The 40,487-nt window shown below is 69.9% G+C and carries 42 protein-coding genes and 2 pseudogenes; 27 read left to right on the top strand and 17 right to left on the bottom strand.

Annotated features, from left to right (window positions below; all coding sequences use genetic code 11):
• Positions 1-899: 899 nt before the first annotated feature.
• Positions 900-1,073, bottom strand: a pseudogene (locus tag ACFYMC_RS25885) (transposase); the annotation flags it as partial.
• A 279-nt stretch (positions 1,074-1,352) separates the two neighbouring features.
• Between ACFYMC_RS25885 and ACFYMC_RS25880 the strand changes: the two are divergent.
• Together ACFYMC_RS25880 and ACFYMC_RS25875 are read left to right on the top strand one after the other, a co-directional pair.
• Positions 1,353-2,354: a helicase-related protein gene (locus tag ACFYMC_RS25880; protein WP_388529366.1), complete on the top strand. Its 1,002-nt coding sequence runs from the start codon at positions 1,353-1,355 to the stop codon at positions 2,352-2,354.
• Positions 2,351-2,956: a helicase associated domain-containing protein gene (locus ACFYMC_RS25875; RefSeq protein ID WP_388529364.1), complete on the top strand. Its 606-nt coding sequence runs from the start codon at positions 2,351-2,353 to the stop codon at positions 2,954-2,956. Before ACFYMC_RS25880 ends, ACFYMC_RS25875 begins: the two co-directional genes overlap by 4 nt.
• 498 nt (positions 2,957-3,454) lie before the next feature.
• Here the strand turns inward: ACFYMC_RS25875 and ACFYMC_RS25870 are convergent, their stop codons facing one another.
• Both ACFYMC_RS25870 and ACFYMC_RS25865 read right to left on the bottom strand, forming a co-directional pair.
• Positions 3,455-4,141: a restriction endonuclease gene (locus ACFYMC_RS25870; RefSeq protein ID WP_388529363.1), complete on the bottom strand. Its 687-nt coding sequence runs from the start codon at positions 4,139-4,141 to the stop codon at positions 3,455-3,457.
• A gap of 64 nt (positions 4,142-4,205) precedes the next feature.
• A complete protein-coding gene (locus ACFYMC_RS25865; protein WP_388529361.1) occupies positions 4,206-4,415 on the bottom strand; it encodes a hypothetical protein in 210 nt (69 codons plus the stop codon).
• Between the two features lie 258 nt (positions 4,416-4,673).
• Here ACFYMC_RS25865 and ACFYMC_RS25860 point away from each other — a divergent pair, with 258 nt between their 5' ends.
• Entirely contained in the window at positions 4,674-5,234 is a 561-nt protein-coding gene (locus ACFYMC_RS25860) for a hypothetical protein (RefSeq protein ID WP_388529371.1), read from the top strand.
• A gap of 36 nt (positions 5,235-5,270) precedes the next feature.
• Positions 5,271-5,885: a hypothetical protein gene (locus tag ACFYMC_RS25855; protein WP_388529359.1), complete on the top strand. Its 615-nt coding sequence runs from the start codon at positions 5,271-5,273 to the stop codon at positions 5,883-5,885.
• A 771-nt stretch (positions 5,886-6,656) separates the two neighbouring features.
• Here ACFYMC_RS25855 and ACFYMC_RS25850 read toward each other — a convergent pair.
• Complete coding sequence (locus ACFYMC_RS25850) at positions 6,657-6,842, bottom strand: hypothetical protein (RefSeq protein ID WP_388529357.1); 186 nt, start codon at positions 6,840-6,842, stop codon at positions 6,657-6,659.
• 277 nt (positions 6,843-7,119) lie between these two features.
• Between ACFYMC_RS25850 and ACFYMC_RS25845 the strand changes: the two genes are divergently transcribed.
• Positions 7,120-7,443: a hypothetical protein gene (locus tag ACFYMC_RS25845; protein WP_388529356.1), complete on the top strand. Its 324-nt coding sequence runs from the start codon at positions 7,120-7,122 to the stop codon at positions 7,441-7,443.
• A gap of 207 nt (positions 7,444-7,650) precedes the next feature.
• Here ACFYMC_RS25845 and ACFYMC_RS25840 read toward each other — a convergent pair whose 3' ends face one another.
• From ACFYMC_RS25840 to ACFYMC_RS25830, 3 genes are all read right to left on the bottom strand, one after another.
• Complete coding sequence (locus ACFYMC_RS25840) at positions 7,651-7,995, bottom strand: PIN domain-containing protein (protein ID WP_388529354.1); 345 nt, start codon at positions 7,993-7,995, stop codon at positions 7,651-7,653.
• A gap of 26 nt (positions 7,996-8,021) precedes the next feature.
• Positions 8,022-8,282: a hypothetical protein gene (locus ACFYMC_RS25835; RefSeq protein WP_388529353.1), complete on the bottom strand. Its 261-nt coding sequence runs from the start codon at positions 8,280-8,282 to the stop codon at positions 8,022-8,024.
• A 70-nt stretch (positions 8,283-8,352) separates the two neighbouring features.
• A complete protein-coding gene (locus ACFYMC_RS25830; RefSeq protein ID WP_388529351.1) occupies positions 8,353-8,868 on the bottom strand; it encodes a DUF721 domain-containing protein in 516 nt (171 codons plus the stop codon).
• 63 nt (positions 8,869-8,931) lie between these two features.
• On the opposite strand from ACFYMC_RS25830, the gene ACFYMC_RS25825 reads away from it, so the two are divergent.
• The 3 genes from ACFYMC_RS25825 (at position 8,932) to ACFYMC_RS25815 (ending at position 13,037) form a co-directional block, all read left to right on the top strand.
• A complete protein-coding gene (locus ACFYMC_RS25825) occupies positions 8,932-10,224 on the top strand; it encodes a tyrosine-type recombinase/integrase (protein ID WP_388529349.1) in 1,293 nt (430 codons plus the stop codon).
• Positions 10,221-12,677: a tyrosine-type recombinase/integrase gene (locus ACFYMC_RS25820; RefSeq protein ID WP_388529347.1), complete on the top strand. Its 2,457-nt coding sequence runs from the start codon at positions 10,221-10,223 to the stop codon at positions 12,675-12,677. The genes ACFYMC_RS25825 and ACFYMC_RS25820 overlap by 4 nt, the downstream gene beginning before the upstream one ends.
• Positions 12,678-12,740: 63 nt before the next feature.
• On the top strand, positions 12,741-13,037 hold the full coding sequence (locus ACFYMC_RS25815; protein ID WP_388529345.1) for a hypothetical protein: 297 nt from the start codon (positions 12,741-12,743) through the stop codon (positions 13,035-13,037).
• Here ACFYMC_RS25815 and ACFYMC_RS25810 read toward each other — a convergent pair.
• The 6 genes from ACFYMC_RS25810 to ACFYMC_RS25785 all read right to left on the bottom strand — a co-directional run bounded on the left by ACFYMC_RS25810 (position 13,013) and on the right by ACFYMC_RS25785 (position 19,760).
• Positions 13,013-15,199: a hypothetical protein gene (locus ACFYMC_RS25810; RefSeq protein WP_388529343.1), complete on the bottom strand. Its 2,187-nt coding sequence runs from the start codon at positions 15,197-15,199 to the stop codon at positions 13,013-13,015. The genes ACFYMC_RS25815 and ACFYMC_RS25810 overlap by 25 nt on opposite strands.
• Entirely contained in the window at positions 15,196-15,327 is a 132-nt protein-coding gene (locus tag ACFYMC_RS25805) for a hypothetical protein (RefSeq protein ID WP_388529341.1), read from the bottom strand. Before ACFYMC_RS25805 ends, ACFYMC_RS25810 begins: the two co-directional genes overlap by 4 nt.
• Before the next feature lie 1,222 nt (positions 15,328-16,549).
• Positions 16,550-17,461 (bottom strand): FAD-dependent oxidoreductase, encoded by a 912-nt coding sequence (locus ACFYMC_RS25800; RefSeq protein WP_388529339.1) that lies wholly within the window; start codon positions 17,459-17,461, stop codon positions 16,550-16,552.
• Positions 17,458-18,036 (bottom strand): isochorismatase family cysteine hydrolase, encoded by a 579-nt coding sequence (locus tag ACFYMC_RS25795; protein ID WP_388529369.1) that lies wholly within the window; start codon positions 18,034-18,036, stop codon positions 17,458-17,460. Before ACFYMC_RS25795 ends, ACFYMC_RS25800 begins: the two co-directional genes overlap by 4 nt.
• Positions 18,037-18,041: 5 nt before the next feature.
• The gene (locus tag ACFYMC_RS25790) at positions 18,042-19,058 is read right to left on the bottom strand and encodes an XRE family transcriptional regulator (RefSeq protein WP_388529337.1); all 1,017 of its coding nucleotides are present in this window, start codon (positions 19,056-19,058) and stop codon (positions 18,042-18,044) included.
• Positions 19,059-19,412: 354 nt separating this feature from the next.
• Positions 19,413-19,760 carry a GntR family transcriptional regulator gene (locus ACFYMC_RS25785; protein WP_361087348.1) on the bottom strand — a complete coding sequence of 116 codons (348 nt, stop codon included), beginning with the start codon at positions 19,758-19,760 and terminating at the stop codon, positions 19,413-19,415.
• A gap of 401 nt (positions 19,761-20,161) precedes the next feature.
• Between ACFYMC_RS25785 and ACFYMC_RS25780 the strand changes: the two genes are divergently transcribed.
• The 3 genes and pseudogenes from ACFYMC_RS25780 to ACFYMC_RS25770 form a co-directional block, all read left to right on the top strand.
• Positions 20,162-20,770, top strand: a complete 609-nt coding sequence (locus ACFYMC_RS25780; RefSeq protein WP_388529336.1) for a hypothetical protein — start codon at positions 20,162-20,164, stop codon at positions 20,768-20,770.
• Between the two features lie 173 nt (positions 20,771-20,943).
• Complete coding sequence (locus tag ACFYMC_RS25775; protein WP_388529334.1) at positions 20,944-21,144, top strand: hypothetical protein; 201 nt, start codon at positions 20,944-20,946, stop codon at positions 21,142-21,144.
• Positions 21,145-21,399: 255 nt separating this feature from the next.
• Positions 21,400-21,564, top strand: a pseudogene (locus tag ACFYMC_RS25770) (WhiB family transcriptional regulator); the annotation flags it as partial.
• Positions 21,565-21,702: 138 nt separating this feature from the next.
• Here the strand turns inward: ACFYMC_RS25770 and ACFYMC_RS25765 are convergent.
• From ACFYMC_RS25765 to ACFYMC_RS25750, 4 genes are read right to left on the bottom strand one after another with little or no spacing between them, the layout of a single operon-like run.
• Positions 21,703-22,047 carry a hypothetical protein gene (locus ACFYMC_RS25765; RefSeq protein WP_388529332.1) on the bottom strand — a complete coding sequence of 115 codons (345 nt, stop codon included), beginning with the start codon at positions 22,045-22,047 and terminating at the stop codon, positions 21,703-21,705.
• Positions 22,048-22,103: 56 nt separating this feature from the next.
• Positions 22,104-22,628 carry a DUF6262 family protein gene (locus ACFYMC_RS25760; protein ID WP_388529330.1) on the bottom strand — a complete coding sequence of 175 codons (525 nt, stop codon included), beginning with the start codon at positions 22,626-22,628 and terminating at the stop codon, positions 22,104-22,106.
• Positions 22,625-25,117, bottom strand: coding sequence for a hypothetical protein (locus ACFYMC_RS25755; protein WP_388529328.1), 2,493 nt, complete (start codon positions 25,115-25,117; stop codon positions 22,625-22,627). The genes ACFYMC_RS25760 and ACFYMC_RS25755 overlap by 4 nt, the downstream gene beginning before the upstream one ends.
• On the bottom strand, positions 25,114-26,247 hold the full coding sequence (locus ACFYMC_RS25750; protein ID WP_388529326.1) for a tyrosine-type recombinase/integrase: 1,134 nt from the start codon (positions 26,245-26,247) through the stop codon (positions 25,114-25,116). Before ACFYMC_RS25750 ends, ACFYMC_RS25755 begins: the two co-directional genes overlap by 4 nt.
• Before the next feature lie 32 nt (positions 26,248-26,279).
• Between ACFYMC_RS25750 and ACFYMC_RS25745 the strand changes: the two genes are divergently transcribed.
• From ACFYMC_RS25745 to ACFYMC_RS25670, 16 genes are all read left to right on the top strand, one after another.
• The gene (locus ACFYMC_RS25745) at positions 26,280-26,546 is read left to right on the top strand and encodes a WhiB family transcriptional regulator (RefSeq protein WP_388529324.1); all 267 of its coding nucleotides are present in this window, start codon (positions 26,280-26,282) and stop codon (positions 26,544-26,546) included.
• A 203-nt stretch (positions 26,547-26,749) separates the two neighbouring features.
• Positions 26,750-26,938, top strand: a complete 189-nt coding sequence (locus ACFYMC_RS25740; protein WP_388529367.1) for a DUF5999 family protein — start codon at positions 26,750-26,752, stop codon at positions 26,936-26,938.
• A 253-nt stretch (positions 26,939-27,191) separates the two neighbouring features.
• Complete coding sequence (locus ACFYMC_RS25735; protein WP_388529322.1) at positions 27,192-29,399, top strand: hypothetical protein; 2,208 nt, start codon at positions 27,192-27,194, stop codon at positions 29,397-29,399.
• A 315-nt stretch (positions 29,400-29,714) separates the two neighbouring features.
• Complete coding sequence (locus ACFYMC_RS25730) at positions 29,715-30,212, top strand: hypothetical protein (RefSeq protein WP_388529320.1); 498 nt, start codon at positions 29,715-29,717, stop codon at positions 30,210-30,212.
• 1 nt (position 30,213) lies between these two features.
• Positions 30,214-30,843 carry a hypothetical protein gene (locus ACFYMC_RS25725; RefSeq protein WP_388529318.1) on the top strand — a complete coding sequence of 210 codons (630 nt, stop codon included), beginning with the start codon at positions 30,214-30,216 and terminating at the stop codon, positions 30,841-30,843.
• A 138-nt stretch (positions 30,844-30,981) separates the two neighbouring features.
• On the top strand, positions 30,982-32,865 hold the full coding sequence (locus ACFYMC_RS25720) for a hypothetical protein (RefSeq protein ID WP_388529316.1): 1,884 nt from the start codon (positions 30,982-30,984) through the stop codon (positions 32,863-32,865).
• Between the two features lie 20 nt (positions 32,866-32,885).
• Positions 32,886-33,266 carry a hypothetical protein gene (locus ACFYMC_RS25715; RefSeq protein ID WP_388529314.1) on the top strand — a complete coding sequence of 127 codons (381 nt, stop codon included), beginning with the start codon at positions 32,886-32,888 and terminating at the stop codon, positions 33,264-33,266.
• Between the two features lie 110 nt (positions 33,267-33,376).
• Entirely contained in the window at positions 33,377-35,710 is a 2,334-nt protein-coding gene (locus ACFYMC_RS25710) for a hypothetical protein (protein ID WP_388529312.1), read from the top strand.
• A 130-nt stretch (positions 35,711-35,840) separates the two neighbouring features.
• Positions 35,841-36,095 carry a hypothetical protein gene (locus ACFYMC_RS25705; protein WP_388529310.1) on the top strand — a complete coding sequence of 85 codons (255 nt, stop codon included), beginning with the start codon at positions 35,841-35,843 and terminating at the stop codon, positions 36,093-36,095.
• A gap of 262 nt (positions 36,096-36,357) precedes the next feature.
• Positions 36,358-36,822 carry an RRQRL motif-containing zinc-binding protein gene (locus ACFYMC_RS25700; protein ID WP_388529308.1) on the top strand — a complete coding sequence of 155 codons (465 nt, stop codon included), beginning with the start codon at positions 36,358-36,360 and terminating at the stop codon, positions 36,820-36,822.
• An 81-nt stretch (positions 36,823-36,903) separates the two neighbouring features.
• Entirely contained in the window at positions 36,904-37,359 is a 456-nt protein-coding gene (locus ACFYMC_RS25695) for a Pycsar system effector family protein (RefSeq protein WP_388529306.1), read from the top strand.
• Positions 37,356-37,715, top strand: a complete 360-nt coding sequence (locus tag ACFYMC_RS25690; RefSeq protein WP_388529304.1) for a hypothetical protein — start codon at positions 37,356-37,358, stop codon at positions 37,713-37,715. The genes ACFYMC_RS25695 and ACFYMC_RS25690 overlap by 4 nt, the downstream gene beginning before the upstream one ends.
• Positions 37,715-37,882 carry a pRL2-8 gene (locus tag ACFYMC_RS25685; RefSeq protein WP_388529302.1) on the top strand — a complete coding sequence of 56 codons (168 nt, stop codon included), beginning with the start codon at positions 37,715-37,717 and terminating at the stop codon, positions 37,880-37,882. Before ACFYMC_RS25690 ends, ACFYMC_RS25685 begins: the two co-directional genes overlap by 1 nt.
• 89 nt (positions 37,883-37,971) lie before the next feature.
• Entirely contained in the window at positions 37,972-38,928 is a 957-nt protein-coding gene (locus tag ACFYMC_RS25680; protein ID WP_388529301.1) for an AAA family ATPase, read from the top strand.
• Entirely contained in the window at positions 38,925-39,311 is a 387-nt protein-coding gene (locus ACFYMC_RS25675; protein ID WP_388529299.1) for a hypothetical protein, read from the top strand. The genes ACFYMC_RS25680 and ACFYMC_RS25675 overlap by 4 nt, the downstream gene beginning before the upstream one ends.
• Positions 39,312-39,402: 91 nt before the next feature.
• On the top strand, positions 39,403-40,245 hold the full coding sequence (locus tag ACFYMC_RS25670) for a hypothetical protein (protein ID WP_388529298.1): 843 nt from the start codon (positions 39,403-39,405) through the stop codon (positions 40,243-40,245).
• The last annotated feature ends 242 nt before the right edge of the window (positions 40,246-40,487 follow it).

The following is a 40,487-nucleotide window of genomic DNA, read 5'->3' as shown; positions in this document are numbered from 1 at the left end:
CTGCACTGGTCACACTTCCGACGCCGCAGCCAGGCCCGAGCCCGCCGATGCCACTACCAACGCCGAGGCCACGACCCCCACATGCGGTTGCAGTATTAGGCGTGCTGGGCGAGGCCCATCCGCACGAGAAAGTGGAAGTGATGTAGCCCTGGCGCGGTTGTGTTCTTGAGTGAGGACCGGAGCGCCAACGCAAGCCAGCGTGGCCTGGCGAAGCCACGTCCGCGAGCAAGCGGCGGCGTGCTTGCGGACGTGGCCTTCTGCGAAGGCCCGCCTGCGGTAGCCGAAGGATGTGCGGCCGTCGGTGTTGATGGCCGCACATGGCTATGAGGCGGCGGGCGTAGCGCGTCCTGCGCGTTCGGTGCGGCGCCAGCATGTGAGTCCGAAGCGGCGCCGGTGTGCATACGCAGGCGCGAGCGGCAGTGAAAGTAGACCCGTCTGTGCAAAGTTCAATGGGTAAGCGCGGATTTACGTAGAGGTCGACGGACGTAAGTAAACACCGGAGTGAGCAGTATTCGACGTATGAAACGTCGTAGCGAGCGCTGCATGGACAAAGAGAGAGAAGGGGTAAGGCGCGCGAGGGAATGGTGTGGCAAGCGAAGATGAACGCCCGCCAGGACGTGCGTCTAGGAGAGTCGGTGGAACTGTTGCACTGAGCGATTCCGAAAGCGAGGAAGCGAGGTCGGGTCGTACTGTGGGCGTATTCGTGAAGGGCTGGCGGCGATAGTGTGCGGCGCGTAAGAAGTGAGAGCGCCACGAAGTGGAGGAGGTTGCAAGGTGGCGTGAATGCGAGCGTGCGTGGAAGTGTGTGAATTAGTGATCCCTCGCATTGGGGCAGATGGCAGTGGAGTCTTCTGGGAGTGACGGCGGAGCCTGCCCGGCTGGCCGAGCCGCTCCAGTCACGGCCGCTTGTCGCACGCCGCGTGCGCCAGGCACAGCCCGACCGAGGTCGCCGACGGAGCCTCCAGCGTCACCACCAGACCCACCACGCACCGGCTGGCCGCATCGACTGCCAACGTCAGATACGGCCGCCCGACCGGCAGCCGGTGCCGCTCGTCGACCACGATCACATCCACCGGCGCTGCCCCTCCCGAGAGCCAAAGGTGGTGCCCGGGCCCTGGTACTGCCGGCCAGGAGTAGCCGGGGTTCGCTCGCCTGTGCGCACTACCTGCCTGTGAATACAAAAACGGCCCCTTACGGGGCCGTCGAACCGGGGCTTTGCAGACCCGGCGGGGTATGGGTTCACGGTACGACTTGCAAAACCTTGCGTCAACGCAAGACAGCACGCCTCCCTCGGCAACGGGATCCTGGAGACCGCCCACGAGGCCGGCCTGTCCCCCTGGGGCCTGATCGGGATGGACGAGGCACACCGCACCAGCGGCCGGGCAGGCAAGCCCTGGGCCGTCGTCCACGACAACGCCCGCATCCCGGCCGCCGCGCGCCTCTACATGACCGCCACCCCCCGCATCTGGACCGCGGGCGACGGCGACGACGAGGACGGCGAAGAGCTCGTCGCCTCCATGACCGATGACCCTGACGGCCCGTTCGGCCGCGTCGCCTACCGGCTGCCGCTGGACGCCGCGATCGAGGCCGGAATCGTCGCGCCGTACCAGGTCGTGGTGGTGGACGTGCAGGATCACCAGCTCAACGCCGCGATGATGGCCGCCGGCCAGGACTCCGACACCGTCCGCGGCCTGCGCCTCGGCGCCCTTCAGGCAGCGGCCCTCAAGGCCGCCGAGGAGGAGGGCCTGCGCCGGGTTCTCTCGTTCCACCAGCGGGTGTCCGAGGCCGAGGCCTTCGCCGTCGGCCTGCCCGACAAGGCCCGCGACCTCCGCCGCCAGGACGGCGAACCCGATCCCTCCGAGGACACCGGCGTCTGGGCGCAGTGGCTGCACGGCGAGCACAAGCCGGCCCACCGGCGCAACGTCCTCACCCAGTTCACGGCCGGCCTGACCGATAGCGGACAGGACGCGCGGCTCTCCCTCATCGCCAGCGTGAAGGTCCTCGGCGAGGGCGTCGAAACCCGGGAGTGCGAGGGCGTGTTCTTCTGCGACGTCCGCGGCTCGATGCCGGACCTGGTCCAGGCCGTCGGCCGGGCCCTGCGGATGCACCCCGGCGAGGGCAAGATGGCCACCCTCTTCGTGCCTGCCTTCCTCGCCACCGGTGAGACCACGGCGTCGCTCCTCACCTCCCCCGCGTACGCGGGCCTGGCCAAACTCCTCGCCGCGCTGCGCGCACACGACGCCCGCATCGAGCAGCTCACCACCCCGGGCAACCCGACTTCTACACGCCCCGATGGCCGCGACCCGGAACCCGCCGACCGTGACGGGCCCCGGACGAGGAGCAGGACACGGTGAGCGCCCCGGCCCGCGAGCTCCTGCGATTCTCGAAGCCGCGCGACGCGCACCAGCTGGCCAGCTTCGTCCAGCTGCGCGTCCTCAACCCCGAGCGGGTCCAGTGGCGCCGCGGCCTCCAGGCCGCCCAGCGCTATCGCGCTGAACATGACGACCTCCGCGTGCCGTACGGCTTCCGGACCCCCGGCGACTGGTCCCCCGCCGGCTTCCCACTCGGCGTCTGGATCGCCGACTGCCGCCGCCACTACAAGGGCGGCAGTCTCGACGGAGACCGGATCGTGCAGCTGGAGAAGCTCGGCATGCTCTGGAGCCTTTTCGACGCACGCTTCGACGAGGGCCTGGCCGTGGCCGCCGCCTGGGCCGCCGAATCCGGCGTCGGCCTGGCCGCCCCCGTGGACGCGGACCTCGACGGCTACCCGGTGGGTCGCTGGCTGAAGAACCAGCGCGCGGCCGCCCGCCGGGCGAAGGCGCCGCTCTCCCCCGAGCGCCGTGCAGCCCTCGCGGAGATCGACCCGGGCTGGTGCCCGGAGTGGAGCATCGACTGGCACCAGCGTCACGTGAACGCCGGCCGTGCGCTCCCGGCCCGGTCCCGGCATCCTCGTTGAGGACGGCGGGGACCTCGGCCGCTGGGCCGCCGCGCAGCGCCAGGGATTCGGGAAGCTGGCAGGGGAGCAGCAGGAGCTGCTCGCCACGCTCGGCATCACGCAGGCCCCGGCGCCCGCCAAGCGGACCCGGGACCCGCGATCCTGCCGCATCAGTGCAGGTCAGGCCGGGTGGAGCTTGGACAGGGGAAAGTGTCTGCCTACAGCTCTGTACGAGGACTCATTATCCCCCCATTCTTGAACTCGTTCCCACGTGCGCGACGCGCGCGGCCCGCGGGCCGCGCGAGCGCGTACAAGAGAGGCGCAGGTCCAACGGTCCGGACACGCACCGCAGAACGCAGGAGGCCCCGTTGCAGCGGGGCACCTCCGCAAGGTGGCACGGCCAGCAGGTCAGCCACTGGTCTTCCTCTTCCCGACCCCGACGATGACGACTCTCGCGGCCCGGAGGGCGTACGACAAGAGGCAGGGCCCGGCGGAATCTCCCGCCGGGCCCTGCCTCTGTCATCTGGGGCGCCGCCCGGTGCCGCCGCCGCTGCCGTTCAGCGGGATCAGGCTCTCCAGGTGAGCGCCCTTGACCCAGGAGCCCAGCAGGTCGCGGTGCAGGGCCACGATGTCCTGGCGCAGCGCCAGGCCGAGTGCATCCCTGGTGAACGCGCGGCAGGTGGTGACGAACAGGGCGACGTCCGCGCCGTGCTCGAGGCGGGCGGTGCCGACGAACTTCTGCATGTCCTGCGAGGACACGCTCCGGTGCGCCGCGTACTTTTTGCACTGGATGACCAGCTTGCGGCCGTCGGCCAAGTAGCCGACGACGTCCGCGCCCAGGTCGCCGGTCTTGCCGCTGACGACGACCTCCCGGCAGCCGTCCCGGCGGCACAGCTCCGCGACGTACGTCTCGAACTCCTGCCACGTCAGGGCATCGACCTGGGCCATGGACAACTCACGCGCCCGGGCCTCCTCCTGCACCCGCCACGCCCGGTCCCGGCCGACCGCCTGGCGGTGCGCCCGCAGCAGTGCCCAGCCGGCCCCGCCCAGCGCGGCCGCGGCGAGCACCGTCACCAGCACGGGCCACACCGTCGACCAGTTCCCGGCCACCCATACCACGGCGAGGCCGGCCGCCACCGCGCCCCAGATCTGTAGTTGCCTGCGGGTCTGCTTCTTCAAGCGCCGGCGCCGTCGACGTGCCGCCATCACTCCCCCGCTCCCCAGGCCCGTGATCCGCAGTGCGCCGCCGGCTCCCGGCGGGTACGGCAGCTCATCGGCCGGCCTGCGTGACGCCGCTCGCCAGCTGCCCCAGGACGTTCACGATCCCCTCGCCGACCGGGGTGGGGGCGATCAGGACGCCCAGCGCCAGGACGATGACGACGGTCATCTTCTCGTCGAAGCGGCTGCGGGCCTCCGTACGCCGCCGCAGCCGCCAGATGACGACGACTACGAGCAGCACCGCCACGTTGATGGTCACCAACCGCCCCGGCCTCCCCCCACCTGGCATTCACTTCAGGGACGGCCGAAGTAGGCCGCCAGCCTTCTTGTGTAGTGGCGCCTTGGTGATGTTGGAGGCGGGTTGCCGGCGAATGGCACAAAGCCATCGGACCTGGCCGAATAGCACGCGCGGCGCACCGCGGCTGGCTGGTCATCTCGCTGACACGGCCCCGACCCACGTGGCAAGGTCGGCGATGATCGACAACGGCATCAGCGAGGGGGCCTTCGCGTGGACGCGCGGATGTGGAACGCACTGGTCGGCGTGATGAAGGAGGCGTACACCGCCTCGCTGGGCGAGGGGACCGTGCCACGGCCGGTCATGATGCCGCTGGTGCGCGGCGAGCTGGTCGGGCTGATCTGGGTGCGCCCGCTCAAGGTCGGCCAGGACGCGCTCGCTGGGATCGCGGAGCTCGCGAACATCGCCGCGGCGGCCGGGGCGGACGAGGTCGTTCTCGCATGGGAGACCCACGATGTCGCCACCGCCTGCGAGCTGCCGGTCGTCGGCCCGGCGCCGTGCCTGAACATGGTGCTCGCCACCCGGGACGGGCACGTCCTGCACCAGTTCCCCTACAGCGAGCAGCTCCTGTCGCGCAGCCCCGTGGGCTGGGCGTCGGTCGCCCCCGATTGGAGGCCGGCCCCCGCGCCGCAGCCCGGCGGCGAACTGGTGCCGCCGATCCAGGCGGCGGTGGACTTCTCCTTCACCCCGATTGAGCTGGACCACCCCGATCCGTTCGGCGTCGCCGTGGTGCTGATGGAGGAGGACGGTTACCGCATCAGCCTGACCGAAGCGTTCGCCCGCTGAGGCTGGCGTCGAGATCCGAGTGAAGGGAGCTACCCCGTGGGGGCTGTGGTGTGGTGCATGGTGTTCTGGGCGGGCGCGGCCTTGGCGGTGGTGCTGTGCGTCAAGAAGTGGCGCAGCGGTCCCGATCGGGTGTGGTCGTCGAAGTGGAATGCGTTGGCGGTGGCCTTGTTTGTGACGGTCTACCCGGTGCTGGGAACGGCTCGGCTGGTGCCGTCCGAGGGGCAGTTCTTCCTTGAGGCTCTCGCCGGGGTGCTGCTTGTGGGCTCTGCCGGTTCCGCAGCGGCGGGGTGGGTGGCGGCGCGTCGGAGTGCTGCCCAGACGCGGGCGGTACGCAGTGGGCTCGGGCTGCCCGTCGAGCGAAAGCTGTGGAGCCCCTGGGTCGTGCTGGGGTTGTGGAGCGCAGCCGGGATCCCCTTCGCTGTCGCCGCAGTGGTCGTCACCGGCCGGTACGTCGAGGCGCACTCCGAACCTGCTGCCGACGGCACCTGGGCCGAGGCGGGCATGATCGCCTGGCTCTCGGTCCTGACCATCGCCGCCTTCGTCGTCTGCGGTGCGGTGCACGGCCTCGTCCAGCACCGGCGCCATACCCGGGAACAGCGGCGCGTACGGAACGCCGAGCAGCGGTACCTCATCACCGATCCTGCGGACTGATACCTCCCGTCCCCCGCTGTGCGGGCGAGTTCACCTGCCTGCGCCGCTGCGCCGCATACGGTGGCCTCGCCGCCCGCACACCGCCCGGCACGGCGGAATCGGCGGCGTACAGCGAAAGACACGGGACGGAGGAAGGCCGGGATGACGCAGGCCGCAGTGAGCGAGCTGAATGAGCGGGTGCCGGGGCGCCGTTGGACGGTGCGGCTGGACGCCGCCGGCCGCGGCAGCGCGGCGGTGCGCATCTCCTGCAGCCGCCCCGCCTGCGTCGAGCAGCGCCTTCCCACGGCAGCCGCCGGGCGCGCGGCCGCGGTCGCCCACCTCAAGGCCCACCTGCGCGCCGCTCCCGCCCCGAGAGCCGGGGCGTACTGCGCGTGCCGGCTGGAGGGCTGCCACACCCACCTCCCGGACACCGGCCGCCAGCCGCGGGCCGAACCCTGGCGGTGCGGCGGCCCGGTGGTCCTGGCCGTCATCACCGACCGGGAAGGCCGCTGGTGGCAGGCGATGGAGTGCTGCTCCCGGTGCGCGGCCGCCACCCCCGGAGCGAAGACCGCAGCCACGTCCCAGCCTCCCGCGGCCGCGGACCACCCGGCCCCCACAGCCACAGCCACAGCCTCGGGTGCTCCGCAGTTCTCCGACCACCAGGCAGCCGTCGGACCGGTCCCGGCTCCACGCCCCGCTCCTGCACGACGCCGCCCACCGCAGGCGAAGATCGCCCAGCGGGTCATCCCGCACGACCTGCGGCCCGTCGCCCTGCGGGACGAACTCACCGAGCTAGGGAACCTCTTCCGCGCCTACCAGCAGCGCGATCAGCCGGACCTGGCGCTGCTGGCGGACCTCCAGGAGCGCAAGGCCCGCGCCTTCACCACCTGGGCCGACGTCACCGGCGATGGGCCGGCCGTGGCCCGGATCCTGACTGTCCCGGCGCAGTGGGAGCACGCGCGCTCTGTCCTCGCGCACGTGGCCGACCACAGCCCGCTGCCCGGCCCGGAGGCACGGCTGCTGGTGCTGATGCTGACCCTGCGCACCGCGCACAGCGGCACCGGCAACCTCGTCGGTCAGGACCTCTGCGCGCTGGGCCTGGCCGATCCGGAGGACATGGTGGAGAAGCTGACCAGCTGCGGCTGGCTGGAGCTTCCCGGCACCGCCGGCGACCTGCTCGCCTCACGGCCGGAGAGCCCCACCCCGATCACCGTTCCGGTCCCACAAGGCGGGCCCGTTCACGTTCGGCAAGAAGATGCGGCCCAAGCTCTCCGGATGGGCCCAGAAGGTCATCTCGGACAAGAAGCTCCGCAAGGCCAAGGCCACCGCCGCAACCCGGCTGCTCGCCCTCACGCTGGCCACCCAGACCGACATCTCGGGATCCCTCGGTCCCGGCGGCCACGGCATCGCCCTGAACACCCTCGCCGCCCAGGTCCCGGCCGATGCCGGCGAACTACAGCACCTCGGCGACCAGCTGACGCAAGCGGACTGGCTCGCCGACGCCGCCCTCACCGACACCCACCTCACCGGACGCCTGACCGAGCGCGTCCTCCCGCTCACCTGCCCCCTCCGGGCGTGAGGGGAAACGGAAAACGCAAGGGCCGCCCGTCTTCCCGGGCGGCCCTTATCCGAGGTCTGAACCCTGGGCGTGTGGCCTGCCGCATCGGGCTACCAGGGACGCTTCCAAGGTCTTCGAGGTCAGCGTACGCGTGCAGCACACCTCCACGCAGGCGGCGCCGACGCGATGGCCTCACCGAGTCGGCCTGTCCGGCGTGCCCAGGGGGCGTCATTCTCTGGGATTGAGGGCGCCCACACCGGTGCCGATGTAGGCGCTCGGGTCGAGCGAGAGGAGCGTGGCGCTGACACCAGCGCGTTCGGCCAGGATCACAGAGGCAGCCGGATGCATGATCCGCCAGTCCATGCGCGCCCAGGCAGCGCCCATGAGGGCGTGATCCCGCGTGTAGTCGTCCACGACGATGAACCTGCGCTGCAGCGCATGCTGCCCGGCACCGCGTTTCTCCCGCTCCGCGGCCACCGCCGACAGCGCGGGCACGACCAGCTCGGCGTGTCCGTAGCTGGCCTCGACGTACAGGCCGTTGAGGAACTCGTCTCCCTCGGCCAGCGCCTGCACACACGTATGGTCAAGCAGGACACGGATCACGCGGCGTGGCCCCGCTCCAGCTCCTGGAGAAACTCCTGGGCCCTGGCCCGCGCCTCACCCGACACCGTCAACCCGGTCGTCTGCCGGACCTCCTCCAACGCCAGCTGCGCCCGCTGCTCGCGTTCCTGCTGCGTCAGCTCCCGGGTCACCAGCTCCTCCAGGAGGTCGTTCATCGTGGTGCCGCGCTCGCGAGCCAGCGCCCGCAACCGGTCGCGGACATCCCTGGTCGTCTTGATGCTCGTGTCCTGATCCGCCATACCTCCGATTCTACTTCGAGTAGAACGCGCGGGTCAGGCCAGAACAACAAGCACAGCACGCCGGCCCCGCTCACGCGGTCCTGCCCAGCGTCGTCGGCTGCGGAACCGCGGCCGCCGTCCCGGCCTGCCTCGCCGCACGTTCCGCACGGGCCCGGCGCAGGGCTGCGGCGTGGGAGACGTCGGCCTGTCGGCGGCGCTCGGTGCGGGCCTGCTCGATCGGGGCCGGCTGGTCGTGGGCTGCCTGTTCCGGTTCGGGGAACGCCTGGAGGCTGAGCGCCCGCATCGCCTGGGTCTGGCGCTCTACTGCCTCCGCGATCGACGGGTCGACGCGGCTGACGGGCGCGACGGCCTGGTGCGCGGCGAGCGCCTGGTGGAAGCCGGGCGATCCCATCTCGCGCGTCTTCACCGGCGCTTGCGCACCGTCCGGCGCGGCGGTCGGAGCCGTCGGCGCCGTCCGGGGCGCGGGCGCGGCGCCCGGGGGCAGGACCCGCACCGTGCGGACCGCGTCGCTGCCAACCGCCTTGTTGGCCGCGGCGACGATCCGCGCGGTGATCAGGCGCAGCTGGGTGGCGTAGGCCGAAGACACTCGTTGACCGAACTAAGTCCTGTTTCTTCGCAGGTCAGGAGGGGTTTCTGCTAGCTTCCTGCCATGTCCGGTGAACAGGATCCCGGAAGGGATCTCAAGAACTTTGTCCTGCCCGAGATCGGCCAGTTATTGGAAACCGATGACCCCTGGGAGCCTTGCCAGTTACTGGACCCGTTCGGGATACCGGTCGCGCCAGCCGCGGTGTACTTCAAGGACCTGATGGCAGCGGACTGCTCGCCGTTGACGCCACGCTCGTATGGCATGGACCTGCTGCGCTGGTGGCGCTATCTCTGGTCCTTCGGGATTGAGTGGGACCGCGCGACACGTGAGGACGCCCGGGATTTCACGCTATGGATGAAGCTGGCCGACAAGCCGGTACGCGTCCACTGGCGCCACCGAGACAAGGACCCCGCCGAGATCCCCCTGCCTACCCGGACCGGCAGGCCGGTACCGGGAACGCCGAACCCGGTGACTGGTAAGCCCACAGTCGGCAAGAAGTACGCGCCCAACACCCGGGCCCACTGCGAGACGGTTCTGCGCACGTTCTACGACTTCCACCTGGACCGCAACACCGGATCGCTGCTGGTCAACCCCTTCCCCCTCGTCCGCAACCGTCGCTCGTCACGCGCGAACGCCCACCACAACCCCGAGAAAGAACACAAGAATCAACGCACCGGCCTCTACCGGCCCAAGATCCCCAAGAGGATCCCGCGTCGCATCTCCGACGAGAAGTACACCGCGGTTTTCGCTGGCCTTCGCTCACACCGCGACCGAGCCCTGTTGGCCTTCTGGGTCGCCTCCGGAGCCCGCGCGGAAGAACTGCTCACCGCCAAGCAGGTCGACGCGGCCGTCGGTCAGCAGACCATCGGCGTGATCCGCAAGGGCAGCCGCGACTACCAGGAACTGCCCGCCACTCCCGACGCGTTCGTCTGGCTGCGGCTCTACCAGGAAGAAGCCTGGAAGAAAGGCGTCCCCCGGGGCCGCAGACAACCGCTCTGGTGGACTCTGCGCCGCCCCTGGCGCCCGTTGGAATACGACGCAGCCCGCATGATGTTCACCCGCGCCAACCAGATTCTCGGGGCCAACTGGACTCTTCACGACCTGCGGCACACCGCGACCTTCATGATGCTCGACGACCCGGAGATGCCGCCGGTCTACGTGCAGCACATCCTTGGCCACAAGTACCTGTCGACTTTGGACATCTACAACCGTCCCACCAGGGACGACGTCATCGCGGCGGGCCTCGCGCACCACGCCCGCCAGGAGCGCAGGCGGAACAACCCGCCGCCGGCACCACCTTCGCCTGCTTACAACCCGGACTCCCTCAATGTGCTGTTCGGAGGGCTGCCTTCATGACCCGCACCCCTGCCATACCTGTCAGCGAGCTGGCCCCTACGAGTCTGGCGGGTGCTGAGATCGCCGTCTTTCTCGAGCGGTTCCCGCCCCGCCCACGGCCCGCCTCCTGGCCGGCGACCGCCGCGAGTATCGACGAGGTCCTCGTCGCACTCCGGCAGCCACCACTGAAGGCTGGGAACATCCGCACACAGGACACGCGGGTGGCCGGCGCTCGAGCGGTGCTGATGTGGCTGGAGACCTTTCCCGGGGTGACCTGGCAGCAGCGCTGGGAAGCGAGTCCCGCGCCCGCCGCACCGAACGACTGGTTCCGCTGGCCCGGGGAGTGGGCTCGCGCGGCAGGCAGATCCCCATCGAGCGCTTGGATCCAGGCCGGGATGCTTGCTCTGCTCTGCGCGGACGTTGTCCGGCCTGACCTGCCCTGGCTCGTATCCAATCCGTCCAGATTCTTCCGGCCGGCTGTCCAAGCGGCCCGCGACCCCGAAGGATTCGCGCGACTTGAGACCGCCGGACCTCCCACTGATCAGCAGGGCCGTCATGCGTCGGAGGCTCGTAAGGCGATCGCGCAGATCCTGGTGGCATACGGCGGAACGATCCAGGACATCACCGTCGGAGACTGTCTGGCCCGCCTCCAGGCATGCAGCTCCGAAAGCCGCGGCATCCGCCTCGCCTACGTCTGGCTCCGCGACCTCGGCCACTTCCCGTCCGACGCCCCACCCACCCTTCTGACCATCGTCAACCGCTCCGGCCAGGTCGGACCCGCCGGGCTTGTGGACCGATACCACCTTCGGTGCGGGCCGGTACGGAATCTCATCGTCGACTACCTGACTGAACGTCAGCCGAGCCTGGACTACAGCTCCCTCAAGGGCCTGTCCACGGTGCTGGCCAGTAATTTCTGGGCCGACCTCGAACGTCACCACCCAGGCATCGACTCCCTGAGGCTGTCGGCTGATACCAGCGCGGCGTGGAAGGCGAGGCTGGCCACCAAGACGATCCGCAAGAGGCAGCCGAACGGTGTCGTCGCTGAGGTCACCGAGCCACGGGCCCGCGCTTCCATGATCAAGCAGGGAGTGCGTGCCTTCTACCTGGACATCGCCCACTGGGCCCTGGACGAGCCCGAGCGGTGGGGGCTGTGGGCTGCACCGTCCCCGGTCAGCGAGAGCGAATGTTCACACAAGAAGGCCGAACAGCAGCAGAAGTCATGGGCGGATCAGCGCACTCGTGAACGGTTGCCCGTGCTGCCGGCGCTGGTCCGCGCCGCTGATCGCCAGCTCAAAGAGGCACGGGCCCGTCTTGACGCCTTGAAGGCGGCCCCCCTGGGCACCGCTTTCACCGTGCTCAACGAGACTTTCACCGTCCCGCTGAGCACGCAGCGGTCTGACGGAGTGCCCAGGACCGCCCTCGACGCGGACGGTCAGCGGCGCGATTTCGGCACCGAGGAGAAGCGGGCTTTCTGGGGCTGGGCGACGATTGAGATCCTTCGGCACACAGGAATCCGGATCGAAGAACTCCGCGAACTGGGGCACCACAGCATCATCAGCTACAAACTCCCCTCCACCGGCGACATAGTGCCGCTTCTCCAGATCGCGCCATCCAAAACAGATCAGGAACGGCTCTTGCTGGTGACTCCCGAGCTTGCCGACGTGCTGAGTGCTGTTGTCTCGCGCGTGCGCAATGAGAACGGAGTGATTCCATCCATCTCCAGTTATGACCAGCATGAGAGAACATGGAATCCACCCATGCCACTTCTCTACCAGTGGCGCGTAACCGGCGAGGACCGGAGAATCGCCGAAACCACCATTCGGCGCTCGATCAACGGAGTTCTCAAGGCATCAGGAATTACAGATAATTCCGGAAACCCGCTGAGGTTCATGCCTCATGACTTCCGGAGAATCTTCATCACAGACGCCATTCTCAATGGTCTCCCGCCGCACATCGCACAGGTCGTCGCTGGTCACTCCAACATCAACACGACCATGGGATACGCGGCCATCTATCCCGTTGAGGCCATCGAAGCGCACCGGTCGTTCATTGCTCGCCGCCGGAGCCTCCGACCCTCTGGAGAGTACAGAGCCGTGACACCTGAGGAGTGGCAGGATTTCCTGGGCCACTTCGAACGGCGCAAGCTCGCGCTGGGCGAATGCGGTCGGGCCTATGGCACCGACTGCAATCACGAGCATGCTTGCGTCCGTTGTCCAGTCCTTGTAATGAGCGCCAGTGACAGACCGCGCTTGGTAGAGATTCGGGACAACCTCAAGGAGAGGATTGCCGAGGCGCAACGCGAGGGCTGGCTCGGCGAAGTGGAAGGGCTTTCCGTCAGCCTTGACGCAGCCAAGCAGAAGATCTCCCAGCTTGACGAACGCGACGAGCGGAAAACATCTCCAGTCTTCATCGGCGTCCCTACCTTCGAGAGGATCACCGGCCGCGCCATCCATGAGGAGGAGCCCCTTCAGTAGTTCAGAGAACTCGGGGACGACGTCCAGGCGGCCGGTGTCCGCGTCGAACGCCACCGCGTGGGCATGTCCCGCGAGCTCGGGCACGGCCGCGGCCAGGATGGCGGCGAAGTCGGCGAGGATGCTTCCGCCGGCGGCCGGAGCCACCATGCCGCGCTCGGTCATCATCCGGCTGATCGCGCTGCCCAACCCGAGCGGCTCGCGGCCGTCCCGTCCTACGACGGTGCCGGTGCGCCGTCGGGGCTTCTTGCTGGTGGCGCCGTTCTTCTTCGCCGCTTCCCGGGCCGCGAGCAGGGCCTGGCGCGCGAGGTCGACCCCGCTCAGCTCCGCCTCGGCGCTCATGCCTGCCCCCAGGTGGAGTAGCCGAGGTTCAGGTGCCCGAGCCGAGACTGGTGCTGCGCCTGGTCGACCACCTGATTGCTGAACAGGCGCCGGGCCGACGGCTCGCCGTAGCGGTCGATGTGGTCGAACACCACCTGGTGGTCCCTCAGCCCCCGCACCCGCCACTCGCGCACCTGATCACGGGTCAGGTCCTCGAGGACGAGCTCCTGGTCGTCCTCGACGTCGGCAGGCTCCGACTCCGGAGCGAGGACCGCGACGGCCGGGCGCGGCGCGGGCAGCACAACCGGTGCCACCGGCGCGGCCGGGACGTCGAAGGCCGGCTGCGCGGTCGCGGCGCGGTGGGCCTTGGCGGCGGCCTGCTGCTCGCGGATCTGCGCCCACCGGTGCTCGCGGATCCATCCCTCGGCGGTCACCGTCTCGTGCAGCTGCCGGTCGGTGGCCGCGCGACGCTCGGTCTCGGAGGCGCCGGGCATCGTGGCGTCTACGGCGGCCGCGACCGCGTGGCGCTGGGCACGGCGGTCGATCTGCCGGTCCTCGCAGCGCGGGCAGTCCCGGCCGGAGTCGAGCAGCTCGCCCTCGTCGCACCGCGGCTCCGCGCACAGCTGGCGCTGCGGCAGGCCCCGGCCGATCAGCCAGCCCACCGGGTCATTGATCGGCCCGTACAGCCGCATCTGGTCGGCCAGGCGCCGGGCAAGGCGGTCGGCGAGGATCTGCGGCGCGTCCGTACGGCCAGCGAAGTTGACCACCAGCTCCAGCTCGCGGCGGGCGGCGGCCTCCACCAGCTTCCGGGCGGCCGACCGTTCCAGGCGCGCCCACACCAGATCCACCGGAGCCAGAACGGCCCGCAGATCCTCCGAGGGCAGGGCCACCCTCCGCTGCTGCTGCGCCTTTCCACCACCGACGGCCTTCAGCGGGCCCCCGGCGCCCGCCACGGCAGCGCGCTGCCCCACCTGCTCATCGTCGGACGGGGACTTCTTCAGCTTTTCCCCGCGCAGCGGGCCGCCGTCCTCGCGCACGCACGCGCGGTCCGGCAGACCACCGGTAGCCCCACGGCCTTCGCCGGAAAAGCCATCAGAGAGCGCGAGAGACCCACCAGCAGTAACCCCAGAAGCGTGGAGAGCGTGGTGCTGTGCAGTTGCGGCGAGGTCTGCGGATCCGGCGATCCCGTCCTGGCCCGCGTCCCCGAACCCAGTTGCCCCAAGGGCCTCGGCCGTCCCGACCGGCTCAAGATCTCCGGATGCAGTACCGGCGAGGTCTGAAAACACGGCGTCCGCGACCCGGCGGGCCTCCCGCACGGCCACACCGTGGGCCTGGGCGACCGGCACCAGGCGCACCCGCGACTGCCCGTTCAGGCCCGAGCCGGTCTCCTTACGCACCACGTCCGCGACGCCCTGCTCCTGGAGGCGCTTGAGGACCTTCGCCCCGGCCGCCGGCGTGCAGCCCAGCAGCCGCGCGACCGTCGCCGCCGGACGCCCACGGTCGGTGTCCACCGACCCGGGGCACAGCTGCAGCCAGCCCGCCGAACCCGTCGTCAGCACCATCAGCAGCAGCCCGAGCCGGTCCGTCGCAGCCCCCCGGCCCGTACGACCGGCGAGCAGCCCGGCCGGGACCACCGGCTTGTCCTTCGGCGCCCATCCCGGACCGAACAGCACCTCGATCAGGCTCAGCAGCACGGCCAGCTCCGACCGGGACAGCGCCAGGGCGTGCCGCCGGTCGCCGGCCTTCTGCGCCCGGTACATCGGGATCACCCAGCACTCCAGGCCCGTCGCGTGCCCGAAGGCGTTCGTCGCGACGTTCGAGCCGAGGAACCCGGCGCTGCGCAGCTCGGGCAGCACCGTGTGCGCGACCGTCGACTGGGAGACCCCCAGCCACCGGCCGAGCTCCGCCGCCCAGATCTTCGCCTGATAGTCGTCGCGGACCTTCGACTTCGCCGTCAGCACCACCGCCGCCAGCCGCGCGCCGTCCGACGCACCGGCCAACGCCGGAGCCGACACCAGAGCGCGCACCGCGGCGAGCAGCCGGGCCCGCATCGTGGGCGTCAGCTGGAGCGGGTTGCCCAGCTCCAGGGGAACAACCGGACCGGCCTGCGCCGGGACCGACCGCAGCCGACGGCGCGAGGACCCGCCGGTGAACTCCGTACGAGGGCGCGGGAGCAGGGCGGCCTGGGCCGTCGCGGCGCTCATCGGCCCACCGCCGTGACCACAGCGGCGGACACCTCGAGGACCGAGGTCATCTTCGTCACCGGGCCGGTGTACTCGCCGAAGCGGACACCCCCGTTCGGGGCCGCCGGAACTGCTGATTCGTGATCCACCTGCCGACCCTGCACCGGGCGGCCTGTGGACAGAGGCAGCCGAGCGCCGATCACCCCCATCGCTCCCGCAGGGCGGGCAACAATCTTGGAACCCGTCCCGCCACACGGGACGGCCCCCTCAAGAACGTCGTCGACGAAGTTGTGGATGACGACCCGCGCGGGGTGGATCAGCGCGGCCGCCGACGTCACCTCCCTGCCTCCGGAAGCCGGACGGGCCGCCGGCCTGGAGGCACCCGTGTGACAGTCGCGGTGTGTGATGTACGTCACACTTCCCATGGAGGGGACACCACAACCTGCGGTAATCACCCCAGAGGGGGTACTGACCTGGTCGTGGTCGACCTGACAAGTCGACCGAAGCTCGTGCACTATGGCGAGACCAACCTTCATATGGATCAACGCGGACGGCCCCTTGGCGGGGGCTCGACTCGATGGCTCGTGTGGTGGGTGGCAGTACGAAGGCCCGGCAGCGATCTCCTTTCGTTTGGTGGCGTTTTCGAACTGGTGTTTCGAAGCCCTTGGCGGGGCCTCGAAACGGTGAAGCGGCACTTCGGTGTTGCAGCGGTACTTCGGTAGTGCTGGTCCTGGCTAGGGACCGGTGCTGGACCCAGAAGGGGCCCTTGTGGTCCTGGCTAGGGACCGGGTACTGCGTGGCCCTGATAAGGGGCCGACTTGGAAGGAGCGGCTGGATAAGCCGCGGCTCAGAACCGGCGGGAACCGGGATCTGAGCGGACCGCTCTGGTGATTGCGTGCCAGGCGGTCGACGGGCCGCGCGGGGCCGAAGAGGATGGCTAGTCCACTTCTTCTTGGCGCGCGCGGCCGATGGCCACTAGGTCATCCCAACCCCCTGAAACCGGAGGCTGGCGTCAGCATGCCTAGGCGCGCACCCGATGGCGTGATCGCGATAGAGGAACGGCGAAGCTGCGCGTGTAGTTCCACGCGGGCGGGTAGCCTTCATCCCGCGAGCACCTCCCATCAAGGTGTGTCGCCCAACGAGGCTCAGCCCCGTTCGAGATGCCCCAGCAGACCATGGCCGGTCGCTGGGGTTCTCGTCGTTATGGATCACTTCTGGGCACAGCCTAGCCGCACGACCCGACAGAACTGTGGGACGAATTCGAGAACCGTCCGACGTGCCCGGAATGCCGTGCCCGACCGAAGGGAAGGGCGCGGAAGTCTGCCTGGCCTGAGGGATGGTCAGCATCGGCGTAGCCACGTCAGCTCCTCGTCAGACCTGCTGAAGCGCGGCTGAGTAGTAGTACGCCAGGGCTGCTTCAGCACCTGAGCCCTGCGCCGTGGTGATGCGCTGGAACCGACCGGATCGCAGATCCCCGGCGGTGAAGATCCGAGGGTGCTGCATTTCCGGCGGGCAGTATCCGCCCTCGTCAACCGCGAGTCCTTCGAGAGCCGTCGGCCGACTACCGAGATTGCTCAGCACTGCCGTTGCGACGTAGGTGCTGCGCTCTCCGCCGCGGTTCTCGACTTCCACGATGAGGTCGGTGCCGTGACGGGCCTGCGAAATGGCGACGTGAGAAACCGGAACTACCCGGACTCGATCGTCCCCTGACACCTCCGCCAACTTGTAGTCGTCCGTTGCCGGGGCGAGGACATGGAGCGTGGCAGTGGACTGAGGGTGAGCCCGCAGCCAGGTGCCCAGCGGCCTGTCACCCCCAAGAACGTACGTCCGTGGCCCGATCTGCTCGGGCTTCGCGCGCCACAGCGGCGGCGTGGACAGCGAAGGGGCGGCGCTGATCCAGTCGGTGTCGGCGGGCGTCATCGCGGTCACGCCCGTGCTGACCACGACTGCCTGCGCGGTGAGCATCTGGGCGTCTGCGAGGAGGACTTCCGCTCGGTCGGAGTGCCCCTTGACTCCTACGGCGCGAGATCGGACCAGCGAGCACAGACCGGCCTGCTCGAGGCGGGACAGATCCGCGGCCAGTGCCTCGGCCAGCTGGGGGCCGGTTGTCCAGTTGCCGGAGACGTTCTCCAGAGCGCCGATGGTCTGGAGCTTGCCGCCGATGCGGTCGGCCTCCACGACGAGGACCTTCATGTTGAGGCTGGTGGCCATGAGGGCGGCCGCCACGCCAGCGGGGCCGGCCCCGACGACCAGGACGTCGGCGTCGAACGAAGGTGTGCTCACTGGATCCCCCCAGTTCCGCTGATACGAGACAGAGCGACTTCGCTGGTGATGAGCTGATCGGAGCCCAGGTTCCGGGCCGCGAGCAGCAGAGCGGCCTCGTGGTACTGGGAGCCGCCGCTGGAGGCACAAGCGTCGGTGACGACCCACGGCCGGTAGCCCCGTTGGTAGGCGGCTGTGGCGGAGTCGTACACGCAGGCGTCGGTATCGATGCCGCACAGCACCAGGTCACTCCAGCCGGATTCCTGGATGAGCTGTGATCCCTCGGGCGTGAAGACCGACGCCTGGCCCTTGTCGATGACCAGGGCCGAGGCGTCGATGAAGGGAGCGAGTTCCTTCACGAACGCCTGCTCCTCCGCAGTGCGCAGCCGCTTCCAACCGGAGATCGTCTCGTAGGGCGAGCCTGGCGCGTTGTGGAACCGGGTGAAGACCACCGGAGCGCCGGCTGCTCGCCAGCCGTCCACCAGCCGTACGACCGCCGGGACAACGTCGCGGCTGTGCTCGTTGACGAAGCCCTGCTGCACGTCGATAACCAGCAGCGCTGTCGATCGCGGGTCCAACCCGTCCACCTTTCCCATGGCCATCAAGGGGTGCTGTCTCGGAGGGCGTCCTGAGCGGCGCGAAGCCGATCGGGGAGTTCGCTCGTGGTCAAGATCGCTTCGCGCATCGTGCGGTGCTGAGCCGTCTCGGTGGGACGCGCGGTCGTGAGCCGGTAGTAGGCACTCCGCAGAAACCGCCAGCCGTACTCGGGAGGCATCACCGGGTCGTGGCCGTCCTCGACGGTATGCAGGACGTGGGAGGACAGAGCCCACAACGCCTGGACATCCAGTTCCAGAGCGACGATCTGACTCGTCGTGAGGGCACGCTCATCCGGCTGCGGGTGGTACGAGACCCCAGACCAGCCGGCGACACCCTGCGAGACGCCGCCACCGAAGGGGACAGCCTCGGCGTGAGACCAGCCCTCGCGGAACTTGGCGGCCTCGACGTCCGGCCCGAGCGAGACGACGTTCTCCGGGTCCTGGCGGTTGACCAGGACAGAGGGCGTCGCCAGGAGCTGCAGCGCGGTGTCCAGACCCGCGCCCACCCAGGAGTTCTCGCGGAGCTCGTAGACCGACAGCACGTACTGCGGCGCGGGCACCTCGTAAGCAGGTGCTTCCTCGGCGCCGTGGAGCTTCATGAGCCGTGTGAGCTGCTGGCCCGCCCAGTTGGGTTCCTGCAGATAGGTCCGGTATCGCCACACCGCCAGATCGGTCAGCGACTCGACGCGGTGATGCTCTTCCAGGTGCACGACGGCGACGCCGCACCCGTAGACGTGGACGACCGACGACTGGGCCGAGCGGTGTCCGGCCGGAAGGGTCCGTCGCTCTAAGCCCCCCGGGCCGCAGGGCGCCGGAGCGGCGACGGCGTACAGGGGGGCGATTCGCTCGCCCACGTAGGCCGGCAGGAACTTATGGGAGACGACGGTGCAAGGCGTCGGCTGTGGAGTATCGACCCCGGCGGTCGCGACGGCGGTGCCGTGGAGAGCCGCCAGGCGCAGGCGGAACGCCTCCTGTTCCTCGGGGGTGCACTGGTGCAGCGCCGTATCGAGGATCTGCGCCATCTGCGGACGGCACACGCTGGTCCTGTTCCTCTGCCAGTGCGAAACCGTTCGCGGGCTGATCCCGAGATGATCAGCGAATCCCCGCACCGACGCGCGCATTACCGATCGCAACAGCAGTGCCTCCTCGCCTGTCCACTGCTCAACTGCGATCACTACACACCCCTATGACGCTCTGTTGCCAGGCAGGAAGAGCCCTGTTGCGACGCTATTGCTACACCCCTTCTACGCGGGGACATCTCGCGAAGGTGCCTGCGACCCCGAAGCTGATCTCCGTCGAAGTGATGCCGATGACGAACGGGGGACACCGTGGTTGCCACTGCAGGAGAACGAGGCAGGCCGGCGTCTTGGTCGGGCTCAGGTCTGTGCCGACCCGCTCCTCTGGTTCTGCTCGACACGTTCGAGTCGCGCAGTCAGATCGGCGATCTGCTCCTCAAGGCGCCTGATGGTCTGTGCAGTCGGGTCGGCAAGCGCATCGAGGGCGTTCTCACGGATGAAGCTCCCGCGGCCCGTGTGGGAGTAGATGACTCCGTCCCGTCGCAGCTCGGCGAAGGCGCGCTGCACCGTTCCGGGCGCGACGGCGTACCTGTTCGCCAACTCCCTGGTGCTCTCCAGTTTGTCGCCAGGCTTGAGCTGCCTGAGTCGAACCTGTTCGCGTACGTCCTGCGCGATCCGCTCGAAGGGTTGCATGGCCTCGTCCGTCATGAGCCACATCGTAGAGCCACCTCGCTCGAATAGATAGCCTGCCCAACCTGGTTGACACGGTAGCGAGTGTACTGGTTAGGTTATCCACGTCGACACGGTTGGTCGCCTCGGCGCCAACGGCGAAGACGCAAGCCCGCACGACCGCACCACCGCAGTAGTTGTCCGCCCTTCGGGGCGGCCGGGGTAGCCCTCAGCTCGCTGGGGGCACGTCATCAGGCGAGCTGAGGACGCGAGAGCACCATCGAACTCCCCCGGAGCCTGACGGCCGCGACCACTGCGTGTACGTCGCAGCGCTGTGCGCTGTCTGTCCTACGGGACGCCGGCCTCGTGCCGTGCGGCCCGGAGGGCAGAGAGAGCATCGCGACCCGCGCCCCCTGCCGCTCCGCCTGTGAGGAGTCCAGATGTCTGTTTCGACCCTTGAGCGCACCGCCCGCCCCCGCCGGAGCCGGACCCGCTCCCGCACCGTCAACGCCCGCCCGGCGCTGGCCCTGTCCGCCTTCAAGCCCCACCAGTACGACCTGCGCCGGGATTGCGCATCGCTGATCTGCCCCGACTGCGAGACGTGGGTGCCGATCACCGGCCTCCGGAGCACGGCGCCCAAGGTCGTGCCGCACGACACCGGCCGTACGGGGAAGGACGCGGCCGTCCGCTGCCGCCTGGGCAGCAACCGCCTGGTCACGGTCGACGTGTCGCTGAAGCGGTGGCAGGAGCGCCTGGAGGACGGTCACGCGGAGACCGGTCACCGCCGCAAGACCACCGTGCGGCGCAAGCCGAAGGTGATGGTCGCCCCGGCCGTCAGCCAGATCGCCGCGCAGAAGCAGGCGCCGGCGGATGACGAGCGCAGCAACGACCGGCCCCTGTGGCTGCGGCGCAAGGAACAGTGGGCAGCGGCCGAGTCCGCGGTCCGCGACGCCGACACCCGCCGCGCGCAGCTGCCCGTCGGCGCCGCGCCGCTCGGAGCGCCGCCGGTGCCTCTCAAGAAGCTGACCCCCGGGCGCCGCGCGAGCTGACCCGCTTCGGACGAACGACCACGGCCCCGGCCGCCCCGCAGTGAAGGGGGCGGCCGGGGCCGTGGCTGCTCGTACAAGCAGTCAGCTCCCCAACTGGGGAGTGATCGCGACAGGCCAAGGGATTGCAGCCCTCGGACTGTCCAGGACCTGACTCGGAGGACCTGATGCCCAGCATGACACGTACGATCCCCGCCCCGTCGAACGGCCTCTACAGCGACATGGAGGACGCCGACAACCAGAAGGGCCCGGAGCGGGACGAGACCGACAGCTTTCACCGGCTGGTCCGCCACCTGGTGGCCGACGGCGACTCCCGCGCTGCGAAGGCCGGCCGCCGCGCCCGCCGCACCCTCAAGGAGATGGGGGCGGTCCGGTGAACGCCGTCACGAGCCTGACTGACGCGGAGCGCGCCGAGCTCTCGCGCAAGAACGCAGAGCAGAACAAGCGGTCGGAGAACAACCGACGCTGACCGATCCCCCGGCATTGCCCGTCGTCCCCGCGCCTACACGGGCGGGGCCGGCGGAGAGCGTCGGGAGCTCACCTTCGCTCCGGCCGTCCGGCCGCCACCAACGCGAAACAGCCCCGGGGATCGCACCCCCGGGGCTGTCGTACGGACCTTCTGGGAGGCCCTGATGAACAGCACCATCGTACGCACCCCCTACTACGGCGCCGACACCACGGACGTCATCGAGCGCCCCCGCGCGGCCTGTGCCGACGAGGACCCCGAGCTCTTCTTCCCGATCGGCGACACGGGCCCGGCGCTGCTCCAGGAGGAGGAAGCGAAGGCTGTCTACCGGTTTCTCCGGGGGTAACCGTGTGGCGCGAGGCGAGTGGAGACCACTATGTGCAGCTCAGCGCAGGTTCAGCTGAGCCTATCGTGTGCAACACATGTGGCACCACTGCCGCTCGATGTGATCCGGTCTCAGCCCTTCAGATCAGATGTCCTCTTCGGGGCCGACATGACGAAGGACCGTCTCGTACTCGCCGGAGGTGACGAGTCCGTCGATGACCGCGGCTATGGACGCCACGCCCGGGTCGCGGACGATGAGGCCGTCCCAGCACCACCAGTAGTCGCCTTCCGGGTCTCCTGCCTGGTGCTGGCGGTCCATGATGCGGTGCACCTCGTCGAGAGTGAACACAGTTCCGGACCAGCGTTCGCCGTCATCGCGGACGACCCACATGTCGACGTTGCAGACCTCGTCCAGGTCCTCTCCTGCTCCAGGTACGAAACAGATCTCGTATCCATCGCGTTTGACTCGATAGAAAGGCCCGTCCCACATGCTCGCTTACTCCGTAACACTCGATCCTGGGCCGCCCTGAGATGGGAAAGCCAAGCTCAGGCACGTTGATTCAGCGCTCTGGTCAGATCACGGTTGGCCGCCCTCGCGGCTTCGAGATCAGATCGTGCTTCCTCCAGCGAAGCGGTCAAGTCCACATTCTGCTGCTCCAGCCTCGTGATCTTGCGTTGGAGCTCGTCGATGTCTGCTGGGGCTCCGAGGCCCGACTCCTGCCATGCCTGGGTTCCCAGCGCCTGCGAGAGCCGCTTCTCCAACTGCTGAACGCGGGAGGCCAGACGAGTGTTGCGAGCCTGGGCGTTCGCGAGATCAGCCTGAAGCGAGGCCCGGCTTACCGGCGAAGTGCCGGCCGGGTCCTGAGCCGCAGGCTCGAGCTCGGCTGCATGCACGATCTCCAGCAGGTCGCGGTGACGATAGAGGAAGCTGCGATCAACTCCGGCTTGCCGTGCGATGGCCGAGACGCTGATGGGCGTGCCGTTCCTCGCGGCGTTCTTGACTGCGGTGGCGACGCGCTGGCGGCGCCGCTCGGTGTCGGCCTGGCGGCCGTCGCGCATGGCAGGGATCACGGAAGCCTCCAGGGCCTGACGTCGGGGACTGGCTGGCCGACGCGGGGCATGCCCAGCATCACTGAGCGGCCGCGGCGGACCACGGCGACGGCTTCTTCGATCTGGGCACGTTCTTCGTCTGAGAGGTCGTCCAGGTCGGCCTTGACTCGGTTGATCAGACGGCGGACCCGGCTGATCTCCTCCTCGGAGGGCATCGCTTCGCTGCGGGCCCAGTCGTCGGCCTCGAAGGCCGACATCAGCCGTTCTCGACTGCGGAGGAGATCCGAGAGGTATCGCTCCAGGTCAGGAAGGTAGGAGACGTCGGTGCGGAAGTGGTCGCAGCCGATGCATCGGAAGCGCAGTGGGCAGCTCTGGCCGCCGGCCGCGACGTTGTGGGGTTCCAGGCAGATGCCGTAGGCCGTGGCGACTTCGCCGATGGCCCGCCGCACGTGCTCGGAGTCCAGGAGTCCTTGTGCTTTGCGCCAGACGCGGGTGCCGCGGCGGTCGAACTGCAACGCGGTGACCCGGTCGACGGCCTCACGTCGTCGTTCCTGGCTGACCCGGTAATAGCCCTGAGTTGTGGAGAGTTCACGATGGTCCATCAAATCCATGAGCACGTCGGGGTCGACGTTGGCGTCCGCGTGCCGCTGGGCGAAGGAGTGCCGGTAGGCGTAGGGAAAGATCTTGGACTTGTCGAACGGCAGCAGCTTCGTCACCAGCTGCCCATCGACCTCGACGACGACCGGAATCATGATGTCGGGCAGCGCGTTGACCCACGCCCGGTGGGCATCACCGATCGAACCGATCGGCTTCGTTCCTGCGGGATTGGCCACCGGGCTCGGCAGCAGCTTGAGCTTGTCGGCCGGAGTGTCGGGGAAGCGTTCGCGTACCCGTTCCTGCTGTTCGGTGATCACGGCGGCGGTCGCTTTCGCGATCGGCAGACGACGACCCAGCCGGTAGTTCTTGGAGTTGTCGTAGATCAGGACCAGGGTTCCGTCCGGATCCTTGGCCAGGCACTCCAGCGCCAGCGTGCTGATCTCGTCCGGCCGACGGCCGGTGTCGACAAGAAGCTCGGCCGCGACGCGGTACTCGCGGTTGCTCATCTTCTCCAGCAGATCGAAGTTGTCGCAGAGCTCCCGCATCACTTCGTCCGGCAGGTCCCGTCCGGCCTCGGTGTCCTCGGGCTCGTCGGGGACGTCCTCCATGGACAGGGAGAAGCCCGCCGGCAGCCCTTCGAGTATCTGGCCGGGGCCGGTGAGGCCCAGGACACGGATCCGGTTGATGATTCTGCGGACGTAGCGGATCACGTTGACCCGGTGGTGAGCCCCGAAGACGCCGGTCTCGGCGAGGAACGCGATGCGGTTGCAGAAGCTGACCATGTCCGTGCGGCTCAGAAGCCGCAGCTCATGTCCCTCGTCGTCTCGCTGCAGCCGCAGGCTGTCCGAAAGCTGTTCCATGCCGCGGATCATGTTCTGCATGGAACTGGCGACGTTCCGGCCGCGCCGCCGCGGGAGTTCGTCGTAGGCCCAGACCTTGACCGCCTCCCGCAGAGGCCGCTGGTGGATCCGGCTGAAGGTGAGGCTGCCCTGGTGGCCGAAGACGAACAGGTCCCAGACGTCCTTGAGCCGCTCGGTCTCCGCAGTCGCCCCCAGCCTGCGCAGCGCAGTCTGCCCACCTCGGATGATCATCCGCAGGTCATCGACCATCCCCGCGCGGATCAGGTCGTCCTCTCCCAGCGTCTCCAGGCTCGGGACCTGGAGCAGGCGCAGCTGATCACTGATGTGCCGCATCCGGTGGTCCTTGGTCTTCGCCTCCCGGGCGGTGCGGACCTGAAGACAGTAGAGGAGCTCGGCGACCAGCCGGTCGGGCAGTCCGCGCAGGCTGACTTCGCGGTTGACCGGCACCGACGACGACGTCAGGCGCCACCGTTCCTCGTCTCCGTCGAAGGTCCCCAACCGACGTTCGCGGTTGAGGCGGCCTCGGTGGACCTCGCAGTAGCGGGTCCGGTCCGAGCCGCGCAGCCGGTAGCAGGCGGCGACCTGGCAGGATCCGTATCCGGGCAGCCCCTGCTGCGGGGAGTTCCGCAGGAAGTCCTCCACGGTCAGCTCGGACGAGCTGTGCCAGCGTGCCTGGTGAGTGGTGCAAAGACCATGCGTCACCAGCCGGGGCGGCCGCTGGCAGCCTGGGATACGGCAGAGGATCTGCCCGTCGGAGCGGTGATAGGCACTCTTCCTCGGGACCGCCGCGAAGTCCTCGAAGGACAGGCCGGAGCGCCGCCAGCGGCCGATGCAGCCGACACAGACCGGTTCGCCGAGCGGGGTGCCCTTCGTGCAGCCGGGGATCTCGCAGTCCGGCATGCCCAGCACCGGGTGGAACTTGGGGTAGCGCACGACACGCGACTCCCAGTCCCAGCTCACCAGGCTCAGGAACTCGGCGTCCAAGGCGTCGATGATGACCTGGGTCCGCAGGTCCTGCAGCTCATGGGCCAGCGGCAGAGGTGCCCCGATCACTTCTCCACCGTCCCGTGCAGAGACCGAGGGGAAGGAACGCGCTCGATCGCCTCGCGTAGTCGGGCCCGGTCGGGAATCAGGTAGGGCCTGGGCGACTCCGGGTGCGTCTGACCGAGCAGTGCCTGCACCTCGTCCGCCGACCCGCCGGCGTCCGCGACGTTGCTGCCGAAAGCCCGGCGGGCCATGTGGGGGCCGACCTTCCGCGACAGCCCGGCCCGCTGGCTCAGCCGCTCGAACAGCTCGCCCAGCGCGTCCGGCGGCATCGGCGCCCCCAGCGGCTCACGGAACAGGTTCACCAGCAGGAAGTCGCTGCCGCCCGCCCCGAGTACTTCGTGGCGCTCATCGACGTACTGGTCGAAAGCCTGCACCACCAGGAAGTCCAACGGCTGTGTCCACGCCTGCTTCGACTTCGACCAGGCACGGTTGCTGTTGTCCCGCCGCCGGACGTGGAGGTGGGCGCCGCTGTAGTCGCAGCCCAGCGCCCTCGAGTCGGGAAGCAGATGGCAGTCACTGCGGTGCAGACCGGCCGCCTGGCCGCGGCGCAGCCCGACCCGGCCGAGCAGCAGCACGATCAGCCGGTCACGGGCGTTGCGGCACTCCAGGAACATCGCCACCAGCTCTTCGTCGGTGGCCCGGTCCACCTCGGCTTCCGGCTCCTGGCTCCGGTGGACAGCCCGCAGCCGGTAGGACAAGCCGGAGTCTTCGCCCTGGGCCTCCACCGGCAGGTCCCGGCTGTCCGCCAGCTCGTAGATCTGCCCGAGCACCGACCTCGGCGCCTCACCGACCGACACCGCGTACGACAGCAGCCCCCGCACCGCCGTCAGCACGCCGTTGACCCTCCGCTCTTTGCGAGCCGGGTCGGCACCCGGCCCCAGCACCACCGGCGCCGGGTCCTCATCCAGCGAGGACGGCGTGTACTTCAGCCAGACCATGAACAAGCCCAGGTCCCGCGCAGCGACGGACCAGTCGCGCCCGGTCGACCGGCACCACCGCAGGTACAGCGCTATGCCGCCGGCGTACGCCTTCGTCGTCAACTCGGACCGGCTCCGACCGAACCGCAAGAACCTCAGCCACTGATCAGCGATGAACACGACCTCGTAGCCGTCATCGACGACCGTCCAATACCGCACGCCAGAGGGCAATCTGACAGGAAAGGCACGCAATGCAACTCCATGATCCGACAGTTGATGCAACAACCCGCCACAGAGCCGCACCCCCAGAGAACGATCTTCAGAAGATCAACATAGCCCCCCGGCGCAACGTCCCACCACACAGGATCAGCCCCCAGAGAAGCCGTCGATGCCCGCTGATGGAGTCCTGCCTCCAGGGCGCGCTGGAGCGGAACGAGGCCGGTGGCGTGTGGGGTGGGCTGTCCGAGAGGGAGCGCCGCTCCCTCAAGCGCCGCGCGGCCCGCAACCGTGCCGCCTGACGGGAGCGCCGGGTAACTCCCTGCCCGCCCCACAGCACCGCAGCACAACGGCTGCCCGCACGGCGGGCAGCCGGCCTTTTCGCACGTCTTCCGCCCGGGACAATCCCGGGATCGCCTTCCTCCCCGCAGGAGAGCCCATGGAACGCAGTCCCCAGCTCGACACCGCGACGCCCCCCACCGGCGCCTCCCGGATGCCGGACTCGCTGTGTACGCACTCGCCGAAGTGCCCGACGGCCACCAGCCCGGACCGCGAGGCCGCGCAGGTCGTGGCCGCCCACCCGGAGCAGGGCTGGAGCCTGTTGTGCAACGCCCTGGTGGTCTTCGACGACACCGGTGAGCTGCTGCCCGACGGCCAGATCATCGCCCCGCACCGGCCCCTCGCCACGGTCTGACGGCTGCCTGATCCGCCCGACCCGACCGCCGAACTCCGGCGGCCGGGTCGGGCGGTGACTGAGAGCCGGACAGCCCGGACGCCCGGCCCTGCCGGTGCACGCGATACGAGGAGAGCCCACCACACAACGGCCCTCCGAGCCCCCGGCATTAGAGCTGCCGGGGTCCCGGAGGGCCTGGTGACGACCTTACCCACCGCCGTAGATCCACGGTGCCCCTTCTGTAGGGAGGCGCCCGGAAGAGAAAGGACTTTCCGTGGCCACCAAGCCCGCCGCCCGCCGCAGGCGCCAGCCCGCGGCGAACCCGAAGCCCCGCAACGGGCGCGCCAAGGCACCGGCGACGCCGGCCTCCGTCCCCGCCCAGGCCGCCGCCCCCGAGGAGACGGTGCAGCTGGTGCACCCGGAGGCCGACCCGGTCCTGGCCGACGCCGCCGACCGGGCCGCCGACGTCATCGACCTCGCGCGTGAGGAGGCCGCCGCCCTCCAGGCGGAAGCCGAGTGTGCGGCCGCGCGTACGGTCGCCGCCACGCACGAGCAGGTCACCGTGCTGATGACCGAGGCACAGACCCGCGCCGCGGGCATTACCGACGATGCCGACCAGGAGGCCGCCGCGCACCGCGCGGCGGCGAAGAGGGACCTGGAGGCAGCGCGTGGTGAGGCCGACCGGCTCCTGACGGACGCCCGTGACCGCGCCAAGGCTCTGGTGACGGAGGCCCGAGCGCAGGTCGCCGACCTCACCGAGCTGGCCGTCACCGACCGCGAAGCGACCGGCAAGGCGGTTGCCGAGCTGCGCCGCCTGGCGGAGGCCGACCTCACCGAGCTCGGTGCCCTGGTCGACCAGCGCCGCATCGAGGCCGGGCAGATCCTCACCCGCGCTCAGGAGCAGGCCGACGCCCTGGTGGCCGCGGCGCAGCGGGAGGTCGACCGGGCCCGCGAGCGGTTCGCTCAGCTCGCGGCGACGGCGGCCGAACAGTACGACGGCCGCCGCGCGGAGGCGGAGGGGCTGTACGCGGACGCGGTCAAGGCCGCCGACGAACGGCGCCGCGAGGCCGACGAGCGGGTCGCGGCCGCGCACACCGAGGCGGAGGCGGCCCGCACCGAGCTGCGGACGAAGCTGCGCGCGCTCACCGACCAGTTCGACGCGGAGGCCGCCACCAAGCGCAAGGCCCTCGCCGACGAACTCGCCGGGCTCAAGGCGGCGTGCGACAAGCAGCGCGAGCGGCTGCGGGAGGAGGCCAAGACCGTCACGGTGCAGCTGCGCGAGGCCGCCCAGAAGGAGGCCGACCGCATCACCGCCGAGGCGGAGCGCAAGGCGAAGGCCGTCACCGAGCGGGCCAAGGCGGATGAGGCCCGTGCCCGCCGGCTGCTGGAGGAGGCCCGGGAGGCGAAGAAGTCCGCCTCCCGCTGGAACGGCTGGCAGCAGAAGGCCGGCCAGAAGTTGTGGAAGGCGGCCCCGTGGGTCGCGTTGGCCTCCGGCGTCGGGCTCGCCGCCTCCGGCGAGTACGAGCTGGCCCGCATGGTCGGCATCAACCAGTACGTCGCCCCGCTGCTGCCGGTCTCCATCGACGTCTACTGCGTCACCGCGTTCCGGGCCAAGAAGGACATCCCCTACGCGCTGCTGCTGATGGCGTCGGCGAACGTCACCTACCACCTGTCCGAGCAGGCCCACCTCGTCCAGGACGGCCAGTCGGCACCCTGGCAGCTGACCACGTTCGTCGTGCTGATCTTCGTTGCCGTCATCTGGCGCGTCCACACGCTCATGCACGACGACGGTACGGACGGGCACGGCAGCAAGGCCGCTCCGGTCGGCCGTACAGGTACGGACGGCGGAAACGGAATGGCCGCTCGTACAGGTACGCACCGGCGTACCGACGCGACGGAGGCCGCGTCGTCCAGCCGTACAGAGGGCGCGAGCCACGACCTGTACGCCGCGCACAACGTGGTTCACACCGACGGCACGGGCGCCGGATGGGACGGTACGGACCCTGTACGCCCCGCCCCGCACCCGCCGCACGACGGCGAGCCGGAAGCGGCGGTGACCAGGGCGTACAGCGACCGTACATACGGCGTACACACCCCCTCCGATGGGGCGGCTCGTACAGGTACGGCAGTCGTGGGGCGTACCGGTACGGCCAGCGCGGCCGCACAGGGACGCACCGGCGCCATCAGCGTCCGTACACAGTCCGGCGGCGAAAGCGTCCCGGGTGCCCGTACAGGGACGGCGGCCACATCCTCTCCCGCAACCGGAACGGGCAGTACGGGGGGCGCGGACCGTCCCGGTACGCCTGTACGGACGGACGAAGAACTCCTGCCGCTCGTACAGAACCTCCCCCGCGGCGAGGACGGGTTCGTGACCCTCTACCAGGCCCGAACCAAGCTCTCCGTCAACAACGACCGCGCGGTGCGCCTGCTCTCCAAGGCCGGCCTGCTGCGCCCCGAGGACGCGGACAAGCACCTGACCTGATCCACCGAGCCTCTGCCGCTCATGGTCGCCCCCGGCCCGTGCCCACGCTCCCGAGCGTGAGCGCGGACCGGTGACGGCCACGGCCGGCAGGCCGCTCGCCCGCACCGCGCCCCGAGCGCGGACACAGCGGGCCGGGCACAACCGAGCACCACCCGCCCCGCGCCACGACCGCATCCGTCTCCCCTGCACCCAGCTCGGGTACCGCCCCCGAGCGGCTGGAGATCCGCGACGCGGTTCAGGCGCACGAAGGCCCCCTGCTGAAGCGTGATCAGCGGGGGGCCTCGCTTATCTGCTCACGCAAGAAAGGAGCACAGCATGGCACCCACGACGACCGGGCGCTTCCCCCGTACGACGACCCCGCCGGCGCCCGCGCTGGCACCCCCCGCGGTGATCCCGCCTGCCCTGGAGATCTGGGCGCCCGACCCCCCGACCTGGGGCCAGCGACTGATCCCCAAGGGAGTCCGGTCCGCGATGGCTGACCTGGGGCTTTGGCAGGAGCCGCGCCCCTTGAAGCCCTCGTTCCACCTGGTCCAGGTGATCGAAGTCCTTACCCGCTACGGCTGGTGCCAGTCCTTCGACTTCTCCCCCACCGGACGGATGTGCATCAGGGGTGCCCAGACCTTTCTGGAATCCACCGGGCACGTCACCGCGATCGACCGGGGAAAGGCCGTGAATTACCTCCAGTCCCAGTTGTCCTGGCAGGGCGTGAACATGCGGTTCTGGGAGTGGAACGACCTTTCCACCAACACCTTCCGGGGTGTGGAGGCCATGATCTCTGCGGCCTCTGACATGGCACGTAAGAACGGAGACTGAAATGACACCGGAAGAGGAGAGGGCATTCGAAGGAATTCAGGCCGGAATGACGGCCGGAATGTCCTTCGGAAACAGCGCTCCGGACGCCTCCCCGTACGCCGACGAAGGGCCGTACGGAACCCCGGTCGTGCACAAGAAGGCCGGTCTGACCCGGCGCGGAAAGGTCGCCATCGTGGTGGCCGGAGTGGCGATCGCCGGTGGCGGAACCATCTGGTTCCAGGTCCATTCGGCGGCCGTCGCGAAGGACGAGAAGGAGGCCGCAGCCCTCCAGATCCAGATGAAGAAGCTGGAGCTGGAGGAAATGAAAATCCGCAACGAGCAGGCGAGCAGCGACAAGAAGGCCGCCACCGCCTCCGCCGAGAAGATCCAGGCGGCCATCGACAAGTGCGTGGAGGACTCCTCCGACCAGCGCGGCAAGGGGTACGTGCCGCCGAGGAGCGCCGTCGTGGCGGACTGCAAGCAGCAGTACGAGACCACCGACGGGTCCGGCATGCAGGCCGCCGGCAGCACCCAGGACTCCGCGAACGCGGGGAGCGGCGGGATCAACTCCCCCGCCCTGCTGGGTCTCGTCGCCGGTGGCGCCCTGGCCGTCGCGGTGTTCGCACGCAAGGGCAAGAAGGCCGACGCCTAGTCACGCACGGTGATTAATTACTCCCTCCCTCCTGGCGGAGAGCGCCGCAATCGGACCCCCATGGTCCGGCTGATCGGCTGCTCTCCGCTGGGAGGTAAGGAGTAAGGAACCATCGGAGACACGGAGAGTGAGGAAGTCATGGCGACCGATACGGCGCCCCCGGTCCCCGTGGGACCCCCCGATCCGCCCGCTGCGCCGGCCGTTCCTGCCGCGCCGGCCCCCGCCGGGGACACCGGCATCATGGCCGCCCTGATGGCCGCGGTGGAGCCCGCCCGACCGGTCACCGCGACCGGCGCCGGGGCCAGGCCGGACGGTGACGATCCGGCCGCGAAGGCGGACCCCGACGGAGTGGTGGACCGCTCCTCGCCGGGCGTCACCAGCGAGCAGTTCAAGGCCCCGCAGGACCTGACCGGGGCCGGATCCGACGCCGCCGGTGCCCAGCACAAGGAGGGCGTTTTCAAAACCCTGATCCGGGCGGGCGCGACCCGCTGGGCAAAGGGCGGCGGGACCGCGAATAAGCGCCTTGACCTGGAAAAAGCCAAGGCCAGTGCGCACCAGGTGAAAGAAGCCCGGACCACCACGGTCATGAAATCGCCCGGACTTCCCACCCGTAACGGCTCCGGGGGGACCGGTGGAGGGGGTCGCAATTCTGGCGGAAGCAGCGGCGGAAATTCGGGCCGCAATTCCGCCGGGACCGGCTCCACGGGTACCGGACGCGGCGGAAGCGGCGGCGGCACCGGAGGAGGCGGGCGTGGCTCGTCCGGCTCGAATGGGAGCGGCGGATCCGGCGGCGGGCGCGGCACCAGCGGAAACGGTGGCAGCGGTTCGCCGAAGGACACCAGCCCCAAGGCGCCGAATGATTCCGGGGGCAAAGGCAAGGACGGCTCCTTGGGAAACGCAGGATCTGCCGGAAAGGCTGGCAAGGACGGAAAGCCGGGTGCCTCCGGAAACGGCGGCGGATCGACGTCGGGCGGCTCGTCCGGCGGCAATCCCGGCAGCTCGAAGGACAAGGCCGACCAGGGCAAGGGCGAGAAGGTCGACCTGACGAAGGGCGGCGGCCAGGGCCCGGGTGGGTCCCCCGGGAGCAGCGGCGGCTCCGGCAAGAACGGCTCCTCCGGGAGCAGCGGCGGCTCCGGCTCGCGCGGCTCCTCCGGGAGCAGCGGCGGCTCCGGTTCGAGCGGTGGCTCCGGCAAGGCCGGTGGCTCCGGCACGAGCGGGGCCAGCCACGGCTCGGACGGGGCCGACAACCGGACCCCGCTCCAGCGTTCGCGGGAGGTCGGTCACGGCGACGGCTCCGCCGTCCGCAACGCGGTCGACCACGTGAAGGCGTACGCCCAGGGCGCGAAGGACGGCTACCAGGACAAGAAGGAGGAGAACGCCAAGGAGCACGCACGGCTGGACCAGGCGCGCACCGACCACAAGGCGAAGGCGCAGGACCCGAAGCAGGACGACCCGAAGCAGCAGGGGACGGCGGTGACCGGGCCCGGCGGCCAGACGATCGTCATCGCCCCGCCGGACGAAGGAGACGACGGAGTGAGCACGGACGTGAAGCCTCTCCTGGTCAAGGAGATCGACGCCAACACCCTGACCCTGGGCACGGACGGTGCCCGTGGGTCGATCAGCCGCAAGGAGCTGCGCAACTTCAAGCAGTACGAGCGGAAGCTGGAGGCCAAGGAGACCCACCTGATCAAGGTGGCCGACGCGTGCAAGTCGCTGGAGGCCGCGGCGGAGGACGAGGCGAAGGACTGCCAGGACCTGGCCGAGCAGGCGAAGGCCGTCGCAGGCGGGGAGAAGCTGGCCGCGAAGCTGACGAAGCTGGCCGACGCCGCGAAGGCCCAGGCGACGGAGGCCGCCGAGCTCCACAAGCGGGCGAAGCGGGCGGCGGAGATGTGCCGGGTCGTCCTGACCAACATCGGGACCCGGTATGCGCCGCTGTACAAGGCCGTGGTCGACAGCGACGAGACGAAGCCCGCCGAGCTCAGGTTCTACAACGACAAGGGCTCCTACGCGCCCGCCGCGTAGGAACAGGAGGACAGAAGATCATGGCGGAGCTGACGTACAAGACCCTCGTCCGAAGGACCCAGGCCAAGGAGAAGGCCCTGGCCCGCAACGCGGAGGGCGTCAAGAAGGCCGCGGACGACATCAAGGAACTGGCCGACGACACCGCCTCCGACGCGGACGCGCTGGGAGCCAAGACCGTGGACCGCGACTCCCTGGCGGAGTGCCAGGAGCTGTCGAAAATCATCCGCGGGGTGTCGGAGGCCGCGATCAATTACGCGTCGAAGACGGCCGACACCGCGAAGGCCGCGAAGGCGGCAGGCGACCAGGCCCGCACCACCCACGCCGGGTTCCAGGAGGCTTTCGACCGCTCCGACGTGACGGACCTGGAGAAGGTCAGCCGCGACTGGTTCGAGCAGGAATAGCAGCACCAGCACCACCCACCATTGGCGCGGCCGGCCCCCCGGGGATCGCATCCCTGCGGGCCGGCCGCGCCCTTTGCGGACCCCCCGTACCCAGACAGGAGTAGCCCCCGATGGCCACCATCACCAAGACCGTGCCGAACGCGGAGCCTGCGGAGCGCGCCGCCGCGGCGCTCCAGATCGCTCTCCCCGTCGGGGTGGGCATCCTGGCCCCCTTCCTGGACCCGAACGCCGCGGCCTACGTCGGGGCCGGGTTCCTGGCCGGAGCGACGTTCGCCGGGGCCAACTACATGAACCGCCTGGGCCGCTGGGCGAACCAGCTCCCCGGGATCGACATCGCGCGGGCGCACCGCGACACCATGGGGATCGCCACGATCACCACCGGCATGGGACTGGCCCTCGGGCAGCTGGGCGGAGCCGAGGCGTCCGAGGCGCTGATGGCCGGCGTCTTCGAGCCGACCACCGTGCCCGGGATCCTGTCGCTGGGCTGGTGGGCCGCGGTCGGCTTCACCGGATGGCGCCTGCGCCGCGTCTTCGGCCGACGGAAGATCGTGGTGGAGCAGGCGCAGCCGACCGGGCAGGCCGCCCCGGCCAACACCGGCGGCCCGGCTGCGGTGTCCCTGTCCGACAAGATGATCGCCGCCTGGGGGCGCGTGATCAGCGACCCGAAGTCGGGACGCCACCGCAACCAGGTCCTCTCAGACGTCGTGATCTACGCCGACCGCTGGGAGGGACGGATCACCGCCGCGCTGGGCGACTCCGTGAACGTGTCGAAGGAGGCCGTGAGCAGCCTCTTCGGCCGCTCGGTCGGCGACATCGACATGAAGTTCGGCGCGCACTCCGGGGAGGCGTTCATCACCGTCTGGTACACCCAGCGCGCGGAGCTGGACCCCTCCACGCTCCAGGGCGCCTGGAAGCGCGTCCAGGCGCGGGTCCTGCCCAAGACCCACCTGGAAGAGGTCGGCAAGGACGAGAACACCGGCGGCCAGGTCGCGCGCGTCGTCGCCGACGACGACCTGGACGCACTCCCCCGCGTCGTCAACCTCGGGGAGCTGGCCGGAGCGCTGCGCCGCTCCATCGACCTCGTCTCCTACGAGCCGGGACGGCGCGACCCCAGGCGCGCGATCATCCGCGTCATGGACCACAACCCGCTGGAGGCCGGACACGACTTCCCGGGCCTGGACTCCCTCAAGGCCACCCCGGGCGGCTGGGTCAACATCGGGAAGATTGTGAGCGGCTTCCCCGCCAAGATCCAGCTGTTCGACCCGAAGCTGGGCGCCCTCCACGTCGTCATCGCCGGTACCACCGGCTCCGGCAAGGGCGGCACGGGCCAGATGATCAGCCTGGCCTACCACGCCAACCGCATGGCCCAGATCTATGGCGACCCCAAGGGCGCCTCCAACCCCGCGATCCCGAAGATGGCCGCCTACAGCGGCCTGACCCAGTACGGCGCCCTGGGCGCCATGCGGATCTCCTGGTGGGTTCTCCAGCACCGGATCGAGGAGGCCGCCCGTCTGGAACTGAAGAACTTCGTGCCCTCCGACATGCGGCCGTACTGCGCCACGATCCTGGACGAGGCCGCCCAGATGCTGGCCCCGGGCGCACAGAACCGCAAGGAAGCGGTGAAGATCGTCAAGGACGGCGCGTCCCTGACCCGCTCCATGGGCATGCCCTGGGTCCTGATCAACCAGACCGTCAACCTCGACCAGCTGGGCGGAGAGCAGGCGATCCGCGCCAACCTCCTTGCCGGCGGCACCTGGATCATCCTGCGCACCGACAGCGACCAGGTGAACCTGGGCGACCTTCCCCCCGGCTTCGAGGGGATCGACCCCTCCCTGATCCCGCCGGTGTGGGTGGAGGAGGACGACTCGCTGGTGTACGACCCGACCATGACGGAGTCGGACCCGCGCCGCACCTTCGGCCTGGGCTACGTCGCAGCCCCGGGCGGGCGCGCGGGCATGATGCGCATCGACAACCTCGAGGACGCCACCGAGCACATCCGGCCGGAGAACATCCTGGCGCCGGTGGACGTCCCCTGGTGGGGCGACCAGTCGCACATGGAGATGCTGGCCATGACCCCCATCCCCGGCTTCGAGGAGAAGGACGGCGAAGGCGGCACCGGCGAGGCGGGCACCTCGTTCGCCGGCGTTGACCTCCCCAAGCCGAAGGAGCTGACGTCGGAGGAGAAGGTCCTGGCCGCTCTCCGCGACGAGTCCGACCCCATGTACGTCGACATGCTCGACCAGGGCGACGACATCGACCCCGACGACATCGACTACGTGGAGCGGGGCCAGCTGCAGACCGCCTGCGGGGTCGCGGAGTCGACCTTCGCGAACGTCCTGAACAAGCTGGAGAAGGCAGGAAAGATCCACCGGATCAAGGAAGGCAAGACCTCGAAGGTGGCTCTGGGCCCCCGGCCGGAGGAAACCGGCGAAGAGGCCGCCTGACCGCTGCCCCGCCACGGCGCGCTTCCCACACGGGAGGCGCGCCGTCCCTGTCCCCGCTGACCCCCACCCCACCCCGGCGCTGGTCCGCGCCCGCTCGTCCCACACCACCACCGAGCACCGAAGGAATCCGATGAAGCCGCAGCTTGAGCAGACCGAGTTCTGGGTCGGCACCTTCCACGGGAGCCACGACGGCACCAAGGCCAAGGCCACCGCCACCCGCGACGACACCCGCCCCGAGCCGTACGCCTGGACGTGCACCTGCGGCGCGTCCCGCTCCTTCCCCACCGAGGACGGCGTGTGGCCCACCGCTTGGCAGCACACCCACCCCACCCGCCTCGACCGGCTGCGGTCGTGGGCCGCACGCCGTATCCGCACCTTCCGCTGACCTGACGCCCCGCCTGGCCCTCGCCCACCCCGCCCTCGGGGCGGGCGAGGACCGGACAGGCCGCCCGGCCGCCCGCCTCACCCCTTCCGCCCCGTCCGGCCCTTCCGCCGACGGGGCGCAGCACTGCCCGCCATCAACCCTGTTGGAGGACACCCGTGCTCATCCCCCGCCCGCGCCGCCGCATCGGCCGGCCCCGTCCGCAGCGCCCCGGCCCCCGCTACCCGCGGCTTCCCGCCCGGCTCCCCGGTACCTGGAGCCGGTGATGCCGCGCCCTCGGAAGAAGGGACGCCGCCGCGAGCTCAAGAAGGTGCCGCGCAGCACCGCGACGCTGGAGGAGTTCGACCGGCGTTCCTGTCCCGAGGGTCTGGTCACCAGGCGCCAGCTGCGCGAGCGGGGCCTGAGTCCTGGCGGGCACGGCCCGGTCGCGGTCCTGCGCTGCAAATACTGCGCGTACCGGCCCGACCAGTCGTGCAACCACCCGACCCGGGCCTGGCTTTACGACGTGAAGATCGCCCGGCCGAAGCGCGTGCCGACGATGGCGCAGGAATGGGCGCTGGACCGGGCGATGGCCGCCAGGTCCACGTGCCCGCAGTGCCTGCGCCGGTACTACTTCTGCCTCCCGCTGCGCACCCAGGGCAGCTGCGACCCCTGCGCCCGGGGCTACGAGCCCAGTCCCGACACCTACTACGCGTCCACAGCACCGGTGACCCACCGGCTCGCCGCCTGATCAACGAACCCCTCCGTTCTGACCACCCGTGCGGGCCGCCGCGTGCGGCTCCCCCGGCCACCACAAGGAGAGTCACCAGCCATGACCGTCACGGTCCCCGCCATCGACAAGAACCTGGACGTCGCCTGCGCCTCGGTCGCCAGCGAGATCGCGCGAACGGACAGCAAGGCGTCCTTACTGCTCGCCTTCAACGGCGCGGTCCTCGCTGGCCTCGCGTCCGTAGCCGACAAGAACTTGCCGGCCGTACCCAAGGTGATCGGCGCGCTCGCTGCCCTCGCCCTGGGCGTCGCCGCCGTGCTCCTGCTCCTGGTCGTCCGGCCCCGCCTTCGCGCGGACGATCGCGCCTCCTTCCCTCACTGGGCGAAGCTCGACGAGGACGACATCCGCTCCTGCATGGAAGGCGACACCCGCGCCACTCGCATCCGGGTGCTGTCCACCCTCGCGGTCCGCAAGTACGTCCACCTGCGCCGCGCGGTCGACCTCAGCCTCGCCGCCCTGGCCCTCCTCGCGCTGGCCGCTGCCAGCCTCGCGCTGTGACGGCGGCCCCGCGGCCCACGCTCCGTACGCGCATCGACCGCGTCCGTGCCTCGGTCGGGATCGCCTCGCTGGCCCTCCAGCAGATCGAGGACGACGTCAGCGCCGACGACGTCGACCAGGAGGAGCTCGCCGCGATCCTGCGCGAGCTCATCGAGGACACCGACCCGCCCGGTGGGTTCATGGCGGCCGTGGCGCAGCTGCTCACCACCGCCGCGCGCCGTGCAGAGCAGATCGAGCCCGACCGCGACGGTGACGCCTCCTGCCCCCTGCACGAGGCCGCCGCCCTGATCACCGACAACGCAGGGCAGCGGCTCATCTGGGCTGCCCGCGCCCTCCACCCGCAGGGGGACAGCTGATGGCGGGCACGAAGGCGACGAACCCGCCCCGCGGGCAGTGCACCCAGTGCTGGTTCCACGCGTACGCCACCCGCGAGGCTCACGCCGGGCTCGGTCCGCGTGAGGACTGCCCGCAGTGCGTGGACCACATGAAGCACGGCCACCCCGACCACATGATCGTCCGCTGACGGCGCGAAGTCGCCGCTCTGCTCACCGACCACGCCGGGCAGCGCCTCATCCGGGCTGCCCGGCACCCTCACCCGCAAGGAGAATTCGCATGACTGAGCCGATCAGCTACCCGCCGATGCCCGAGCACAGCCTGGTGGTCCTCATCGGCCCCTCCGGCGCCGGGAAGTCCACGATCGCGCGCACCTGGCCCGCCTCGCAGGTCCTGTCCCTGGACGCGCTGCGGGAGGTCGTCAGTGACGACGCGGGCGACCAGGACGCGACCGGCGACGCGGTCGCTGCCCTGCACCTGCTCCTGGAGGCGAGGATGCGCCGCCGGCTGTTCACGGTCATCGACGCCACCAACGTCACCGCGGCTGCCAGGAAGCCGCTGGTCGCCGCCGCCAAGCGCCACGACATGCTTCCCATCGCGGTCCTGCTCACCACGCCCGGCAGCATCTGCATCGAACGGCAGGGACCCAGGCCCGCCAACCGCACGGTGCCGGAGAAGGTGGTCGCCCAGCAGCACGACGACATGTTCGCCTCTTGCCGCACCCTGCGGTCCGAGGGCTTCCCCGAGATCGTCTACTCCGACAGCCTCCCCCGGCTCCTGCCGTACCTGGAGCGCCTGAGCGAGAGGCGGCAGGCCGACCTTGGTCTGGACGGCGGCGCCGGCCTCGGTGCCCTGAACCTCGTACGCCGGACCTTCGGCGAGGAGATCCTGCCGCTGTGGAGGTGGTGTGACGGCTCGGACATCGCCGACGGCGACCGCGTCGCCGAGATCCGCCTCGGACAGCAGCGCCTCACCCTCGCCCTGCGCACCGACGTCGACGGCGAGGGCGACTACGGCTTCGACGTCCTGGTGCCGTGCCCGCACGACGACCAGTGCACCGCCCACGCCTGGGCGCCCGCCTACAGCGTCACCTGCCTCTTCCGGGCGCTCAACGGCGACCTGGACAACGACGAGGACAGCGTCTGCACTCACCACGGCCCGGTGACTGCTGTGGACCAGGAGCCCGACGGCCACGCCGCCGCAGTGCTCCGCGAGAGCGCTGGGAGCACGCGATGACCTTCCTCCAAGACAGCAAAGAGCCCGGCCGGAGCGACTGGGAGCTGGCCCGCCTCGCGGTGCACCTGCGCGGCTTCGCCGCCTACGCCGACGACCCGCAGGCCGACGCCGCACGGAGCCTTGAGGCCGCGTTCACGGCCGACGAGATCCGTCGGGCCGACGCCTTTCTGGAAGCCAGCCGTCAGGACGCCGGCCGCCTCGCCGCGGTCGAAGCCCGGCTCGGCGAGGACGGCACCGGCGATGAGGCGTGGCTCGTGCAGCAGCTCACGACGGCTTGGGCGCGGCTCGACGAGCTCCGGGACCGGATCGACACCGGCGGCAGCCTCATGGCCAACACCCATGTCGCCAGCGCCATCGACTACATCCGCGGATCCCGGCCGTGAGCCGTGCCGCCGGCGCTTCACCCACACCCCGAACCCACACGACCCGGCGACGCCGGGCATCCGCTGTTACCCCCGGGAAGGACACCCAGCCATGAGCATCACGATCAAGAACACGTACGGCACCGCGCACAACGTCAGCGCGACCAACCCGGCCCACGTCACCAGCTGCGACCGGTACCGGTTACCGCTCGTCGGCACCATCGTCCCGGGGAACCCCGGCTACGAGGACATGGTCGAGATCCTGAAGGAGAACGGCCACGACACCCGCCCCGAGGGGTACGGGGTCCTCTTCCTGGAGTCCGAGGAGTTCAGCGCGACGTACTTCGGGTCGATCGCGCAGATCGAGCAGTACCAGCGGGAGAACGTCGACGGCACGGCGACCTTCGACGCCTCGCAGGGCGTCATGTACGCCCAGTGGCCCCACGGCAAGGGCTGGGACGACTTCCTCCCCCGCACCTTCTGGAACGTGAAGGCGCGCGGCGGGATCGCGGACGGCGTCGGCCTCGTCACCGCCTTCGCCCACACCGAGCTCCCGGGCGCGGAGGTCATCGTCTTCGAGTTCGAAGGCAAGTGGCTTCCCGACAGCGAGCCGCAGCAGCTGGTCACCTACCACTGCACCGGCTGCCACATGGACACCTTCCACGACTGCGGCCACGTCCACGAGAACACCGGCCCCAGCAGCCGGCGCTGGGCCGCCCGCCAGGCCCGCCAGCACATCATCAGCGCCGCCCGGCACGGCGTCGGCAGGGACAGCGAATGCCGCCCCAACGGCGGCGAGATGCTGCGCGCCGTGAACGCGGCCGCCCGCGAGATGTGGGGCACCACGGGCAACGCCCTCCCGGACACCGACGACGCGTACTGCGCCACCAAGGGCCCCTGCTCGATCATCCGCGAACTGCGGGCCGGAGCCCGCCCGCCCACCTACCGCGCCTGACGGACACACCGTGCCGTCCCGGCCTCCGCACGACGGAGGCCGGGGCGGTCGCGGTGGTCCCTCAACACGGAAGGAGCTGGACGTCATGCGCCGATACGAGGTCGACGTCCCGATACACCACGCAACGGACCAGGAACGGCGAGGTCTTGTGACTGAGCGTGCTAGTTGTCCGATGAGCGCGCTATCTGTCCACTTGAGTGCCAGCGTCGATCGCTGTGGCTAGGCGGTCTGCGTAGGAGTCG

This window comes from Streptomyces sp. NPDC006879 (genome assembly GCF_042869595.1).
Taxonomy (GTDB): domain Bacteria; phylum Actinomycetota; class Actinomycetes; order Streptomycetales; family Streptomycetaceae; genus Streptomyces.
The sequence above is the reverse complement of the archived record's forward strand: the minus strand, read 5'-3'. Positions and strand labels throughout refer to the sequence as shown.

Coding starts and splice junctions, on each gene's coding strand:
- ACFYMC_RS25795 (WP_388529369.1), bottom strand. CDS start 18,036: ATGGGAAAGGTGGACGGGTTGGACCCGCGATCGACAGCGCTGCTGGTT.
- ACFYMC_RS25845 (WP_388529356.1), top strand. CDS start 7,120: ATGCGGCCCAAGCTCTCCGGATGGGCCCAGAAGGTCATCTCGGACAAG.
- ACFYMC_RS25695 (WP_388529306.1), top strand. CDS start 36,904: ATGACCGTCACGGTCCCCGCCATCGACAAGAACCTGGACGTCGCCTGC.
- ACFYMC_RS25705 (WP_388529310.1), top strand. CDS start 35,841: ATGAAGCCGCAGCTTGAGCAGACCGAGTTCTGGGTCGGCACCTTCCAC.
- ACFYMC_RS25710 (WP_388529312.1), top strand. CDS start 33,377: ATGGCCACCATCACCAAGACCGTGCCGAACGCGGAGCCTGCGGAGCGC.
- ACFYMC_RS25790 (WP_388529337.1), bottom strand. CDS start 19,058: ATGGCGCAGATCCTCGATACGGCGCTGCACCAGTGCACCCCCGAGGAA.
- ACFYMC_RS25860 (WP_388529371.1), top strand. CDS start 4,674: ATGTGGAACGCACTGGTCGGCGTGATGAAGGAGGCGTACACCGCCTCG.
- ACFYMC_RS25725 (WP_388529318.1), top strand. CDS start 30,214: ATGACACCGGAAGAGGAGAGGGCATTCGAAGGAATTCAGGCCGGAATG.
- ACFYMC_RS25765 (WP_388529332.1), bottom strand. CDS start 22,047: ATGTGGGACGGGCCTTTCTATCGAGTCAAACGCGATGGATACGAGATC.
- ACFYMC_RS25730 (WP_388529320.1), top strand. CDS start 29,715: ATGGCACCCACGACGACCGGGCGCTTCCCCCGTACGACGACCCCGCCG.
- ACFYMC_RS25670 (WP_388529298.1), top strand. CDS start 39,403: ATGAGCATCACGATCAAGAACACGTACGGCACCGCGCACAACGTCAGC.
- ACFYMC_RS25675 (WP_388529299.1), top strand. CDS start 38,925: ATGACCTTCCTCCAAGACAGCAAAGAGCCCGGCCGGAGCGACTGGGAG.
- ACFYMC_RS25680 (WP_388529301.1), top strand. CDS start 37,972: ATGACTGAGCCGATCAGCTACCCGCCGATGCCCGAGCACAGCCTGGTG.
- ACFYMC_RS25700 (WP_388529308.1), top strand. CDS start 36,358: ATGCCGCGCCCTCGGAAGAAGGGACGCCGCCGCGAGCTCAAGAAGGTG.
- ACFYMC_RS25820 (WP_388529347.1), top strand. CDS start 10,221: ATGACCCGCACCCCTGCCATACCTGTCAGCGAGCTGGCCCCTACGAGT.
- ACFYMC_RS25835 (WP_388529353.1), bottom strand. CDS start 8,282: ATGGCGGATCAGGACACGAGCATCAAGACGACCAGGGATGTCCGCGAC.
- ACFYMC_RS25825 (WP_388529349.1), top strand. CDS start 8,932: ATGTCCGGTGAACAGGATCCCGGAAGGGATCTCAAGAACTTTGTCCTG.
- ACFYMC_RS25785 (WP_361087348.1), bottom strand. CDS start 19,760: ATGACGGACGAGGCCATGCAACCCTTCGAGCGGATCGCGCAGGACGTA.
- ACFYMC_RS25715 (WP_388529314.1), top strand. CDS start 32,886: ATGGCGGAGCTGACGTACAAGACCCTCGTCCGAAGGACCCAGGCCAAG.
- ACFYMC_RS25880 (WP_388529366.1), top strand. CDS start 1,353: ATGGACGAGGCACACCGCACCAGCGGCCGGGCAGGCAAGCCCTGGGCC.
- ACFYMC_RS25780 (WP_388529336.1), top strand. CDS start 20,162: ATGTCTGTTTCGACCCTTGAGCGCACCGCCCGCCCCCGCCGGAGCCGG.
- ACFYMC_RS25685 (WP_388529302.1), top strand. CDS start 37,715: ATGGCGGGCACGAAGGCGACGAACCCGCCCCGCGGGCAGTGCACCCAG.
- ACFYMC_RS25815 (WP_388529345.1), top strand. CDS start 12,741: ATGTCCCGCGAGCTCGGGCACGGCCGCGGCCAGGATGGCGGCGAAGTC.
- ACFYMC_RS25720 (WP_388529316.1), top strand. CDS start 30,982: ATGGCGACCGATACGGCGCCCCCGGTCCCCGTGGGACCCCCCGATCCG.
- ACFYMC_RS25745 (WP_388529324.1), top strand. CDS start 26,280: ATGCAACTCCATGATCCGACAGTTGATGCAACAACCCGCCACAGAGCC.
- ACFYMC_RS25775 (WP_388529334.1), top strand. CDS start 20,944: ATGACACGTACGATCCCCGCCCCGTCGAACGGCCTCTACAGCGACATG.
- ACFYMC_RS25870 (WP_388529363.1), bottom strand. CDS start 4,141: ATGGCGGCACGTCGACGGCGCCGGCGCTTGAAGAAGCAGACCCGCAGG.
- ACFYMC_RS25810 (WP_388529343.1), bottom strand. CDS start 15,199: ATGAGCGCCGCGACGGCCCAGGCCGCCCTGCTCCCGCGCCCTCGTACG.